The organism is Flammeovirga sp. SJP92, from assembly GCF_001583495.1.
In the GTDB taxonomy this organism is placed as follows: domain Bacteria; phylum Bacteroidota; class Bacteroidia; order Cytophagales; family Flammeovirgaceae; genus Flammeovirga.
Genome location: NZ_LQAQ01000035.1, coordinates 57,672 through 115,342 on the forward strand (window position 1 = coordinate 57,672; position 57,671 = coordinate 115,342).

General features: G+C 35.7%; 43 protein-coding genes (2 of these 43 cut by a window edge). 13 read left to right on the forward strand and 30 right to left on the reverse strand.

What is annotated here, in order from left to right; genetic code table 11:
- From mutT to nrfH, 13 genes are all read right to left on the reverse strand, one after another.
- Positions 1-213, reverse strand: partial view of an 8-oxo-dGTP diphosphatase MutT gene (mutT, locus tag AVL50_RS08780; RefSeq protein ID WP_062616119.1) — the 5' portion only. 204 nt of this gene lie to the left of the window's left edge; 213 of the gene's 417 nt are visible here — the first part of the coding sequence; its start codon is at positions 211-213; its stop codon lies beyond the left edge, outside the window.
- Positions 214-837 carry a class I SAM-dependent methyltransferase gene (locus AVL50_RS08785; protein ID WP_062616120.1) on the reverse strand — a complete coding sequence of 208 codons (624 nt, stop codon included), beginning with the start codon at positions 835-837 and terminating at the stop codon, positions 214-216.
- 97 nt (positions 838-934) lie between these two features.
- On the reverse strand, positions 935-1,666 hold the full coding sequence (locus AVL50_RS08790) for an outer membrane lipoprotein-sorting protein (RefSeq protein ID WP_062616121.1): 732 nt from the start codon (positions 1,664-1,666) through the stop codon (positions 935-937).
- A gap of 177 nt (positions 1,667-1,843) precedes the next feature.
- Positions 1,844-3,115 carry an ABC transporter permease gene (locus AVL50_RS08795; RefSeq protein ID WP_062616122.1) on the reverse strand — a complete coding sequence of 424 codons (1,272 nt, stop codon included), beginning with the start codon at positions 3,113-3,115 and terminating at the stop codon, positions 1,844-1,846.
- Entirely contained in the window at positions 3,115-4,290 is a 1,176-nt protein-coding gene (locus AVL50_RS08800; protein WP_063850627.1) for an ABC transporter permease, read from the reverse strand. The genes AVL50_RS08795 and AVL50_RS08800 overlap by 1 nt, the downstream gene beginning before the upstream one ends.
- A gap of 3 nt (positions 4,291-4,293) precedes the next feature.
- On the reverse strand, positions 4,294-4,986 hold the full coding sequence (locus AVL50_RS08805) for an ABC transporter ATP-binding protein (protein WP_062616218.1): 693 nt from the start codon (positions 4,984-4,986) through the stop codon (positions 4,294-4,296).
- Positions 4,987-5,020: 34 nt separating this feature from the next.
- Positions 5,021-6,160 (reverse strand): hypothetical protein, encoded by a 1,140-nt coding sequence (locus AVL50_RS08810; protein WP_063850630.1) that lies wholly within the window; start codon positions 6,158-6,160, stop codon positions 5,021-5,023.
- A gap of 6 nt (positions 6,161-6,166) precedes the next feature.
- Entirely contained in the window at positions 6,167-6,772 is a 606-nt protein-coding gene (locus AVL50_RS08815) for a TetR/AcrR family transcriptional regulator (RefSeq protein ID WP_172826803.1), read from the reverse strand.
- Between the two features lie 118 nt (positions 6,773-6,890).
- Positions 6,891-14,957 carry a PKD domain-containing protein gene (locus AVL50_RS08820; protein WP_062616124.1) on the reverse strand — a complete coding sequence of 2,689 codons (8,067 nt, stop codon included), beginning with the start codon at positions 14,955-14,957 and terminating at the stop codon, positions 6,891-6,893.
- Positions 14,958-14,978: 21 nt separating this feature from the next.
- Positions 14,979-16,049 (reverse strand): type IX secretion system membrane protein PorP/SprF, encoded by a 1,071-nt coding sequence (locus AVL50_RS08825; RefSeq protein WP_062616125.1) that lies wholly within the window; start codon positions 16,047-16,049, stop codon positions 14,979-14,981.
- A gap of 440 nt (positions 16,050-16,489) precedes the next feature.
- Positions 16,490-19,639: a cytochrome c biogenesis protein gene (gene ccsA, locus AVL50_RS08830; protein ID WP_063850631.1), complete on the reverse strand. Its 3,150-nt coding sequence runs from the start codon at positions 19,637-19,639 to the stop codon at positions 16,490-16,492.
- A 118-nt stretch (positions 19,640-19,757) separates the two neighbouring features.
- Positions 19,758-21,260, reverse strand: coding sequence for an ammonia-forming cytochrome c nitrite reductase (gene nrfA / locus AVL50_RS08835; RefSeq protein ID WP_223241370.1), 1,503 nt, complete (start codon positions 21,258-21,260; stop codon positions 19,758-19,760).
- Between the two features lie 5 nt (positions 21,261-21,265).
- Entirely contained in the window at positions 21,266-21,859 is a 594-nt protein-coding gene (nrfH, locus tag AVL50_RS08840; protein ID WP_044205878.1) for a cytochrome c nitrite reductase small subunit, read from the reverse strand.
- A gap of 381 nt (positions 21,860-22,240) precedes the next feature.
- Between nrfH and AVL50_RS08845 the strand changes: the two genes are divergently transcribed.
- The 5 genes from AVL50_RS08845 to AVL50_RS08865 all read left to right on the forward strand — a co-directional run bounded on the left by AVL50_RS08845 (position 22,241) and on the right by AVL50_RS08865 (position 27,555).
- Complete coding sequence (locus AVL50_RS08845) at positions 22,241-22,717, forward strand: thioredoxin family protein (RefSeq protein ID WP_062616127.1); 477 nt, start codon at positions 22,241-22,243, stop codon at positions 22,715-22,717.
- Positions 22,718-22,927: 210 nt separating this feature from the next.
- On the forward strand, positions 22,928-24,649 hold the full coding sequence (locus AVL50_RS08850; RefSeq protein ID WP_062616128.1) for a hypothetical protein: 1,722 nt from the start codon (positions 22,928-22,930) through the stop codon (positions 24,647-24,649).
- The gene (locus AVL50_RS08855) at positions 24,646-25,644 is read left to right on the forward strand and encodes a sensor histidine kinase (protein ID WP_062616129.1); all 999 of its coding nucleotides are present in this window, start codon (positions 24,646-24,648) and stop codon (positions 25,642-25,644) included. The genes AVL50_RS08850 and AVL50_RS08855 overlap by 4 nt, the downstream gene beginning before the upstream one ends.
- A gap of 2 nt (positions 25,645-25,646) precedes the next feature.
- Complete coding sequence (locus AVL50_RS08860; protein WP_062616130.1) at positions 25,647-26,765, forward strand: histidine kinase; 1,119 nt, start codon at positions 25,647-25,649, stop codon at positions 26,763-26,765.
- Positions 26,766-26,799: 34 nt separating this feature from the next.
- Positions 26,800-27,555: a LytTR family DNA-binding domain-containing protein gene (locus tag AVL50_RS08865; protein ID WP_062616131.1), complete on the forward strand. Its 756-nt coding sequence runs from the start codon at positions 26,800-26,802 to the stop codon at positions 27,553-27,555.
- 77 nt (positions 27,556-27,632) lie between these two features.
- On the opposite strand, the gene AVL50_RS08870 is transcribed toward AVL50_RS08865, so the two are convergent.
- The 9 genes from AVL50_RS08870 to AVL50_RS08910 all read right to left on the reverse strand — a co-directional run bounded on the left by AVL50_RS08870 (position 27,633) and on the right by AVL50_RS08910 (position 41,802).
- The gene (locus AVL50_RS08870; protein ID WP_062616132.1) at positions 27,633-29,081 is read right to left on the reverse strand and encodes a hypothetical protein; all 1,449 of its coding nucleotides are present in this window, start codon (positions 29,079-29,081) and stop codon (positions 27,633-27,635) included.
- Positions 29,082-29,247: 166 nt separating this feature from the next.
- Positions 29,248-30,909, reverse strand: coding sequence for a sulfatase (locus AVL50_RS08875; protein WP_062616133.1), 1,662 nt, complete (start codon positions 30,907-30,909; stop codon positions 29,248-29,250).
- Positions 30,910-30,926: 17 nt separating this feature from the next.
- Positions 30,927-31,577, reverse strand: a complete 651-nt coding sequence (locus tag AVL50_RS08880; RefSeq protein ID WP_062616134.1) for a bifunctional 4-hydroxy-2-oxoglutarate aldolase/2-dehydro-3-deoxy-phosphogluconate aldolase — start codon at positions 31,575-31,577, stop codon at positions 30,927-30,929.
- Positions 31,570-32,553, reverse strand: a complete 984-nt coding sequence (locus AVL50_RS08885; protein ID WP_062616135.1) for a 2-dehydro-3-deoxygalactonokinase — start codon at positions 32,551-32,553, stop codon at positions 31,570-31,572. Before AVL50_RS08885 ends, AVL50_RS08880 begins: the two co-directional genes overlap by 8 nt.
- A gap of 3 nt (positions 32,554-32,556) precedes the next feature.
- Positions 32,557-34,020 carry an aldehyde dehydrogenase family protein gene (locus AVL50_RS08890; RefSeq protein ID WP_062616136.1) on the reverse strand — a complete coding sequence of 488 codons (1,464 nt, stop codon included), beginning with the start codon at positions 34,018-34,020 and terminating at the stop codon, positions 32,557-32,559.
- On the reverse strand, positions 33,977-35,137 hold the full coding sequence (locus AVL50_RS08895) for a mandelate racemase/muconate lactonizing enzyme family protein (protein ID WP_062616137.1): 1,161 nt from the start codon (positions 35,135-35,137) through the stop codon (positions 33,977-33,979). The genes AVL50_RS08890 and AVL50_RS08895 overlap by 44 nt, the downstream gene beginning before the upstream one ends.
- Before the next feature lie 11 nt (positions 35,138-35,148).
- A complete protein-coding gene (locus AVL50_RS08900; protein ID WP_062616138.1) occupies positions 35,149-36,207 on the reverse strand; it encodes an L-rhamnose/proton symporter RhaT in 1,059 nt (352 codons plus the stop codon).
- 55 nt (positions 36,208-36,262) lie between these two features.
- Positions 36,263-39,520 (reverse strand): glycoside hydrolase family 2 TIM barrel-domain containing protein, encoded by a 3,258-nt coding sequence (locus AVL50_RS08905; protein ID WP_062616139.1) that lies wholly within the window; start codon positions 39,518-39,520, stop codon positions 36,263-36,265.
- Between the two features lie 251 nt (positions 39,521-39,771).
- On the reverse strand, positions 39,772-41,802 hold the full coding sequence (locus AVL50_RS08910) for a glycoside hydrolase family 127 protein (protein WP_082795730.1): 2,031 nt from the start codon (positions 41,800-41,802) through the stop codon (positions 39,772-39,774).
- Positions 41,803-42,942: 1,140 nt separating this feature from the next.
- Between AVL50_RS08910 and AVL50_RS08915 the strand changes: the two genes are divergently transcribed.
- The 6 genes from AVL50_RS08915 (at position 42,943) to AVL50_RS08940 (ending at position 46,694) form a co-directional block, all read left to right on the forward strand.
- Positions 42,943-43,254 carry a hypothetical protein gene (locus tag AVL50_RS08915; RefSeq protein ID WP_062616140.1) on the forward strand — a complete coding sequence of 104 codons (312 nt, stop codon included), beginning with the start codon at positions 42,943-42,945 and terminating at the stop codon, positions 43,252-43,254.
- A 65-nt stretch (positions 43,255-43,319) separates the two neighbouring features.
- Entirely contained in the window at positions 43,320-43,631 is a 312-nt protein-coding gene (locus AVL50_RS08920; protein ID WP_062616141.1) for a hypothetical protein, read from the forward strand.
- Between the two features lie 65 nt (positions 43,632-43,696).
- The gene (locus tag AVL50_RS08925) at positions 43,697-44,008 is read left to right on the forward strand and encodes a hypothetical protein (protein WP_062616142.1); all 312 of its coding nucleotides are present in this window, start codon (positions 43,697-43,699) and stop codon (positions 44,006-44,008) included.
- 193 nt (positions 44,009-44,201) lie between these two features.
- Entirely contained in the window at positions 44,202-44,849 is a 648-nt protein-coding gene (locus AVL50_RS08930) for a YiiX/YebB-like N1pC/P60 family cysteine hydrolase (RefSeq protein ID WP_062616143.1), read from the forward strand.
- Between the two features lie 5 nt (positions 44,850-44,854).
- The gene (locus AVL50_RS08935; RefSeq protein WP_062616144.1) at positions 44,855-45,850 is read left to right on the forward strand and encodes an oxidoreductase family protein; all 996 of its coding nucleotides are present in this window, start codon (positions 44,855-44,857) and stop codon (positions 45,848-45,850) included.
- A complete protein-coding gene (locus AVL50_RS08940; RefSeq protein ID WP_062616145.1) occupies positions 45,825-46,694 on the forward strand; it encodes a 3'(2'),5'-bisphosphate nucleotidase CysQ in 870 nt (289 codons plus the stop codon). Before AVL50_RS08935 ends, AVL50_RS08940 begins: the two co-directional genes overlap by 26 nt.
- A gap of 83 nt (positions 46,695-46,777) precedes the next feature.
- On the opposite strand, the gene AVL50_RS08945 is transcribed toward AVL50_RS08940, so the two are convergent.
- Complete coding sequence (locus AVL50_RS08945; protein WP_082795731.1) at positions 46,778-47,374, reverse strand: SRPBCC family protein; 597 nt, start codon at positions 47,372-47,374, stop codon at positions 46,778-46,780.
- Between the two features lie 233 nt (positions 47,375-47,607).
- Here AVL50_RS08945 and AVL50_RS08950 point away from each other — a divergent pair, with 233 nt between their 5' ends.
- Complete coding sequence (locus tag AVL50_RS08950) at positions 47,608-47,892, forward strand: hypothetical protein (protein WP_062616147.1); 285 nt, start codon at positions 47,608-47,610, stop codon at positions 47,890-47,892.
- 58 nt (positions 47,893-47,950) lie between these two features.
- On the opposite strand, the gene AVL50_RS08955 is transcribed toward AVL50_RS08950, so the two are convergent.
- The 6 genes from AVL50_RS08955 to AVL50_RS08980 form a co-directional block, all read right to left on the reverse strand.
- Positions 47,951-48,364, reverse strand: coding sequence for a hypothetical protein (locus AVL50_RS08955; RefSeq protein WP_062616148.1), 414 nt, complete (start codon positions 48,362-48,364; stop codon positions 47,951-47,953).
- A gap of 68 nt (positions 48,365-48,432) precedes the next feature.
- The gene (locus AVL50_RS08960) at positions 48,433-49,428 is read right to left on the reverse strand and encodes a DNA-directed RNA polymerase subunit alpha (protein WP_062616149.1); all 996 of its coding nucleotides are present in this window, start codon (positions 49,426-49,428) and stop codon (positions 48,433-48,435) included.
- 261 nt (positions 49,429-49,689) lie between these two features.
- Entirely contained in the window at positions 49,690-52,905 is a 3,216-nt protein-coding gene (locus tag AVL50_RS08965; RefSeq protein ID WP_062616150.1) for a response regulator, read from the reverse strand.
- A gap of 3 nt (positions 52,906-52,908) precedes the next feature.
- The gene (locus AVL50_RS08970) at positions 52,909-53,451 is read right to left on the reverse strand and encodes a heme NO-binding domain-containing protein (protein WP_062616151.1); all 543 of its coding nucleotides are present in this window, start codon (positions 53,449-53,451) and stop codon (positions 52,909-52,911) included.
- Positions 53,452-53,670: 219 nt separating this feature from the next.
- Entirely contained in the window at positions 53,671-54,732 is a 1,062-nt protein-coding gene (locus AVL50_RS08975) for a hypothetical protein (RefSeq protein WP_062616152.1), read from the reverse strand.
- Positions 54,722-55,378 carry a hypothetical protein gene (locus tag AVL50_RS08980; RefSeq protein WP_157491220.1) on the reverse strand — a complete coding sequence of 219 codons (657 nt, stop codon included), beginning with the start codon at positions 55,376-55,378 and terminating at the stop codon, positions 54,722-54,724. The genes AVL50_RS08975 and AVL50_RS08980 overlap by 11 nt, the downstream gene beginning before the upstream one ends.
- 379 nt (positions 55,379-55,757) lie before the next feature.
- Between AVL50_RS08980 and AVL50_RS08985 the strand changes: the two genes are divergently transcribed.
- Complete coding sequence (locus tag AVL50_RS08985) at positions 55,758-56,132, forward strand: hypothetical protein (RefSeq protein ID WP_062616154.1); 375 nt, start codon at positions 55,758-55,760, stop codon at positions 56,130-56,132.
- A gap of 201 nt (positions 56,133-56,333) precedes the next feature.
- Here AVL50_RS08985 and AVL50_RS08990 read toward each other — a convergent pair whose 3' ends face one another.
- On the reverse strand, positions 56,334-57,671 hold the 3' portion of the coding sequence (locus AVL50_RS08990) for a TonB-dependent receptor (RefSeq protein WP_062616155.1). The gene runs 654 nt beyond the window's last position; 1,338 of the gene's 1,992 nt are visible here — the last part of the coding sequence; its start codon lies beyond the right edge, outside the window; the stop codon is at positions 56,334-56,336.

The window sequence follows — 57,671 nt, forward strand, 5'->3', positions numbered from 1 at the left end:
GGAATGAATAAACTCTCCAACCGCTATCTTAACACCTAATTCTTCCTTGATTTCTCGAACTAAAGCTTCCTCATTGGACTCACTATTTTCAACCTTTCCTCCAGGAAATTCCCACAATCCTCCTTGTGATTTATGCAAAGGTCTTTGAGTAATCAATATACGTTGCTGATCATCTATTATGACTGCGGCTACAACTTGAGTTGGCTTCCTCATTTATTTTTGAAAGACTAATGAAAGGATTCGTGGCACTTCGTTTTCTGCTTCACCATCAAACCACTCTTCTACTTCTTTTAATGTAAAACCATTATTCTTTGCAGCATTCATAAATTCTGATAGGTGATGAATATAAACTTCCAACTCTTTGACTCCTTCTTCCGTTTCATATCTCGCTTTAGTTCCTAAATATTGTTTGAAAGGGTGAAGTTCACTGATAAAAAAGAAGCCGTTTTCTTTGAGTTTTTGATGGGCTTTCGCAAAGATTTGATCAAGATTTTCAATATGCTCCAGACATAAACTTACTGTCACTAAATCAGCAAAATTATCTTCTACATCCCATTCTTCATTCAAATCAGTTCTCCTGAAGGAAACACGCTCATCTTTAATTTTGGCCTTGGCTTTGTTGAGCATTTCTTCTGAAAAGTCAAGACTCACCACTTGCTCTGCTTTCGACAATAAGAAAGGTGTATTTTTACCTGTTCCTGCTCCTAACTCAAGTACGTTTTTAAAATCGTATTTTGATAGTGTTTCTACAGTAGCATGTGCATCTAAATCTCGTGTTTTGTTTTGGTTGGTATCGTAAATATCCGCCCAACTGTTATAGGCTTGTTCTATACTCATTTCAGCAATAATTATAATTGAAAATAGGTTTCGTATTGTAAAGGTAATACTCTACAATATGAAACCTATCAAAATGCTTCCTTAAGAGCATGAATTCTTATTTCTTTAGATTCGCTTTATTGAAAACATTATCTGAAATCGGCACATTATCCTGCATCTCAATCACAATAAAATCTGTTCCTTTCCCATCTTTTAATACATCTTTATAATTCATCTTAAAAGGGTAAAACCTTCCATTCACTGGGCGAACATCTTCCATATTAATCGTCTTTAAAAGCTGACCACTTTTAGCGAATAGGTCTTGACGCATGGGTACATAATTTTTCTTTTCTACCCACATCTTCACTTTAGGGTAGGAAATATCGTCCACTTTGGCATCCAACTGTAATATATAACAGTCTTCTCCATTCATCTGTTCTTCTCCTTTGATGGTTGGTGTGTACATGTCCACCATTTTCTTCTCCTGCATCATATCTTCGTAGGACATGTCTGAGCCATTCACAGACTGTCTCAGCATATGACCTGAAATTTGTATGGTACGGTCTGAAGAAGGAGAGTAAATCCAAAGTTTATCGTCTAGCTTCAACATCTTTGTTCCTTTTTCTCTTGCCGGTGAAAGATATTCTGAAAAAGTGTCTTTTGTTCCTCTTGAATAGGCTTCCATCACAATTTCCTTGTTTTTTCTCTTTCCATATACAATCATCTTTGATTTAGTGATTTTTGTACTGGAATACATATTTTCATCAATTTTTTGAAGCATTTCTACGGGGTCTTGTGCCATTACGGTACAACCTATAAGTAGGAATGCTATGGTGAGTATTTTTTTCATATTTCTTTATTGTTTTAATTTTCTCTATTTAATTTTTTTTCAGGTAATGCCCCTGTAGCAACGTAGCCTGCTACGTTTTCATTAAAAAAGCTCTTTCGGTGTCATCTTATTATAAATATATAAAATGAGATAAGCACTGTTAATACTAATATTTGCGTAGCAGGCTACGCTTCTACATTACACCCCTAATTCATTAAATAATTCTGATGTTTGGCGTTTGAAAATTCCTCTTCCCGATAATAATGCACCTAAGAAAGTAGCCATTACGCCAGGAAAGAAACCTATCCAAAATTGAGTGGGAACGACCTTTGCTCTAATCACATTGGAGAATAAAACATTGCTATTACCTAATGTATCTGACATATCGATCCCTACTTCTTGAAGGTAAAAGGTCAAAATCAAACCTAATATGGTCCCGAAAACTGAACCGATAACTCCAACGATTACTGATTCTAATAATAATGATTTATAGATATCTCTTTTGGATTCTCCAATAGCTATTCTGATACCGAATTCTGTATATCTTCTCAACCCTCCAAGCAATCCTGTATTCCATAATACGATGGACATGGCAATGATAAAAAAGAAGGTGAAGGCACTGCTCATTGTATTGACCATATCGAGCATAGTACTCAAACCATTTTGATCTCTCAACGCTAACATTTGAGGTGCATATTCATCGTCACTCTCTGCAAAAGATGCGTTATAGGTATTTTTGATTTCTTCAATTGCTTGATCATCATAAATATCATTGGGTAGATAACCGTAAATTTCTTGAACGGCATCTTCCATATCAAGAATTTGCTCTGCGTCTTTTATATCGATCAAAAAGGTTTTGTCGTCCATCACTGACAACCCAAATTGTACTGCTCCAACATAAGTAAAGTTTTGGAACGACATACTTCCATCCATTGTAGAACCGAAATAGGTAATGGTATCACCAATTTTCACATTCATTCTTTTGGCTAAACCCTGCCCTAAAAGCATTTCAAAGGGCCCGTTAGGCATTCTTCCTTCTACAATATTATTGGCGATATTCAACCTTCTCAGATCTGAATTTCCTTCTGTCATATCAAAGGCCATTCCACCAGCAATCCCTTGTGTTTTGGTTTGACCATTTTCATCAGGCACATCTAAAATCCCTCCAAAATTAAATCGCTTTACCCAGTCTACTTCAGGATAACTTTTATCTAATTCTTGTATTACTTTACCTGCTTCCAGTATAGAAAGGTCCAATGGTTTCTGAGCAATATTTTTGACATATTCTCTTGTCATCACCTTCATATGCCCCGTTCCAAAACGTGCATTCTGATCGACCATATCCCCCATCATTCCTTCAATGTAACCCACAAAGAAAACGGAAAGGGATACGCCCAAACTCACTACGATTACAGGAAGTAAACTTCTGCTTTTGTCTCTGATGAGACCTTTAAATAAAAATTCAAACATTATTTCTTTCCTTTTAAAGCGTCTACAGTATTCATTTTAGCAATCTTGCGAACGGGAAGGTAGCTGATGACTGCCGAAAGTATCACTACCCAAAACACTGTTTTAGTGTACAGTTCCGGTGTCAGTAGCGGATAGATATATTCCCCTACAGTAATTCCCATTTTTCTGGATTGATCCACGTTGGAAGTCATCGGAATTCCTACTTCATGTAACCAACTCAAAAGTGGTATCGCTATAATGGACCCTACCACTGCGGCGATAAAAGCATACATAGTTCCTTCCAATGTAAATAAGAATGTCACTCTCTTTTTGGTAAAACCCAATGCGATATAAGTGCCGATTTCTTTTTGTCTTTTGAAAACGGAAAACACTTGTGAATCAAAAATGGCGATCAGAGCAATCAGCATCAAAATACCGTAAAGGAAAGATGAACCTCCTCTTTTTAATTCGATAAGTTCATAAAATTCTTTGAGTAAAGCCTCTTTGTCTTGGTAATTCCAAGAAGCGTTAGTGGTTTGATTGTATTCGGCATCCGCCAATAAATACGTGGCTTCTTGTTGCAATCCTGTTAGTTGATTCAATTTCTCTAAATCTACCCAAACTTGACCTGCATCAATGGTGGGAACATTGGTTTCAAAAATGCCTGCAATGGTGATGTTTTGAGCATCAAAAGTTCCGTTTTTATCTTTCCATCGCATCAGTATTGCATCACCTACTTTTAGGTTGTTGTCTTGTGCCATTCCTAGTCCAATCAAAGCAGGAATATTGGCCTTGCTCTCTTTTAAAAGTTGAGTTGGGAGTTCTACAATTTGCTGATCTGCAGGAATGCCTTTTAGTAAAATTGGTACCATTCTTCCATCTGGGTAGATATTCGCTTGGCGAATTAAAACGGGAGTCAAATGAGCTTCTTTTTCATATTTTCCATGTCCACTCTCGATGGTAAAAGGATCCAGTTTGTCGTAAGCAGGGTGAATTACTTGCCCTTGGGCAAATTCCCAATTGACCTGATCTCTAATCCCTTGATATTCCCAGCCGGTGTACATACTATTGAAAAACAAAATCATGACAAACGCTAAGGAAAGAGTGGTAATAGTGAGCCAAGTTCTCAAGCCAGAACTGATGATGTTTCTGAACGCCAATCGAAAACTCAACCCTATGTTGTATAAAGTATCCATCTTCTATTTTGTTTCGTCGTTCTTTACTTTTCCATCTTCCAAAGTGATGACTCTTCTGAGATATTCTATTACTTTACTATCGTGAGAAGAGAACATAAATGTGATGCCCAATTCTTCATTCAGTTTTTTTAGAATATCCATGATCTTGTAAGCATTGGTGGAATCTAAGTTTGCCGTCGGCTCATCTGCTAATACAATATCGGGCTTCTTTACGATGGATCTTGCTATGGCCACTCTTTGTGCTTGTCCGCCTGAAATTTGAGAAGGTTTCTTATTTGCTATATCTGATAACCCTACCCAATCCAAGGCTTGCATTACAGCTTCTTTTCTTTCTGCTTTTGATTTCTTTTGTAATAGTAAAGGGAACTCTACATTTTCAAAAATGCTGTAAACTGGAAGTAAATTATAGCTTTGAAAAATAAAACCTATATGTTCGTTTCTCAATAAAGCCGACTCTGCATCTGATTTTACAGCAACGTTTTTTCCACTGATTAAGATTTCTCCTTCTGAAGGAATATCTAATGCTCCAATGAGGTTTAATAAGGTTGTTTTTCCTGATCCACTAGGCCCAATTAGGCCTGTAAATTCACCTTTCTGTATTTTCAAATTAATGTTACTCAAAGCTGTAAACTCTGTTTCTCCTACCGGAAAACGCTTGGTTACGTTTTGAATTTCGATGATGTTGTTTGTATTCATATTAATATGGTTTTGCATTTATTCATTTTTGAGGTTAATGGTTTAATACAGCCATTAATCGTACCCCGAAACCTGGAGTAAATTGGTTTAAATCATTTGTGGCGATGGGTGAGGATATATCTGTTGTGGGATTATAATAGATCATAAAATATCCTGTCCACAAATCGAAATCATGATTATAAGTCGTGAAAAAACCTGTTCCGCTATTGGTCCAATCTCGATACACCATCACGGATATGTTATCAAAATATGATAGCGGATAATTCATCGAAATTGCCGTGGTATTACCTTTGTATTCAGCGTTATTAAACTCTTCTCCGTACCAGGTAAAAAGATGTTCTCCTACTACATTTAGCCCACTTCCAATTGGTAACGTATAATCCATACCAATGTCCAATAGTGTTTGATTTGTGAGGATTCCTACATTTTTATTGGTTTTGGTATAAGTACCTTCAAACCAAACTCCGAGTAACAAATCCCATTTCCCATCAACCCCAATTCTATTTTCAGGTGTTTCGATGTACATGGGATTATCTGCATTCCATCTTGTATCTAAAACCGCTTTTCTATGATGGTATGAAAAAGCAATTTCCCCTTTTGGTGTAGGCAACTGCACTCTACCACCTAGTTCTGGAATGTCTTTTACGGATTGTAATGCGTCATATCCTCTTTGCTCCTCATTTCCATACAAAGCCCAAAACCAAATATTGGCGTTGTTCTTAAAATAATATCTCGCTAAGGCAGAATAGACACCATTGGTCAAACCCAGCGGATCTCTAGGGTCAATTTGGTTGAACCATTGCATTGGTCGCAATAAAGTAGAAGATCCAAAATCGATTTTCTGAAGTCCCACTCTTATTTCACTATTGCCATGTGCATAACGTACCCAACCCCTGTAAGGTAAAACTGTTCCATCCCAAACCGGTGTTCCATTTGCATACTGGACCGATCCGTAAATATTGGCTGAAGCAAATGCTGAAAAGGAATTCAAAGAATCAAATTGATGCTCAAATTTTACTTCAGGAATATAACGTCCACCACTCCATAAATTGAGTTGTTCCGCTTCTGGGGAGTAAGTTGTAAAACCCACCAACATACCATTAAAATCAAATTCAGATTGCCCGTAAATGGTATTAGACAATAAAAGCAAAAATAGGATTTGAAGCTTTTTCATTAGTTTTTATTCTTGGGGACCATATATACCAAAAAAATAAAAGTTGATGATACCTCTCGTAACATCTTCCGAAGACTCAAACAGCGCTATATTTTTAGGGTCTTCAATAAATGCCTGCATATGATCGAGCATTGCCAACATAAGTTCAATACTTAAATCTTGCCTGATTTCTCCGGAAGCTCTTGCTTTCATTATTTCCTGCACAAACAAAGACCTTCCCTCATGTTGCATATCTTGCAACTCTTTCATCACCTCCACCTTTCCATTGAACATTTGAAGAAACTCTTCTAAAAATATCTTACTCATACTTTTAGAATACTCTATTTTCATCTCAGTCAATCTCAAAAGGGTTTCTCTAAATGAGGTACTTTGCTCCACAATTGTGTTATACTCCAACATAGAGGTATTAAAAAGATTACGGATTATGGTTAATACTAAATCTTCTTTATTACTAAACTGACGGTAAAATGTCATCTTAGAAACTCCTGCTGTCTCAAAGATTTCATTCACACTGACCTTCTTAATTCCTTGTGCGTAAAAAAGCTCTTGTGCCGTTTTTAATATTTTATCTCTCGCCTTCAATGATGTTACTTTTTTTAAATATGATACCAATATAGTAACATTTATATTAATAAGTAACATTATTGAAGAATTTATTTTTGAGAAAAAATCATAAAAAAAGCCCATGAATTTTCATCATGAGCTTTCTCTGAAATTTTACTGCAAATTACTATCGAATAACGGTGAGTGAATTCGCATCTCTATGAATACTACCATCGAGTTCACTGACATAATCCATCGTATAAGTATATACACCACCTGGAACAAGTTTGCCTCTATACATACCATCCCAACCGTTTCCTTCTTGTCTCGCCTCACTGGAATCTTTGTATTCTCTACTGAAAATGATTTCCCCCCATCTGTTGTAAATATTCAATTTGATATTAATTGCATATCGAGATCGTATGAGGAACTCATCATTTAAACCATCACCATTTGGTGTCATTGCTGTTGGTGTAAATAATTGAGGCGGGCATAAATCCACAACATTAATAGAGGTATACAATTCACATTCTGTTTCATAAGTTGTATCAATAATCCTTACTTCAAAAGTGCCTTGATCGTCTCTTTTTACAGTTTGAGTTGTTTCACCCGAATCTTCCCAATAGTAAACAAAATTGTCGCCCCCTGGAGCCGTAATTTCAATTTCCCCTCCTGTTCTGAAACAGAAAATTGTATCTGAAGTAGCAAACTCAGGTGGATTATCTCTTACATAAAGTGTATAGGCTCTAGAGAAAGTACATTCCTTTCCGCTGATATGTCTTACGGTATTTGTCACAATATATTCTCCTGGGGTTGAAACATCAATAGTTGGTGTGTTTTCTCCCGTTGACCAAACAAAACTTTCTACCGTTCCTTCATACTCACCAATACTTCCATCTAATGTGTATTCCTCTCCCAAGCAAATTTGAATTTCTGTTTTCTCATCTTCAATTTCAGGAATCACGAATACGGTCACCGAATCATAAGCAATACAACCATGTTCATTGGTCACTTTCACTCTATACATGGTGTCTTCTGTAGGGCTTACGTTTATCTTTTCTGTAGTTTGAGAAGTAGTCAACCATTCATAAGCAACTCCTCCACTAACGGTCAATTCTGTACTGCTTCCCTCACAAATATAGATGTCCTCGGAAATTGTAATTTCAGGCAATTCGTGTACTGTAATAGAAGCTTGATAGTGCGTTGCACAACCATTTTCTGTTGTTACTTCTAAATAAATATCATAAGTACCAGCCTCTGTATATTGATGGGAAGGTGAAATTTCAGTACTTGTATAATTTGGTGTTGTTCCATCGTAATTAAAGTCCCATTGTACAGATTGAATTCCTGCATTATCACTGCTGATTAACGTTCCATAGTAAGTACTTTCATTAATAAACTCAGCAAAATCATAACGGCAAATATTGTCAACCGTGAACTTTGTATCTACTAAATTATGAATTTCGACATCTGAAGAGAATACTTCTGAAGGACAACCGCCAATTGGCTGAACGATCAGTTGTACAGGATGCGTACCATGATCAGGGAAATCATATGATAAAGAAGGTTCTGTTGTGATGAACTCTCCATACTTTCCAAGATCCCAAATGTATTCAGTTGGTAAGTCTTCATGATCACTTGTAGATCCCGAAGCATCAAAAAGAGTTGTCTCTCCCAAACATACAGGACTTGCTGTAAAATTAGCTATAGTTACAGGAGTGATTACCTCAATTGTAGAAGTAGTTTCACATAAAGTTGGATGTGTATTATCCACTATCGTAACGGTATACATTCCAGGGTCATTTACCTGAATAGATCTTGATGTTTGATTGTTATCCCATAAGTAAGTGAAATTACTTCCTGCGGGGGCTGTTAGCGTTAAGGCACCTTTATCAAAACAAAAAACGGTATCAGCACTTAGCATTCCTGGGTTTTCTCTAAAAATCACCTCGATGTCTTTCGTGAACGTACATACCTTTCCAGAGCTATGAGTCACTGTGTTAGAAACTGTATAGGTAGCACTTTCAGTTACTACGATAGACTGCGTAGTTTCTCCTGTGGACCAAATAATATCTTCATTCGTGTCAGGGTAATCAATTAATTCAGCATTTAAAGTAATTGATTCTCCCTCACAAGCTTCAAAGAAAGTAGTTCTTTCATCAAAAGAAGGGATTACATAAACCATAGTAGAATCATAAGAGACACAACCATGTTCATTGGTCACCTTTACTTTATACATTGTATCTTCAGTAGGGTTGACTTGAATTTTATCTGTCGTTTCCGATGTTGTAATCCATTCATATGCCACTCCGCCACTTACAATCAACTCCGTCATATCACCTTCGCATATATAAATATCATCTGAAATAGCGACAGTTGGCAACTCATGTACTGTGATAGAAGATTGGAAATTAGTAGTACATCCATCCTCAGTAGTGATTTCAAGATAGATATCAAAAGTTCCCACTTCATTATATTGGTGAGAAGGTACTATATCACTGTTTGTGAAATTAGGTGTGATACCATCATAATTAAAATCCCATTGTACGGATTGGATGCCTGTATCATCATTACTAATCAAGTTGCCATAAAATGTACTCTCGTTAACGAAATTAGCAACATCAAATTGACAGATATTTCCTACAGAAAATTTAGTATTCACAATATTATGTACAACAACTTCTGCAGAAAAAACTTCTGAAGGGCACCCTCCAACAGGTTGCACTGTAAGCTGAATAGTGTGACTTCCATGATCAGGGAAGTCATAGCTTAAATTTGGTTCAGTAGTAGTTATAGTTCCATATGCTCCCAAATCCCAGATGTATTCTGTTGGAACTTCAGGTCTATCGGTTGTTGAGGCTGATCCATCCATCACGGTAGTTTCCCCTAAACATACTGCGTCAGCTGTAAAATTAGCTACCGCTTCAGGAGTAATCACTTCAATTGTGGAAGTAGTTTCACATAAAGTTGGATGTGTATTATCCACTATCGTGACCGTATAAAATCCTGGAGCTGTTACTTGGATAGATTGAGTTGTTTCCGCGTTATCCCACAAGTAAGAAAAATTACTCCCTGATGGTGCTGTTAATGTAAGCGGACCACTGTCAAAACAGAATACAGTATCTGCTTCAAGTTCCCCAGGGTTATCTCTAAAAGCCACTTCTATTTCTTTTGTAAAGGTGCATGACTTTCCTGAAGTATGCGTCACTGTATTAGAAACTTGGTAAGTCCCTCCTGTTGTCACCACAATAGAAGAAGTAGTCTCTCCTGTAGACCAAAGTATATCTTCACTTGTTTCTGGATAATCAACCAATTCAGCATTTAAAGTAATGGACTCCCCTTCACAAGCTTCAAAGAAAGTCGTTGTCTCGTCAAATGCTGGAATGACATTCACTTTTACAGAATCGAACTCTACACAATTGTTTGCATTTGTTACTTGTACTTTAAATACAGAATCTGCGGTTGGTGATACTGTAATTTTATCTGTTGTTTCCCCAGTGCTCCACAAATACTTAACACCACCACTTGCTTCCAATTCTATTGACTCACCAAAACAAATCAATTGTTCATCAGTAATCACAATTTCAGGCAAACTATAAATTTCCACATCATGAATCACCGAATCTACACATCCGCTAAGAGAATAAACCTCTAGTTTTACTTTATGTAAACCCACAGCATCAAATGTATAATCTGGTGAAACATCTTCTACCACAACTTCTTTAGTGGGATCTCCATAATCAAAATACCATTTTACCTTTTGAATAATAGTCGGATCATCATTGACACTCGCACCATTATAGGTAGATTGATTTGTAAATGTATTTGTTTCTCCCAAACAGATATCTAATGTCGTAAATTGCACGATAGGCAATGGATTCACTACCACTGTTTTCTCTATCGTTGTGGAAGAGCAACTATTGTCAGAAGTAACAGTCAATTTAACTGTATAATCATCTGCTGTTGGTAATTGAATATTAATGACAGGCTCTGTTGTTAAAGAGTCACCCCATGTGCTTACTTCCCAGAAATATGAAGTGATATTTCCTCTAGTGTAATCTCCAAAATCACTCAGAGAACCGTCCAACACCAATTCTTCACTAATACAAATTGGATTAAAGTCATCTAGCTTCGCAATGGCTTGTGGTTCATAAACTACTTTGAAAGTATCAGAACGTACCGCTACAGTTTCAGACAAGGAATTCGTAGCATCAATCTTATCTACATAGTCTGCCTCAATCCATGATTTGATAATGTATGTTCTTCCTTCCTCTAAATCTGGATCAATAGTAAATGGATTCCCATCTTTTCCATATGTAAAAGTAACTTCATCAGAGGTTCCTCCATTTGAAGCATTTATGGCAACATCGTCTACATACCACTGGTAAAATACTTCAGCATTATAACTGTATGTAACAGTATCTTTATTTGCTGGTGTAAATGTTGGATCTGATACATTTAAAATTGTATCTCCCTGTGTTATACACCTTAATATATCTGTAATTGTCCTTTCAGGGTCCCTCAATATTACAATATCTCCTTGGGTATTGGCAGGGTAACTACAACCTTGCTCATCTTCGAAAATTACACCTGGTGTTGCTCTTCTATCTTCATTAATTACACTATCGTATAAAAATGTAATTGTATTCCCTACTAGCTCACTTCTACCATCACCAGAAAACCAACGATAACTAATGTCTCCTGAATTGACACTGACATAGGATGGTGTACCTTCAAAAGTAGAATTAAACGGTGCATAACCAATCTTCTTACTGATTGTAAAATCACCCCTCACACCACCTACTGTTATTTTTTTAGGATTTGAAGTCGTTCTACAACCTTGTGCATCTTCCGTCATTAAAGTGATTTCAAAATTTCCAGCTTCGAAATAGTAATCCAGCTTACCATTATCTGTTTCTATTGTAGCATCTGCATCTACATCACTTGTAATTACCCAAAACCACTTACTTATTGCTATTTCATTTCCATCTACGTCTGTTCTTGGTGTTGAATTTCCTGCTGAGTTGTCAGCATTGTCAGTGAAAGTGATTGAACCTCTACATGGCATAGCATAATCATCTCCAACAGGTACAAGCTGGGTGGCTGAAGGTGTATAATCTGCCTCTGAAAAAGGTAATGTAGGCACATCAATATCTAAGGTATCAGAAATACTACAGCTATTTGCATCTTCTACTGATAAAACCACTTTACCTATTCCTGATGGCAAGTTATTAATGATAAACTTCACATTATAACTTTCACTTTTATCTTCCGTATAATCCGTAATTGCAGTCTCTGTACCTGAAGCATCTAAATGCACTAAGGTATAATCCCTACTTTGTGGATTTTGTAATTTGGACCTATCAAGTTTTGGATCTAACGTGGACACAACCTTATCACAGTCAAAGAAATAAGTCATATTATCGCTTTCCGTCCCAAAATCAATTGTGGGTGCTGTTACTCGAACTCTTATTTCTTTGGTATACCCACACACATTTGTATCTGTACTATCCAGCACTGCTGAAAAATAAACTCTATACCTATTATTTTGGTTGTTTCTTGGTGAGACAAAATTATAAATGATACTTTCCGTAATAGCTGTAGGATCATTTCCACTTTCTAATAATAATGGTGTACTTCCATCACCATACACTTCCCATCGCCATCTGAAATTTGGCACTTTTGTAAGATCGCCTAAAACTTCAGCATCTACTGAAAAAGTTTGTGAAGATGGAATACCTGTATCATTCAAACAAATTGATGTCACGCCAGTCATATCAGACACGGTTAAGTCAATGACATGAATACCACCTTTACTTTCTGTAAATTCACAGCCACCTTCATTGAAAGTCACTTTAACTGTCGCCTCGTATTCTCCTGTTTCTGTAAATGTAATTGAAGGATTTGCCTCAGTGATTGGATCATCTGGAAAAACATAATCAATACCATCTTTTTTAAATGTCCATTCAAATGTTGCATTTCCATCATTGATGCCTGCTCCTGGAGAAAAAGTGATAGTTTCATCTTTACAAACCAAATCCTTACTAGAAATATCTACAGTTGGTTTTGCTTCAGGTGTAATCGCATCTGTGAAAACGTCCTCACAAGTTGCCAGCATGGCTGTAAGAGTCACTGAATAATTTGAGCCACTTGTTAAGTTCACACCAATTTTATCCGATAGATAAAATTTATTCATATCTGTAGTGGAGAAATTATAAGTATTTCCTCCAACATTGACTTCCCAATCAAAAGTCATAAAGGCAGGGTCACCTTCTGAAATATTATTTATTGCCAGTGTATTGATATCGCATTCGTCTTCTAAATAGAATTCAAATTCTGCTCTTGGTGGTTCCACTGTAATTTGATGAGTTGTGATGAGACTTTCACAACCATTGTAGATTGCTCTTAACGAAACATCATAATCACCAGGTGCATAATTGGTATAAATGTTACTACCATGGTAACTATTAACCCATCCTCCACCATAATTCCATTGGAATTCAATTTGTGTAGGGTCAATTCCTAAAGCCACAAGGTCTGTTGTGTTTGTAAAAGTCGCAGGGTTTTCATCGTCATTACAAATTGGGTTTTGGTCAATATCAAAAGTAGGAGTTATAATCGTACCAATAAGTACCGTAACTTCCGTCACTTCAGGATTAGGATTACAACCGTCTAAATTTTCCACTTCATATTGAATTGAATAAGTTCCATGATCATTGAATGTATAATTCAAATCATTGGTAAAATATTCTTCAGGAGTTCCCCCGTCTTTTATCACAGACCATTTTACATTTTGCAATTCTGCATCTGTAAGTGTTCTTCCAAAATGCGTAACTGTGGCGGTGAAAGTAGAATTAAAACCTTCACAACCCTCATATCCATTACTACTTGTGATTGATGCCAATAAATCTTGTGATTGAACAGTAATTTGGTCTAATGTACATTCAATTCCATTTCCTGAGGCTACTAATTCAATTGTTTTTTGATTTTGATCTGAGTAGGTAAAAATTGGATTAGTAGCACTTGGTGTTTGTCCATCACTACTTCTCCAACTAAGTGTATACCCAGCAGGTAAATCTGATTCATTGACAATGGATAGATCAACACCATAGGTATCTTCACAGTATTCCGTTTTAGCATCAATTGCTATAGTTGTGGGCAATAGATCTGGGATTGAAATTGTCTCTGTATCATTACATCCTTCAAAGTCGGCTTCAATAGTAATATTTTTACCACCATCAGTAAAGGTCCTATTTATGGTTGACGGTAATTGACTTGTAATTGAAGTTGGAACACCATCTTCTGTTATAATCCAAGTGATATCTTGACCATTAAGTTCAGAGGGTAAGTTGGAATTCAGTTGAATAGTATAGGTATCACAAAAAGTGGTTGGTAATACTACTTCAAAAAGATCTTGAGAAAGGTTCAAATTTACATAAGCATTCTTGGTCACTGTACAACCATTTTTTTCACCAGAAACAGTAATCGTATAGCTATCAGAAGCTGCATCTGTAAAAGTATGACTCACTGCATTTCCATTGACTTGAGCAGAACCATCACCAAAGTCCCATGTATAAGTAATTCCTGTTGTTGACTCTGATATAATTGAATAATTCTGTGAAAGTGAATTGCTACAACTTTGAGCAAAATCTGGATCGATTTCAAAGTCGAAGTCTTCGATGATTTCAATAGTTTCAATTTTCTTTACATCAACAATACACCCTTCCACAGTGATTCCCTCCATCACTACTTCATAAGTTCCGGCGGTATTAAAAGTATAAGTTCCACCATCTGCTATTTCTGCTCCAAGAGCATTAATTAAAAACCTCAATGATTTATATTGGTAACTGTCTTTTGAATTAAAAGTGACTGTAGTACCTATACAACCTTCGTAGGTTGACAATTCAAAATCTGCCGATGTTGGTGTACCTATAACCTCCACTGTAGCTGTCACAGTCGTTTCAACTCCACCTTCCAAATAGATAGCCGAAATAGTATGTACACCTTCTGTTGGAAAAAGGTATTTTGGGCGTTCTAAAGTGATTTTATTTCCTTCTATCAACCAATAATCAACTGTTTTCCCTTCCAGTCTAAATTCTCCACTGACCCTATTACAAGCTTTCAGTACATCTCCACCACTTAGATTGTAATCATTTTTATCTTCATCATTAGTTACCCATATCTGCTGTGCAAAGGACTGCCCAGAGCAATAGAGTAAAATCAATAATGTTAGTATAGTGTAAATCTTGTTCATCGTCATTTAATCCATTAAGTGCTATAAACTAGGTACTGGACATTTATCAGTTGGTCCGTTGATGTTGTTTAATTTCTTTTTCTTCTTTCTGTAATTCGGATAGAAATTGAATTGGTAACGAAGAGATATTTCATGTGAACTCCCTTCGGATACTCTCAATCCACCAATCGGTAGATCAAAACTGTAACCTAATAGCAGTTTTTTCAGTTTTACTCCACTCATAAATACAATGGCGTCATGATTAAATGTATTAGGGTCTTCGTTGTCTTTCAAAATCAACCCTCTATACCATACACCCACTACTATGGGATTATAATCCAAATTGACACCTGTACTCAATTGATCTTGTTTACCTTGAGATTGATAATGCATCATAAAACTGACAAACTTATCATCATAGTTGGCTACACTACCATGCCATCTGTAAGTCAATGGAATTCTATACCCCGCCTGCATTGAAAAACGCAAAGGCAATTGATCCGTTCCTTGATTAAACTTAGTAATAGAAGGTTGGTTAATATGATAAAATGAAAGACCAAACCACATATCCTTGCCGTAAAAAATAGTTCCTGCTGAAAAATCCGGATAGATATTCGATTCACGGTCTACTCTATCTTGAGTGGGATCACCTGTTATACCATCATCATCAATTTGATCACCAAAAAGTAATTTGTAGAATCCTAAGGAGGACTGTTCAAATCCTAATTGCAACCCAAAACTCAATGTATAATCTTTGGTTACTTTTACTTTATAGCCTCCTGTTGCATTAAAGACCAAACGATCTACTATTGCACCGCTTTTTTGTGCCATAAGATCCTGCTGAATTTGTCCGCCTATAGAAATATGTCGATTGGCTAAAGGTGCATCAAAACCTCCAATAAAAGTCATATAATTGGAAGGTACACCAGTCCATTGATTTCTGTAATTTATGTTGGCTCTTCCATCTCCTGAAGAACCTACTAAAGCAGGATTCAAGTACAATGGTGCGGCATAGTACTGTGAAAGCTGTGCGTCTTGTCCAAATACCTCTGTAAACAGACAAAATTGTAAAATCAAACAGATTAGATAATATCGGTAGTAAGAATTATTCAATTTGAGGAGTGGAAGAATTTCATCAATTAAAAAAAGTACAATAATTTATTAGCATTATTCAATATTTTTAAATGCAATTCCCATACCTAAATGACTATATCACTAATAACCAATAAAATAAACATCACTTAAACACATTTACACTTTGTTAAGCGTTTTAATAATTTTACTGTACAAGGATATTCTTTAAAAAGTGGTGAAAAGTTTACCTACAAATAGATTAGAAAAATAAATAAAGAGGGAAATGACTAGAGGAAAATATTGGACAAAATAAAACCCCTACAACAAAAGTTATTGCAGGGGAGTATTACTTTTTTTAGATATTTTTCAATATCTATGATTCTTTACCCAATTTGAAGTTATAAAAATTATATGAATAATAAAAAAAAAATTACTACTCACGCTTTATACAACTCCTATCAAGCTGAAAATCAATATTATTATTTTGACTTAATTTTTGTATTACTTTCTCTAAAATAAGCCGAAATTCCTAGAATGATCACCATTGCTACCACATAGTAAACAAAGGTTGGAACCGGAACTGGATCACCTGTAGCGTAACTATGCAAGCCAGTCAAGTAGTAATTTACACCAAAAGATGTCATTACAATTGATGAAAAGGCCACCAAACTACTTAGGTTGAAAATATATGTTCCTTTTAATGCTGGCACAAGTCTTAAGTGCAACACTACAGAGTATACGATTACTGAAATCAGTGCCCAAGTTTCTTTTGGATCCCAGCCCCAATAACGTCCCCAAGATTCATTCGCCCAAACACCTCCAAGGAAGGTACCAATCGCCAACATATATAAACCTATTGTCATTGATAACTCACTTATGTAAGTCAATTCTAAAATAGGGTTCTTGAATTTATTATTTTGGATCACCATAAAGATCAAATTAATAAATCCGAGCAATGCAGAAAGTGCTAATGGTGCATAGCTACTTACAATAATTGCAACGTGGATTTTTAACCAATAGGACTTTAATACTGGTACTAAGTTGGTGATCTCTGGGTTTAACCAATCCAAGAAACTCACAAATAATAATGTACCTCCAAACAATGATACCAATGGCATGATAAAATCACTCTTTCTATAGAAGATAAATCCAAACAAGAATAATGACCAAGCCACAAGGATCAACATCTCATAACCGTTTGTCCAAGGTGGATACTGAGCAATATACCATCTCAAACCTAAGTTGAATGTAAAGGCTAAGAAGGCACTAAATCCAATGCCAATACCCGCTGTATAAGCCAAACGAACGCCTTTGTTCGTGTAGAATACCTTTAACAAAGCGAATACAAGCAGATAAACACCTAATAACCAATAGATAGGAAACAGGTTGTTAAAGATATTCAATTTATTGTAAGACAACTCCCACTTTATCGCATCATCAGAGAGGTAAATGTTTTCACCCATCACTTTTTGGAAAGTTCTTACATATTCCAAATTTGTATTCGGTTCAGTCCAATCTCCAGATTCTCTTGATTTCAAGATTTCCATATAATAAACTCTCATGATATTTCTCACAAAAGCCGAATCTTCTTCAGCAAACGGGGTACCTACGAAGTTTGGATTAAACCAGTTGTTATCAGGATCATTAGGTGCTGGAAATACCTTTAAGTAATTCCCTGATAAACCTTGGAATAAAATATTAAAACGCTCATCTACTTTAATAACCTCCTTATCCAATTCACCTCTTTCAGAAGGCTTTTTCTTTTGTGCCTCATCCACCATGCCTCTCAAAAGATAATCACCTTCATTGTTAATCAAATCATCAAATGAAACTAGATCTGAAGATTTCTTTTGGATACGTGTGAAAATGGCTCCACCTGCATCTTTGTCAATTTTAATCAAAGGTGCAGTTTGCCAGAATGCAGGATCAATATGAATTGATAAAAACACTTGATCATTGTTCATCTTCTCCTTTGTACCATCAGCTTTTACCAATGTATAAGAAGACTTACGTGTTAACTTTCTTAAGAACTCTGAACTTAATGTATTGATAGGTTTTAATCTGCCGTCCATATCCTGAACTAACAACCTACCAAAGTTTTCTGCATGATCTTTATCTATATATTGAGATCTTGATTGAACCTCTATTCTGTGTTGTTCTAACTCCTCTTCAGTTTGAGCGAATGATTTATTAGCTCCAAATCCTAAAAGCATGGCCAATAGAATTACGAAATTCTTTTGCTGTGCTTTCAATTTCGAAAGTTTTCCACTTACAATTCTAAAGCGAGATTTCTTTTCAAAGAATGAGAATAGCATTCCTAACGTCATTAATGTGTAACCAATGTAAGTTATAAAAGTACCTGGTCTATCTTGGTTTACTGATAAAATCGTTCCCATTTCATCTTGATCAAATGAAGACTGGAAAAAACGGTAACCTTTGTAATCCAATACATTATTCATGAAAATGGTATAAGGGAATGTCAAGTCACCATCTTGAACAATCACTTCACTTGAATACGCTGAAGGATTGTCAGAACCAGGGTATTTTTCCATCTCAAAATTATTTAAGAATAATGAGAAAGGAAGTTCTGTAACCACAGCACCATAAGACAATTCTATGTGGTAACCACCAATGTGTACATCTTTAAAAGGAGTCACTACACCTTCTAAGCTGGCTAAAATGACTTCTTTTGTTTCACCGTTTACACTTACATCTACAAAAAGTAAATCAGCTGCTTGAGCTTTCATCTTTTTTGTGGTTGCAGAAGAATATCCTAATTTCATTCCATCGTGAATGTCCTTAATTACAAACTTTAATGTGCCCATTGTATACAAGGCTTGCTGTTGTAATTTTTCTTCTGTTTTGGCAGGTGTAGCACCACTTTGTTGACTTGCCATAATGAAGTACGACATTCTTTCAGGGCCAATAACAGAATAATCGTTAGAAGTTTCTTTGATATTAATGGCTCCTTCTTTGTAATTATCAAATGTTACTTCCTGACCAGATAGAAACATACTTTTTCCTTTTTCAAGGAAAACAGAAGTTCTTCCACCATCAGTACTTGTCACAATTTCAATTACGGCATCGCTTACCTCACCTTCTATAATAGATTGCACTGCATCTGGTACAAAAGAAGTGGGTTTGACGATAATTTCATCTTGTTTGTTGGTGTTTTCCCATTCAAAGTTGGGTTGATGAAGTTGAGTGAAAATACTTTTTCTTTTTAGCTCTTCATTCATTCCATTTCCGTGGATGTGAGCCTGAAAGTATCTTTCGAGAGAGATAATTTGATTACTGCTAGCACCTTCGCGTATTCTGATATTTCCTTCATATCCGAAATATCTCGTTACAAAAGCGCCTAAAAGGATAATGATAAAAGCAACATGGAAAGTTAGCACACCTAATTTTTCCACACGTAGCAATTTGTATTTAAAGATGTTACCAATGAAATTCAATCCTAATAATGCTTGTACAATTTCGAACCAAGTAGCATTGTATACCATCTCTCTAGCAGCAGGGGTGCCAAAATCATTTTCTACAAATGTGGCGTAGGCCATAGCAAACCCGTAGATCAATAAGCAAACCAGAGTAAGCTTATTAGAGAATAAGAATTTAAATATTTTTTGCATGCTTAAAATTAATACATAGACTATTTTAAGTCTAATATATTGGATAAAAAAATGCTGTTGTTGAGGAATGTTATATCCCCCTACAACAGCACTTTAAGTAAGTTTATAGTAGTATATACTACTTGCTAGATACAGTTTCTACACCATAAGCATCTTCACGAGCTTGAGCTTCTTTTAACCATTTAGGAAGAACGTTCTTCTTGAATGTTTCTTTTTCAGCCTCTAATTTCTCCATATCTAAACCGATATATTTTTGAGCTTTCGCTTTCGTATCGATATCTGGGTAAGGTACTTCACCTTTGAAACCAAGATCGCTTAATAAACGAGCTAATTTGATACGAGCTTCTTGCGCTTTGTCAGTACCAGTGTTTACAATTCTACCCACCTCAACTGGCGCGTGGAATGAACCACCGTGTGACGCTACTGCATAATCCCATCTCCATTGTGCGTGACGGATATCCATTTGGATAGGCTTCATTTGCTCTGGAGTTGCTCCTAAGTCTAACGCTTTTTTCGCTTCAACGTGAGCTCTAACTAATAATTTCTCTAAACGCTTCGCACCTTCTTTGATTTTTCTTTGGTTTGAATAAACGTTCTCCACCAATTCTTTCTCTTCCTCACGGTGACAAACCTGACATGAGTTAGCTGGGTTTGCTAAAGGAGATTGGATATGGTGATCAGTGAATTTTTGTCCACCTTCAGTTTTGTAAGGCATGTGACAGTCAGCACAAGAAACACCTCTCTTCGCGTGAATACCTTGCTCGTGGATTTCGTAACCAGGGTGTTGTGCTTTCAACATTGGAGTTTTTGACATACTGTGAGTCCAGTCAGAGAATTCGATATCATCGTAGTATTTCTCAGCATCGTCTACAGTTAAACCATTTTTCCAAGGGAAAGTCAAGTAAGGAACTCCTTTTTGAGGAACGTCTTTGTTGAAGTAGTATTCAACGTGACACTGTGCACAAACTAAAGATCTCATTTCTTGGTGAGATGCTTTAGAAATATCTTTACCCATAGACTCAAATGCTTCGATCAAAGCAGGTCTTGAGATTTGTAAAGCCATTGTTTCGTTGTTGTGACAATCTGCACAACCAATAGCGTTGTTGATTTCAGCACCTTTATCTGCCCATTTACCAGCATAGAACTCAGCAATACCGATCTCGTTCATTAATCTTGGAACGTCCGGAGATTTACAAGTCCAGCAAGTAGATGGCATAGGACCAGTACCAGGACCTGTAGGGCCACCTGTTCTTAATGTATTTCTGATATCCTCAACTGCATGTTGGTGACCTCTTGGTTGGTTGTAATCTTTAGAGAAACCGTAACCGGCCCAAAGTACAACTAACTCTGGAGTATCTTCTAACGCATCAGTAAGGATATTACCGTTGCTCATTGTTTTGAAAGTCTCCTCTTCTGTTTTAGTAAATGACTGGTATTGACGAGGATAATTTTCTCCCCAAAGCTCGTTACGAGGTTCAAACTTTGTAACTTTTACTTTAGGTTGGTAAGCGAATTGTGACTCGCTTTTACGGTCAGCGATGTTACTCCCTAACATTGCTAAAAGGACCACGACTAAAAGAGTGGCAAAAAATAATAGCCAATTCTTCACTTTAGAACTCATAGAATTTATTTTTTATTATTTAAGGCGTCTTTCAGCCAGTTTGGTACAACATTTTTCTTAACATTTTGAACTGGTAGTTGCTCAATTCCCAGTCCAACAGAAGATAAACTTCTCACGCGTCCATGAGGAACTTCACGGTGGCATTCCCAACATGCTCTGTCCGTTCTATCATGGAAATTGGAAGGCACCCAGGCAACAGTCTTAGCATCAGTCACTTGATCACCGTGGCATCGAATACAATTTTGTTGAACTACCTCTCTGCCCGCCTCATGCATAATGATCGCTTGTGGCTCACCACGGGTAGTATAAACATAAGAGTGATACATGCCATCCTTAGCTTTGAAGTAGTATTTGGAAGCAAAACTGTCTTGAGGAACATGACAGTCGTTGCACGTAGCTCGTTCTCGGTGTGAGCTATGCTTCCAACTCTCGAATTGAGGAGTCATAACATGGCAATTGACGCATGTTGTAGGGTCATCTGAGAGGTAAGAATCTACACGAGCAATATGTGCTGTATAGAGTGCCAAACCCACAATAGCCCCTACTAAAACAAAGACGACAGGTTGCCATTGCTTAGGAGGTATTAACTTGTTAAACATAAAAGATAATTCTCTTCATTTATTTGTATTGAATACTTACAGTAGCTTTTTTAACATATCTACGTAACAAATATGTATAATCCTTTTCATTATTTTTAGATTTAATATCATCTTTTTTTAATATAGAATGATTCTAAAATAGAGCTCTAAAAAGGGTGCTTAAAGTCCTGATTTTACATGACTTACATCACTACTTACAGGTTACTAAAGTCACTATTAACGATATTTGTAAATGATGTTATTGGCGTATGAACCAAATAGTGGTTTTGTAACATTTATTTACATTTATGTAACAATTATATAGTATGTGAGCTTAGTCACATTTCAATGAGTAATTTTTGTGGTATATTTGTTGTAACGTGAATCAAAAAAGAACAAACCATGAAGAAAATTTTATTAACCATTTTCGTTTTTTTATCCTTAATAGGACTAGTTTCTGCACAAGAAAATAAAGAAGTCCCTAAAATAACGGATAAAGTGAGTAACGAAGGATGGACAAACGATGCCAACGAAGCTTTTCAATTAATGGAAAAGGAAAATTATCCTATTTTATTAAACTTTACAGGAAGCGATTGGTGCGGTTGGTGTAAAAAAATTAAATCAGAAATTTTCGATACAAATGAGTTTAAAGAATGGGTAAAAGAAAACAATGTCATTTTGCTTGAGCTTGATTTCCCTAAAGGAATCAAACAAAGTGACCTATTAAGATCCCAAAATCAATATTTAGCTCAAGAATTTCAAGTCAGAGGGTACCCGACTATTTTCATGATTAAAGACAAGAAAATGATTCAAACGGGTTATGTAAAGGGCGGTCCTGCAAATTGGATTGAAAGTATTGAGAAAGACTTCGCGAATTAATTTTTATTACGAAAAAGTTATTCTCTGAATAGACATATTATAAAGCTACCTCATTGGGTAGCTTTTTTTTTACCAAAAGCCCAAATTCATCACGAATTACATTTCACTACATAAAAACTACAATTCACTACATCTTATTTTTTTGCTCTTATTACTTCTATTACTATTGTGACATCAACATTCTACTAGTGTCAAATTAATATAGTAAACATGAAGAATTTTTTTAACAACATATTATTTTCAGTATTCATCTATCTGCTGACTTCATTTTCACCAATTAGTGCTCAAATTAAAGTCATTGAAATTCCTGGTACAGATAGTACTATTGTCATTAATATTGAAGAAATAAAAGAAGAGGCCAAAAGAATAGCAAAAGAGGCCAAGAAAATTGCAGCTGAAGTACAGATTGAAGAAATGGAGGAGTTTATCAAAATCATGGTTGAAGCTCCTGAATTAGAAGACATTGACATTCAAATTGATCAGGAAGCTATTGAAGCTCAAATCCGCAAAGCAGAAGCTCAAATAAGAATGCATCAGGCTGAAATTGAAAGAGCCGCCAGAGAAGCTCAACGTCCTTACCATCGCATGGAATACACCAATTTTGTTTCTTCTTTCAAGTTAGATTACAATGGAAAAATTGAACTATCTGAAGATGAGGATGATATAAAAAGTATTTCTAAAGACGGTAAATTTATCATTTCTAAAAGTACTTTCGGCAACAAAAGAAAAGTGAGCATCAGACCTAATGCCAATGGTCAACTTGAATATAAATTCTATGTAGGCAATAGTGAAGTTCCCTATGATCCAGATGGAAAAAAATGGCTTTCTGATATTCTACCAGAAGTGATCAAAAGTTCTACAATTGCCGCTGAAAGTCGCCTTAATAAAAGAATGAAAGAAGGTGGTGTAGATAAAGCTTTGCGTTATATCAGTGAAATCTCAGGACAGAGTAATCAAGTCACTTTTTATAGATTATTAATCAGTAGAAAAGACATCAGTGCTGATGAGCTCGTCAAAATCACAAAAGATGTAACGAGAAATGTATCTTCTTCAAGTGAACTTTCAGATTATTTCAAAGAGAGCTTTGCTATTTATAATAACAAAAAAGGATTGTCCGCCTATTTTAATGGTATCAAAAGTATCTCTTCTTCTTATGAAAAAAGTGATTGTTTAACAGAGATTATTGAATCGAGTGATATAAGAGAGGGCTTTAATGAAAATCATTGGGAACAATGGCTAAAAGCTACTCAAACAATTACAAGTTCTTATGAAGCTTCAAAAACATTACAAGAAGCGTTTAACTATGATGCTTCTGGAATGCCCGCCAGAACGCTAGAGCAAACCATTAAATTAATCAGTTCTTCCTATGAAAAAGCCAACACTATTGAAGCGGCATTTTCTGAACAGAACCGTAAAAAATGGAGCGAAGATCAAAACAACGCCTTATTGTTTGCAGCCAAAAGCATCAGCTCTTCTTATGAATTAAAAAATACACTAGAAGAAGCACTAGAAAGCTGGAAGTATTGGTCTGAAGAAACGAAAAATATTTTCTTCCAAGTAGCCTCTTCTATTTCATCTTCTTCAGAAAAAGCATCACTTTTAAGCGAGTTAGAAGATTATAAAATTGAGCACAGAAGCAACATTCACAATTTTTATATGTCTATTAGATCAATAAGCAGTAGTTATGATATGGCAAGTGTTTTGGAAGACATTGCTTCATCTAGTCATTTCCATGAAGGACATTATGAAGAATACCTTAATGCTACCACACATATTTCATCTAGTTATGACATGAGAGATGCATTAGAAGAGATTGCTCCTTTTATAGCAAAGTCAAAAGATGATAGTCTAATACAGCTTTATAAAGAAAAAGTTAAACTGATTTCTTCTTCTCACGACAGAGAAAAAGCGATGGAGGCGTTAGAAAAATGAAAAATTTAATCCCAAATCTCATCTTCATTCTGTTAGGTACAAGCTTGTACAATTACTTCCTTTATGACCCGGAACCACAAGTTGCTCCTTATGTCAATGATATAAAAACGTTTCTTTGGTTTACATTGGGCACATCACTTTTCGTAATTGGCGGAGCAATTCCTAATTATTTATACAGAAACAAAAGTATTTTCTTTCAAGTAATTTCAAGAGGTATAGGATCCGTTGTAGTGTTTATTCCATTGTACTATACGCTAAGATATTATATGGGCAATAACCTAGAACCTATATTTATCTTTGACATCAGCACAAAAATAATCATTCTGTTCTCTGTACTTCTGATTGCCATTCTTGTGATAGAATTTCTTATGATTGCCTATCAGCAATATTCATCTCAACACATCTATGTCATACAAAACAAAAGGAAGGCTTCTGAATTAAGACTGGAAGCATTGAAAGATCAGCTGAGTCCTCATTATTTGTTTAATAGTTTAAATACTGTGGCGTATTTAGTAACAAGCAATGCTAATCAAGCTGAAAAATATATCAGAAGTATTGCCAAAACTTATCAATACGTGATGCGTTATGCGAATCAGCCTCTGATTTCAGTTCATGAAGAAATTCAATTGGTCAAAGCTTTTGCATTTCAACTAAAAACCCGTCACGGTGAAAGTGTTGCTGTTGACATTGATAATAACGTAAGTTTGATTGAAGGCAATATTCCTCCACTATCCATTCAAATGTTGGTGGAAAATGCAGTGAAACATAATGTTCTGTCCGACAAAGCTCCTGTTTTTATCAAAATAAAATATGATGAGCAATTAAAGTCGATAGTCGTATCGAACAACATTACCAAAACTCCTAGAAAAAGAAGTTCTACAAAAGTGGGACTAGAAAATATAAAAGAGAGGTATGCTTTGATGCATCAAAATCAAATTACCATTCAAAGTTTACCTGAAAAGTATACTGTCCAACTCCCACTTTTAAGCTCTTAATTATGTTACATCATATTTGGAATAAATCAGCAGTCTATTATAGAATCTTCTATCCATTTTTTTCAGGAAGTGTAACCTATTTTTTGTTATTACTTGTCTTCAATAGAATTGGTGAACTTTCAGATTCTTATTTCAGGGCAGAGTGGCTAGTATGTATTGTATTTGCCTATTTCTGGAATACCACTGTGCTTGTTTCTTCCAGATTTATTGGAAAAAAGATAAAGTTTATCTCCTCTATCACTGAGCAAGTCACCTATCATGTGATTGGAGTTGCAATCTGCAGTAGTATTGTGATTGGAATAGTCATCTATTTGTATTTTTACTACCTTATTGGCTACACAAGTATAGAGAACTTCTTGTCTGAGATGTACGTACTACAAGGACTATTTTTATTTCAAACTTTTATATATGAATGTGCTTGGTGGGGTGCAACTTTGATTGAATTGAAGAACGAAACAATCAATAAAGAGGAAGACAGAAGAGCTGCTTACATATCAAAAGAAATGCGTCTTTTTGCTGAAGACGCCAATCTTCCTTTGCTTTATGAAACGTTGGAGACCTTGATTGGGCTAGCTTACAAAAACCCTGATCATGCTGAAGACTATGCTGAGAAATTAGCCAAGGTTTACCGTAATACGATCAACAACCGCAAAGAAGAATTTGTATCAATCAAAGAAGCCGTCAAAACCACCAAAGATGTTGTTCAACTTTTAACTGATGCGAGATCAGGGGGATTGACAGCAGACTTTGATATTGATGAAAAATTGTCAGAAGAATTGGTTATACCACCAGTAATACTTTCCCGCTTAGTAGTCGCCATTGCAAGCGATCACATTGCTACTCCAATTCAACCTTTACATTTGAAATTCTATATAGAAGACGAGGCTTTACTTGTGGTAGCTCACAGCTGTAATGAAAAAATCGATAAGCCAGGATCAATGAACGAGATCATGCAGTCTTTGGAAGAAACTTTCCGAATTTATACCAAAACTCCTATCTTGAGAATCAAAAAAGGAAAGGAATGTTTAATTAAACTTCCAGCATTTCAGGTTGAAAATGAAAATTGGAAAAAAGACGGAGATGCCCAAGTCTCTACTGGTGATCAATCACTTTTCCAGTAAAAAACCACCAATTCAAATTAAATAACAACGAAATATGAAAGCCTTAATAATAGAAGACGAAAAACCCGCTCAAGCTAAACTGAAAAGACAACTCTCTAAAACTCCTTTTGATATTGAAGTTGTTGATACAATTGACAACGTAGAAGAAGCTTGTAGTTGGCTGGAAGATCATCAGGAAAATATTGATTTGGTATTTATGGATATACATCTAACGGACGGTATCGCTTTTGATATTCTTTCCAATGTTACAGTAACTACTCCTATCATTTTCACCACAGCATATGACGAATATGCACTAGACGCTTTCAAGGTCAATAGTATTGATTATCTTTTGAAACCTGTAGACTATGAAGCTCTCACTAAGGCTATTCAGAAACTTCAAGTTTTACAAAACAACCAAGATCATACTGCTTCAGGACAAATTGATGCACTTTTGGATACTTACAATCAAAAGTTCAAAAAACGTTTTATGGTTAGAGTTGGTGATAATATAAAAAGTATTCAAACAGACGAAATTGCCGCTTTCGGGGCTGAAAGTAGAGACACATTTTTATATACCACTGAAGGCAGACGCTATATTGTTGACTTCAAAATGGAGCAATTGGAAGAAATGCTTGACCAAGAGGAATTCTATAGAACAGGCCGTAGTTTTATCGTAAACAGAAATGCTATTGATAAAATCCAGAAGCATTCAAATAGCAGACTATTAGTCAATTTAAATATTGAAACACATAAGGAAATTATTGTAGGGAGAGATAAAGTGAAGGATTTTAAGGAATGGATTTCTTAATAACAATAAGTTAGATGGTTTGTGAAACGCAATGTATTTCGTCTCACAAACCACCATAAGAACCGTCAAGGAATATTCTACAAATCCCCTACAGTAAAGGAATCCAAAACATACTCTTTTCCTTCTTCATCCTTGACCACAACTTGCAATTGAGAAAAAGACTTTTCTAAAGCAATGTCAACATCAATACCTTTTAAAGGAGAGACAGCTTTCACCTTCATTTCCTCTATGATTTCTCCTTGGTCATTCAAAGCCATCAAGTACAAATCTCCTTTTATAAAAGTACCATACTGAGCAGTAATATGATTCGTTTGTTTATCAAAGTGAAGTTGTTTTGTGATTACTCCAGTTTCATTGACTGACAGTAGAGGTAAACTGAGCACTTTAGCGGCTGCATGAGTTTCCCTAAATATAACAGCTTCTTTTCCTTTTAATTTATAGATTGGAGTTTTCACTTCAGTTTCTAAGTAACCTGTGGCCATACCACTATTGAAAACTGCTATGTTCACCCCATGATCATATTCTAATTCAGGGTTATATTTCTCAAACGTTTTGACGAAGACTGTGTTTTCTAATTTATTAGCATAAGCAATCCATGATTCCGACGAGATCATATGGAAACCACCCATCAGATTATAATCAAAATGAATTTCAAAAATACCCGGGGCTACTTCACCTGTCCAATTTGTACCGATATTAAAGTACTTTTCCACATGTTCTGGGTTGTTTTTATCTAATGGGAAACGGTTTCTATTGACATATCTCCAATGAGATTCTGGAGTCACACCGATGTGATATTGCTCTCCGTCTTCCATTTTATATTTGGAGCTGAATGGAATATAGGCTACAAAATTTTCACCATCTTGTAGTTTTACATCCGACCAAGATTGATGCTGACTTGTCGTCATAATACCTCTGTTGATTGTCTCTTTTCCTACGTTCGTCAATGTGTGAATGTAATATACTTTGCTTGAGTTTTTCTCAATCATTAATGAGCGTTCGTAGGTAAAAGCTTCTTCTACTTTTGTGGGTTGTGTAAATGCTTTGTCCTTTGGGATCCACTTTGGGACTGGTAAATGCTGTTCTCCTGACTTTACCGTTATTCCCACTTTTCCATCTAACTTCTTTACACCAGTAATGGAATAGGGAGCATCGCCAATTGTTACAGGAGGTGGCCATCTTTTTGAGCGGTCCCCGTTTTTACCTAAAGCACAGTTCTCGACAGGAGTAGGCACCAATCGATACCCTCCAAAATTTCTCCATTCATTCATTTTCACCTTTTCAGAGTTGGAGTATTTCTGACCAAACTCCTTTGGGTTTATCCACAAAGATTGAATGTCTCCTAGATTGTACTCCAAGACTCTACCTGCAGCATCTGGAACGACCGCAAGACTAATAAACTCGTTGGTTAAAACGTAGGTTTCTTCCCACTTCCAACCTTTGTAATTGTCTACTTTCTCTATGGTCTGTGCGTGACTAAAGTGACAGCAAAATAACAGTAATAAAACATTTAAAATTGTTTTCATTGAGCAATTGAGATTTAGGTACCAAAACACATTTAAGTGAATTAGCACGATTGAAAAAAAAGTTCGAAAAGGGCCCAATTCATAAGAAAAGAGGCCCTTCTAAGCTATAATTAAGTCACACACATTCGTTCAAGTACAGAGTAGTAAGTATGATACTTACACTATTTTATATTTCTTTGAAATTGGCTTTGTTACCTTCCCAACCTTTATTGAACTGAACGATTAATTCTTCTACTAAGTCAGGTTGTTGTTTGGCAATATTCACCGTTTCTTTAGGATCCTTTTGATGATCGTATAATTCAATAAACAACGGTTCCTTGTCTTTATTTTTTCGATCTTTCCATAATACTAACTTGTAGCGTTGCGTTTTCATCGCATACCCCATCAAGTCATTTTCAAAAAACTTTCTATTCCATTTGTCTTTCATCACCGCCTTGATGTTGGCTTCCACGTCTTCAATCAACGGTCCAAAGTAAGTTTCTCTCATTCCTTTAGAAAGTGGATTAGCAGCCCATTCTCTTAACGCTGGATTAGGGAAAGCAGAGAATACTGCTGATTTCCATTCCATATTGGGATTCTCTAATAATGGAGCGAAAGATTGTCCTTCTAAATGTTCTGGCTTTTCTAACCCTGCCAAATCACACAATGTTGGGTACATATCTACCAACTCTACCAAGGCATCAGTCTTCACTCCTCTACTTTTTTCAGATTGATCAGGTGTCCAAACGATCAATGGAACTCTTGTCGCTATATCATAATTGGTCGCTTTACACCACACCCCCATTTCTCCTAAGTGAAAACCATGATCAGACCATAACATTACAATCGTATTATCCAACATTTCCAATTCATCCAATGCCTCCAATAGCTTACCTACCTGAGCATCGATATAACTAGCTGTTGCCAAATACCCATGTTTAAGGTCGCGAGCTAAAGTATCAGGAATTTCACCATATTTTGGAATGTTGGAACGCACTCTTAATTCAAAAGAAGCATGTAATCCCATTGGAGCCCCATCAATTGGACCTTTAATCTGGTTTGTTAATTTGATATCTTCTTGATCATACATGTCCCAATATTTTTTTGGAGCTAGAAAATCAAGGTGTGCTGCAATATATCCTACCCCTAAAAACAACGGTTTTTTGGATTTTGAAGCTTTATGCTCTTTCATGATGTGAATGGCCATATCCGTATTCACACCATCGATATAAGCGTTATCTTGAACATCTACACATTCAAATGCAGGACCCATTCCCAAACCATGTTGATCACCGTATTTTGCCTTCATTTTTGCTTTGTTTTCCCTGAAGGTTCTGATGTTATCAGGGTCCACAAATTTCTCTACTAAGGCATTCACTTTGTAACCAAGTGCATTGTAATCGGGTTTCATTGACCAAGATTTCTCTTGATCTGAGAACTTACCATGATACACTTTTCCGCAGTTGACAGTCTCATAACCGTTTTCTTTGAAGTGCTGAGGAAGCGTAATGATATCAGGATTTTCATCTCTGAAGTAAGTATAATTTTCAATCACATTGATGGTCTCTGGCCTAGCACCTGTCATCAAACTAGCTCTTGATGGACTACAAATAGATTGTTGGCAATAGGCCTTATTAAATTGAAGTCCTCTTTTAGCCAATTGATCAATATTAGGTGTTTTAGCCACTTCAGAACCATACGTCCCCATTTCTGGTCTGAGGTCATCAAATGAAATAAAAAGAATATTCGGTTGCTGTACTTCCGTTTTTTGATCGATTTTTTTGAAGCTACAAGCCCCTAAAGAACCTAATAAAAGAAAGAGTAAAGCTTTATATAAAAATTGATGCATTGTTGTAGTATTTTATATCATGCAGTTTGAAAAGCAGACTCATAAGCACTTTTCACTGCCTTCAAATGATCGTATAGTTGTTGTTCATACCCCTTTGCCATGAATTGTTTTGGAAAGAGAGAGCTCCCCATCCCAACGCCCACGACTCCCAATTGGAAGAAATCGGCAATATTATTTAAATCTACTCCCCCTGTAGGCAACAACGGAATTGTATTCAGTGGTGCCATCACGTCTTTAATGTACCCTATCCCAAATTGAGAACTTGGAAATACTTTTACGGCAGTAGCCCCGGCTGTCCATGCTTTATGAATTTCTGTTGGTGTTAGCGCCCCAGGAAAAACAGGTATATCAAGCGATTTACACTTTTTGATGACTTCTTCATTCGTAACTGGAGTCACAATAAATTGAGCTCCACTTTCTAAAGCTTTATTTAAGCCTTCCATATCACAAACGGTACCTGCTCCAACATTTAGCTGAGGATATTCGGCACAAAGTTTTTGGATCATCTCTGTAGCCCCTTCCGTATTCATTGTGATTTCAATTGTTGAAAAACCAGCATTGATATAGATCGGAATGATTCTGTCTAAGGTTTCATGATCCACACCTCTTAAGATGCCCACTACAGGTGCCTGTTGAAATCGTTCTTGAGAAAATTGAGTATTAGACATAATTATTTAAAACTTTTCGTTGACCAATTAGTAATGCTTTTTCGAGTACTTCATCCTCAATGAATTGAATCTCTTTTTGCATTACTTCTTCTAAAGCAATGCGATATAGTTTACCTAAAACACCGTTTGCCGCCATGCTGATGTGCTCCTCTACTTCTTTCAAATAAGTCAGTTCCTCACCAATCATCAATCCGCTTAAGAAGTAGTAATTCTCAATTTTAACCTTCTGAGGATCTACACTTTCATTACGCTCAAAGTAGTCGTTTTGCATTAAGTCTTTTGCTCGAATTGAAAAGAGTGAGGAAGACAAATTACCTTCCATCCCTTTTTTCACCCCTGCTACAAATGCAAGCTTGAATTTTTGATCAAAAGAAGCTCTTTGAATGGAAACACTCAGAATACTTTGAGAAGAAATTAAGTCGAAAATTTCTCCCGTCATGAACGTTTTGAAATCATTAAAAATGCCTTTTTCATATGTAATATGCTTACTATGCGTACCCGGCAGTAATAAAATCCCTTTGGATTCGATCGGCAAGTAATCCGTTAGACCTACAGCTTGTATCTCTTCCCCTCTCATCACATCTGTTTTGGTTTTCACACCAGAAACTAATACCAATGAAAGGTCTTTTTCTAAAGTGATGGACTTACTGAATAGGTTCTGACCATACGCATCAATAGGCATTTGAGCATAACTCAATTCCTGCAACCCAATCGATGATGAAGCCATGCCTGAAGCAACGATGTAGTTACTCTGTCTTTCCTCATCAATTTCCTTTAATTGCTTCGTCAAATACTCTGAAAAAAATTGAGATTGGCTCGAGGTCGAATTTGCAGAAAACTCCTGATATAATGCTTTTACACCCTTATTCGTTTTGTGCTCTTTCACCACATCCAAAGAGTCTGTATCAATCAGACGTAATCTAAAATTAGAAGTACCCCAATCACAACTCACAAACTGTTTAGGTAAACTACTCATGGCCTATATCTTTTTAGAAATACGTTTCAAAATCAAATAATCATCCAATGCGTATTTTGAACAATCCATACTGATACCACTATTCTTCACACCTAAATGAGGAAGATTGATATCGTATTTCACACCATTTTGCTGTACTTCACCAAACTCAAGCTTTTGAGCAAATTCATCTAAAATAGCCTCATCTTCAGAGAAAATATAAGAAGCCAAACCAGCAGTAGAGTCATTGGCGTATTCCAGAACTTCTTCTTTGCCTTCAAACTTCATGATTACGCACACTGGACCGAAAACTTCATGTTGTAAGATAGAAGCATTTCTGTCTGTCATTTCTATCACTGTTGGCGCATAATAACACCCTGCTTTGTCAAGAGTTGTTCCTCCTGCTAAAATCTTTCCTCCTTCTTTTACACACTCACTCACAAAATGCTGAATCGACTCTAATTGGGCTTTATTCGCCAAAGGACCCATGTCTACTTCCTCTTCTTTATAATAACCCACTCTTGTGTCAATTGCACGTTGTACTAATTGCTCTTTGAAGCTATCATATACACTATTTTGGATGTAAAAACGGTTAGGAGCCACACATACTTGACCTGCATTACCACCAAATTTAATCGCCGTTGTAATATCTAAAGCATCTTGCATATTACCATCTTCAAAAAGGATAAACGGTGCATTACCACCACACTCCATAGAGTATCTTTTGATAGATGTTTTGATAGATTGCTCGATTAATTTCTGAGCTGTAAAAGTAGAACCAATCATAGTGATCAATTGTGGGATTGTACTTTCACACAATGGAATACCTACATTTTTTCTATTGCCATGCAATACGGTAATGACGCCTTTCGGGAAATCAATCTCATGAGCTAGCTCCGCAATAATGGAAGCTGAAATGGCTGAAGATTCAGAAGCTTTAATAATGATAGAACACCCTGCCGCTAAAGCTGGTCCCAATTTGAACCCTAAGTTCAACAAAGGGAAGTTCCATGCTAAAAATGCTGTGACTACACCCAATGGCTGATAGACCATTTGATGCGTGTGTGTACCTTGTCTGTCTTTGATCTCAAACCCTTCTTTTACTTTAATCTCCTCTGCATAAAACTCCAACGCATCAGTGATACTATTGATATCCTCTTCTGATGCCGCCCATGTTTTACCCATCTCATGACAAACAGCTTCTCTCAATAAATCCGCATTATCTATCAGTTGCTGTCTCAATTTCATCATCCATCCTACACGTTCTTCTACTGACAAACGAGACCAAGACTTGAAACCTTCTTGTGCTGTTTTTAATGCATATTGAGTATCTTCTAAAGTAGCTTGTGCCAAAGTAGCCACCGGTTGGTTATTGGCAGGACATACTAATGAAGATACTTCATTGGAATGTCCGTTTACCAATCTACCGTTTATATATAGTTTTTTATGACCAAACTGTAGCTGTTTCTCTTCTATTGTTGATTGCATATTTTTCTAAATAATTTTGGTTAACATCTATTCCTAATCCTGGAAGTTGAGGGACTTTAATTTCCCCATTTTCCACTTTGATGGTGTGCGTTACTACATCGTCACGTAATGGATTTTCAGTACGGTCCAGCTCTATCATTGGAGCATTTCTGTACATTCTTCCAGGGTTTTGATCTAAGTTCGAAACAAAGTGAATCGCCGCACTGATGGCTATCCAAGTACCCCACGAGTGAGGTACAATATCTTTGTGATAACTTGATGCTAGTGTAGCAATACGTTTCATTTCTGTCAGTCCACCAGTTGCACACAAGTCTGGCTGAGCAATGTCTACAGCGTTGGCATCAAATAATCTTTTGAAACCGTGCTTTAAGTACTCACATTCACCTCCTGCAATTGGAATGGAAGTGTTTTCCCTCAACTTAGCGTACCCTTTATAATCTTCGGGGTGAACTGGTTCTTCAAACCACCCAATATTTAAATGCTCTATTTTATTACACAATTCCAATGCTTCTCTGTAATTGTAAGCATGGTTGGAATCGATCATTAAGCGTACATCATCTCCTAATTCTTCTTTTAAGAGATGGATATAATGCAGGTCTTTTTCTAACCCTAAGCCAACCTTCATCTTCGCTGCTTTGAACCCTTCTCTTTTATAGAATTGAGCTTCTTCTCTCAGATCATCATCCAAAGTGGGTGAATTTGTGAAATAGAACCCTGTAGCATATGGATGGATAATTTCATTTTTTACGCCTCCCAATAACACTGAGACAGGCTGATTCAAAACCTTTCCTTTACAATCCCAAATTCCTACATCAATGGCACTGATAGCCGCATTGAAAATTCCACTTCGACCAAAATCCAACGTTCTCAAATACATGTTTTGCCAGATCTTCTCGTTCTCCAAAACATTTTCCCCAATCACAAATGGCTTTAAGAAATTGATCCCTGTTTCAATCATATCAGCAGGTCCGTAGCCTTCCCCCCAACCGAAAGTACCATCTTCTAAAATGATCTTTACTAAACAGATTTTTCTTGCTTTGTAATCCCACTGCGAGAAGTAAAAAGGCTTCTCTAAGTCCTGTGCTATTACATAAGGTATAATATCTACTATTTTCATATTGGCTTCGTTTAAATGTTGGAGTAGCCTAAAATGCATGTTGCGAAAATCAACACGGCTAATCCACCTAATAATTGTTTGAATGGCTTTTGAGCACCATCCCATTCTCCCATTCTATAACCCCAGACATTACTGATGATAAGAGAAATACCCAGCATCATTGGCCACCCGATTACAGCTCCAAGTTTACCCATCAATGCAGCACCTTGACCGTACACTCCTAATGCAGCAAACCAGAATAAGCCTGCTAGAATGGACCACATGTAAGCTTTTCCGCTTCCTTTTACACTGAACCCAGACCATGAATTGTTCTTTACCAATTGATAAATGGCATAACCTGCATTCATGATATAAGCTCCAACTAATACCACTACCCATGCTACTAAACTTGCATCTGTAGCGTTAGCATTATATTTATTGACTGCGATGTCTACAATTGGTGAGGCATTAGAGAATCCTACATTCAACAAGGCTGAAAGAACACCACATGCCACTGCAATTAAAACACCTACTTTAATGGACTTTTTTACGGTTGTCACTGCCACTTCAGGAGCAACTAACGTATCGCCATCTTCATAATCTTCTACCTCTTTTACTTCCTCCACTTTCGATAATCTATCTCTTTGTACTCCGGCATAAGCAGTAATTGCAACTCCCACCAACAACAATGCAACACCTGCTAAAACGATAGTATAGTTTTCTGGTAAAGTCTCCATCTGTGCTAACGGGATCAATGAACCCATTGAAGCTGCTAATCCCATCACAATACCGTAAGTGATACTGATTCCTGTGTACTCAACACTCATTCCGAATAGGATACCTCCAATTCCCCACAAGAAACCGAAGAACATAGCGATCATTAAAACGTCGTTACTGGTCTCCATAATGATGTTAAACGTGTCAGGTATAGCGATTACTGACCATGCCATAGGGAAAATGATCATTGCTACAGTAGCGTGGAGGATCCACCAATTTTCCCATTTCAATGGAGAAATATGTTTCATGCCCAAACCAAATGTGCCTTGAAAAAAGCTGGCACAAAGGATAAGAATAATTGCTAGTAAATTCATTTCAATGTTCTTTTTTGCTTAAAAAATGTTTGTCTTGATCCGATTTCAGTTCCAATTACTGACTTAATCGGTCTGTGTTTAAATTACTTCCAAGAGTAAATTCTAAAGTGTAGTTCCCTGACGGATGTTTCTGATAAGCAAGAGGTTTGGCCTGCATGCCTCCAACTCCCGCTTGAAACAAATCTATATTTAAAGTGTAGTAATCTTGTTTCTGTAAGTCAAAAGGATGTTTTGCCTCGTCAATATTCTCAATGGTGTAAGGCCATACTGAGAAGTTGAATAAACCTTTGACCATCAAGTTTCTCTTTCCTTTTTGAGCAGAAAGCTTTAGCCATCTTACATCCGTGTGATTTCCATTTTCTTGAGGCATTACATAGTTATAGAATAGCTCATCTGTAGGTTGAGAATATAAACCAACCTTCACCGCACGTTTTCTATCTTCATAACTTTCCCAAGGGCCATTTCCAAAATAAGCAGTGCTGTTATACTGTCCTGAAACACCCATTGTTACACCAAATTTTGGGAGTTCTGGAAGTTTTTCGTCTGCTTTCAAATCCAATTTCACCGCAATGTTTCCATCGTTGAAAACAGTGTAGGTTGTTGTCAAATGGATCTTTTCAGTATGTTTTTGATGTACAATTACTTGTTGTGTGTTATTGTCAACCTTCACTAATTCCACTTTTTCTGTTTCCATTTTATTAGAGGCCTCTTTCCATACTTTCATCTTGTATTGGAATTTTCTAAAACGGGAATCATTATCCGTTAATGGACGCCAGAAGTTAGGTTTAAGTGGTGTTACAAGCACATCAATACCCTCTTTGTTGTATGTTTTAAGATGACCTGTTTCAGCATCAAATTGAATCTTAAAATTCTTCCCTGAAAATGTAATTTCATGATCTGCTTTTTGTGCTTCTAACGCAGACTTGCTTTTTGAAACGTGTTGGTATACGTCTACAGTTTGTAATTGCAGGTGTTCATGCGCAATTTCATACCCTTTCTTGCACCATTTTCTATCCCTAATTTCATGCAACGTCAATCTTAACCAATACTCTTTGTTCGGTTTAATTTTGTTCGCATCAAAAGGCACTTCAATCGCTTTGCTTTGTTTTGGAGCAAGGTCAATATTCAATAAGTTGCCTGATTGAACGACTTTACCTTCTTCTTGTAACTCCCATCTGATTTCATATTGATTTAAGTTGGTGAAATCAAATCGGTTGATTACGTTAATGGATTGAGGAGAGAACTCGGATCTTTCAAATACAATAGGCTGGAAGACATATTTTACTTCCCAAGCATGGGGATTAGGCTTTTTATCTGGAGAGAAAACTCCATTGATACAGAAATTAGTATCGTTTGGTAAATCACCGAAGTCTCCACCATAAGCGTAAAATTCGTTACCATCTTTATCCTTTTTCACTAAACCTTGATCAATCATATCCCAGATAAATCCACCAATCAGATTTTTATGAGAACGTATAGCATCCCAGTAATCACCCAACGTTCCCAATGAGTTCCCCATACCGTGAACATATTCACAAAGAATCATTGGTCGATTGATATAAGGTGAAGTGGCCAAGTTTTCAATTTGATCAATTCGAGCATACATTCTACTGATTACATCAACATAAGAAGGATCTCTTGGGTTGGCCATAAACGGTGCTCTATTGATCGCTTTAATGGCTTTTTTATCGTCTTTGTAATTCGGATGTGTCGGGTCTCCCTGTGCTCCTTCATAATGAATAAATCTTGAAGGGTCATAATCTTTCACCCAAGCAGAAGCGGCTGCAAAAGCAGGTCCTGTTCCCGCTTCATTTCCCAGCGACCAAGAAATCACACAAGGATGGTTTTTATCTCTTTCTACCATTCTGATCACTCTGTTCAAAATAGCTGCAGGCCACCTTGGGTTTTGAGGAATATAAGAACCCAAAGCATGTGCTTCAACGTTGGCTTCATCCATCACATAAATGCCGTATTCGTTACAAAGCTGATAGAAATAAGGATCATTAGGGTAATGTGAAGTTCGGACTGCATTAAAGTTAAACTGTTTCACCAACTCCACATCTTTTTTGATATCTTCTCTCGTCAACGCTTTTCCTCTTACAGGGTCATGGTCATGACGATTGACACCCATAATTTTCACTTCCTCACCGTTGATTAATAATTCATTATTTTTTCCGAATTCTACTTGTCTGAAACCAATCTTTTGAGTTCTTGCTTCAACAACCTCACCTTCTGGATTTGTCATTTCAAAAACCAATTGATAGAGGTAGGGATCTTCTGCTGACCATTTATGAGGAAGGCGAACGTTGGCTTCCAACATTCCAAACTTATTGATATCTCGTTGAGGCCATCTTTCATTATAAATTTCATCTACAGAAATCTGTAATTTCTCTTTGAATACAGGGCGTTGTTGTGCATCATAAAGCTGTGCATTAACGGTCCATTCCTTTAATGATACGGTTGGAGATTTTACCCATACTCTTGGACGGATGGATAGCGTAGCATCTTGTAATTGAGCATCAAATTTTGTCTTGACAAAGAAGTCATCCACCGCAATTTTGGGTTGTGCTAAAAGCATTACTTCTCTATGAATACCACTCAAACGCCACATGTCTTGATCTTCGAGGTAACTGCCATCTGACCATCTGAAAACTTGCACCGCTAAACGGTTTTTGCCTTCCTTCAAATAAGATGTAATATCAAACTCTGCCGCCAATCTACTTCCTTGGCTATAGCCTACTTTCTCTCCATTGACCCACACATAAAAAGCCGATGATACACCTCCAAAATGAAGAATAACGGATTGATCTTCCCATTCTGATGGCACTTCAAATTCCTTTAGATAACTTCCTATAGGATTATCTCTGTAGATATAAGGAGGCTTTGGAGGTTGAGGTCCTAAATAAGTAGATTGTTTGATGGACTTTTTCGCCAACTCTACAATGTTAGGTGTAAAAGGGTAGATAATATTCGTGTAGATCGGCAGACCGTAGCCTTGAAGCTCCCAATTGGATGGAACTGGAATTTCCGCCCAATCTTTCGCTTTATAATTGTTTTGATAAAAGTCCAATGGGCGGTCTTCCTCTTTTTCGACAAAATTGAACTTCCATTGACCATTCAGAAATAGTACTCTACTTTTATTTCTATCATCTTCTAAAGCTAGTTCAGTGGAAGAATAAGAGTAAGTAGGCACTCTTGCTGATAATTTGTTTTCCTCAAACATCAATTCATTTTCCCAGTCATTGGTCTGACTGTAGAGTGTTTGAGCCAGAAGGAGTAATAGGGGAACAGTAATAAATTTTAGCTTATTCATAGTTTTCTATTCATTTCAAAAGTCATTGTCACCTTTCAATTATTATAATCTGCAATCCAAAAGCACCTTTCAATCCTCTTTTTCTATGTTCTAATAAAAGATATAGACGTGAGGGAGAAGCCAACAAAAGCTTTAAAGGTTGAAAGTTTCTGCAAAGAATTATTGTTATTTTGGGTTTAAAAAACTGCCACTAACGTGGCAGTTTTCACACACTATTCTATCCAACTACCTGGACAGATGAAATATCCATTTTATAAGTCGTTCCACACCACAGGCATAAAGACTGTCATTTCGGCATCCCCTCTGTTGCTCCATGCAAAGTAAGGAACCAATTTAGTCTTGTAGGGTTTAAAGTTTGGTTTGTCAACCGTATTGTACATTTTATTGTCTGACTGATTTGTTCTTAACAACAATGTCGTCTCAATTGTAGCCACACCTCCTAATAAGTCTTTATCATATGATGCTACCAATGGAGCATTTCCTTGAATATATATATCTAAAATTCCTGATTCCTTTGGAATATCTGGAGTTTCCATACAGTAGACTACTGGACCTCTTTTCACTGCTACTTGGTTTCTTGCCTCTTCAATTCTTGGATGCCCCTCTACTAAAGTTGCTTTCATTGGCATGTCAATAGAGATAATATCACCTTTCTTCCACTTTCTATTGATGGTCGTAAACTTACCAGGAGTTACGTTACCAGCCACTGCCTCATTGTTCACTTTCACAGTAGAACCGATCGCCCAATCTGGAATTCTCACCATAATATCAAAGGCATCTTTCTTACACTTTTCCACTGTAATATTAACTAAGCCTTCCCAAGGATAATTGGTTACTTGATTTAAAATCAATGATGAACCATCTACTAACTTAGTATCCAAACGATTTCCTCCATAAAGGTTAACAGCAATACCATTATTAGATAAACTATATGCCCAATTAGAAGACTTTGCAATCGTTCTCACTAAGTTTGGAGGGCAACAGAAGCATTCTAAGTAAGGTAAACGGTGAGGAGTCTCTGTATTATGCTGTGTATAGTCACGTGATCCATGCACCATTCTTAAAGGATTACTGTAGAAATAATCTTTTCCTTCAATTGAAATTCCTGAAAGTGCAGAATTATAAAGTACCAGTTCCATTACATCTGCATATTTAGACTCACCATGTAAGCCTAGCATTCTATAAGAGAACATTGAGTTACAAACATTAGCACATGTTTCATTGTAGGCAGTCATATTTGGCATCATGTATCCATCAATAAAACCTTCTTCAATTTTATCTCTATGCGATGAAGCTCCATAATGAGCTTGTCCTACTGCACCTGTAACGTACATCTTCTGTTCCGTTACATTTTCCCAAAGTCTGTCCAATGCATCAACTAAAGCTTGTTCTCCAGTTTCTGCTGCTACATCTGCTGCACCTGCATAATAATAAAGTGCCAAAACTGCATGACCTACCGCTTCTGAAGATTTTCTCAAAGGCGTTCTCTCCTGCACCATATCCCCAATCGGATAGCCCTCAGTAGTGGAATGATCTTCTACTCTATATTTGCCTCTATTATTAATAAATATCTCTGCGAGGTTTAAATAACGCTTATCTTGGGTAGTTCTATAAAGTTCCACTAGTCCCATGATTTGAGTTTGGTTGAAACCAAAACGACCGTATTGCTTTGTTTCAGGATTGAAAATAGAGTACAATAAATCTGCATGCTTAATAGCAATATCTAAGAAATTACGCTGACCTGTAATACGATGGTGAATACAAGCAGAAGTCAAAAGGTGACCTGAGTTGTACATTTCATGATATTTACGATTCTCATAACGATCAACATTATCTGTCAACTGCACAAAAGTCTGAAGGTAACCATCTTCTTCCTGTGCTTTTTCTATGATTTCAATGTAACCATCAATTTCCTCTAAAATACTTTGATCTCCATTTTGAGCATATACATACATTGCCGCTTCCATCCACTTATAGAAGTCACCGTCATGCCAACGCATTCCTTTGTGCTTCCCTTCTTTCATTCCCGCAGCAATCTTAAAGTTATTTAATGCATGCCCCACATCTCCTGTTAAAACTTCACCCATGTAAGGAACCATCGAATGCTCTGCTACATGAAACTTCTCTGCCCAGAAACCTTCTGTCCACTTACAGTCTCCAATATTGATACTTTTTAATGTTACATTAGGCGTATCTTGTTGTCCTAAAATTCCTTTTTCTTGTGCAAATGACCACTGCGACATCAGTGCTGCACATGCTACTGCTAATAATTTCTTCTTCATTTCTATTTCATTTTATTTACCGCCTCTTGAATATTTATCAACTAAATCAATACTCAGTCAGTTATTTTTAATCAGAAGTGTTCTTGTCTTATGCCATCAAGAGGTCGGCGATATAAAAAATCTCAATTCGTAATCAACAGTTACAAAGCTATGGCAGGTCTTACCCATTAGAGTTGTTTTCCATTAAAATAATGTTTCAATCCGTACACAAAGCAACATCTCAAAAGCACATAAACTTAGAGCAACAAAAGAAAGAGTAAGAAAAATACTCTAAACATTTGATTATAGGACACTTTGAAAGACATAAATCATGCAACCACCTCACCATGTCACTTTAAGTAAAAAGAACGGAAAGAACAATTGGAAATCTATCACTTCAGAAGGTGTTTAAAAATCTGTCAGACTAACTGAATTTTTCACCCCTATTCAACTCATTTTTTATTCGGAGTTTATTATTGAAGTTTTATTATGGTTTAAGCTTTTATAGTTTCAGGAATTGTAAAACTGTTGAAATTCCTATTTACTTTATATAAGAAACTTTAAAAGGTCTTTATTAAAGTCCCTTACTATATAATATATTAGTATAGATTCATTGAAGTTCACTTTTTATCCAACCAAATCTGTTGATTGATTTTTATAAAAATAGAAAAACACCTGTGAAGTGACGATGAATCATTTTTTTAGACAGGAAGATCATCAAAACACAAATCTTAAATAAATCCAAACTCAAAAACGATATCCTTTCTCAAACTTCCTACTTCAAGTGTGTTCTCTTTAATATATTTTTTTGACTTAAAATGAAAGAAATTTCGGTGTTTAGTATGAAAAAGTGTTATTTTTACGCATATTTGAATTAAAATCAATTAGAAATTTCGTATTCTTCTATTTATTGAAAAGTTAAAAATCACTAAATCGAATTTATGAAAATTAATAAAAAACAGCCTCAATAGTGTAAAAACAGTATTAACACGCTACACTCGTTGATCTACGTCACCTATTTTAGCAGTCAGAAATCACCTTATTTAAATAAATAAATTTATTAAATATCATTAAGAATTAGAGAGAAACCAAAGCCGAATTTAACAGTATATATAACCATAACAATAACATATCAATCACACAATAAACATTATAATACTTATGTCATTAACAAAAAAAATTATCGGTGCTGTATTATTAATTGCAAGCTTTTCTGTTACATCATTTGCAGGTAATAATCCAATTAAAGATAAAAATAATATCCGTAAAAATTATAAAACTTCTACTGTGACAACAGCAAATATTCAAACGAATGAAGATGTGAAAGTTACAGCGAAGAAACGTAAAGGAGCTTACCACATTCAAAATAAAGCAGGTGTTAACACTTTAGCGGAAGCCAATAAGGTAGAAGCAGGGAAACAACTGGAAAGAGGAACAAACGGTGTTTACCCTTACCAAAAGTGGACAAAATAATACTTGTTCAAAAAATTAATACCATACAATAAAATATCAATCACACAATAAACATTATAATACTTATGTCATTAACAAAAAAATTCATCGGTACTTTACTATTAGCTGCTAGTTTCTCTGTTGCTTCATTTGCAAGTGACAACCCAATTAAAGAGAAAAATAACATTCGTAAAAATTATAAAACTTCTACTGTTACAACAGGAAACATTCAAACGAATGATGATATTAAAGTTACGGCTAAAAAACGTAAAGGAGCATATCATGTACAAAATAAAGCAGGTGTCAACACTTTAGCAGAAGCCAACAAGGTGGAAGCAGGGAAACAACTGGAAAGAGGAACAAACGGTGTTTACCCTTACCAAAAGTGGGCAAAATAAGACCTGCACTACTTACATAATACCATAACAATAACATATCTATCACACATTAAACATTAATACTTATGTCATTAACAAAAAAAATCATCGGTGCTGTATTATTAGTTACAAGCTTTTCTGTTGCTTCATTTGCTGAAGACAACCCAATCAAAAAGAAAAATCAAATTCGTAAGAATTATAAAACTACCGTTGTAGCTCCTGCAAAAATTCAAACGAATGAGGATGTAAAGGTTGTGGCTAAAAAACGTAAAGGTGCTTACCACATCCAAAATAAAGCAGGTGTCAACACTTTAGCGGAAGCCAACAAGGTGGAAGCAGGGAAACAACTGAAAAGAGGAACAAACGGTGTTTACCCTTACCAAAAGTGGACAAAATAAACCTGAATAAGGTAACATAGATGAAGCATCTATCTGAAAAGATAGGTGCTTTTTTGATTTACTCACTTCCGCAAAAAGTAGTGTCAAAAAAAACATAAGTACAGAAATTAGAATAGAATAGATTATACTTTATTTTTGGTTTGGTTCTTTATCATGAATTTATTCTTTTTGCAGAAATATTAATTCAAATATCATGATCAGGTATACCTTAACCGTTATTCTATTGACGGTACTTTTTTCTTGTTCTTCCAAAAAGGAAAAGCTCACTGTAGCAACATTACAAGTTGGTGACATTATTTTTCAAGACGTAGACTGCGGACCGTTCTGTGAAGCGATCAATAAGGTTACTTCTGGCATAGATGGTAAGAATTTTTCGCATTGTGCAATCGTGGTTCAAGAGAATGATTCTCTTTTTATTATTGAAGCCGTTGGTAAAGGAGTTGTAAAAACTTCTTTTGATGATTTTTTTGGTAAAGAAACAGGCAATGGAGGTACACTTGTTGGAAGAATGAAAGTGCAATATAAAGAGCTTGCACCCAAAGCGTCAAAAAATGCATTCAAATACCTTGGTAAACCTTATGATGAAGTATTTGATATCGAAAATGACAAATACTATTGCTCAGAGTTAATCTATGGAACGTATAAAGAGGCCAATAACAATCAAGAGGTTTTCAAACTCTACCCAATGACTTATAAAGATCCAGATACAAATGAATTCTTCCCTATTTGGGTAGATTATTTCAAAGAGTTGGATTATGAGATTCCAGAAGGAGAAGCAGGGCTGAATCCTGGAGGAGTTTCAAAATCAGAATACTTGAACATTTACCAAATCAACCTTTAATCATCATGGATTTACTGACTAAAATATCAGCATTGATTCAAGCTTCAAAGATTGATGAGGTTGAAATGATCCAACAACTTTGGAGCGGGTATGGAAGCATAAAAAGATATAAGGTAGAAGGTTGTAATTTTTCAAGTATTATTGTAAAACATGTACAACTATCTACTCAGAAAAACCATCCTAGAGGATGGAATACAGACCGTTCTCATTTGAGAAAAGTGAAATCTTACGAAGTTGAAACGCAATGGTATAAGCATTACAGTCATTTGTGTGATGATAATATGACAATCCCAAAGTGTTTAGCTTTTGATGAATTCAATGGAGATGTTCTGATCATCATGGAAGACCTAGATCAGATTGGTTTTCCTAAAAGACTACATCAAGTGGGTTGGACAGAACTGAATGCTTGTTTAAAATGGCTAGCCTATTTCCACGCAAAGTTTTTAAACCATACCACTAACGGGTTATGGGATATTGGAACCTATTGGCATCTTGACACACGTCCTGATGAATTAGAAGCTTTAGATGATCTTGCCTTAAAAAAAGCAGCTTCAGCAATAGACACAAAGCTTAATCAAGCAAAATATAAAACCATAGTGCATGGTGACGCTAAACTAGCCAATTTCTGCTTTTCCGCAGATGGAAGCAAGGTTTCTGCGGTTGATTTCCAATATATTGGAGGCGGAGTTGGAATGAAGGATGTTATTTACTTTATTGGAAGTTGTATGTCAGAAGAAGAGTGTGAAAAGTATGAAAATAAACTTTTAAACACCTATTTTTCCTACCTTCAAAAAGCTATACTACACTACCACCCAACTATTGATCCTTCAGATGTGATTGAAGAGTGGAAAACGTTATTTCCAATTGCGTGGACTGATTTTCACCGCTTCCTCAAAGGATGGAGTCCGGGGCATTGGAAAATCAATTCATACAGCGAAAAATTATCCCAATTAGTAATTCAACAATTTCAGGAAAATGGGACTATCAGCGGAAACCTATAATATACTCCTCCAAAAAGGTATTGAAGCCGCATTGGAAGCAGGAGAAGTAATTCAAAACTTTGACAGGGATTCTCTTAAGATCGAAAAGAAAGAGGACTTCAGCAGTTATGCTACGCAAGTGGTCACGGAAGTTGATTTTCTAAGTCAGGAAAAAATTCTTGAAATCTTAACACCAACAATCTTAAAATATGACTTAGGGCTGTTGACCGAAGAAAGTCAAGATAATGAGAGCAGGTTCAGGAAAGATTACTTCTGGTGTATTGACCCATTGGACGGCACACTTCCATTTATTGAAGATAATGATGGGTATTGTGTTTCAATTGCTTTGGTCAATAAAGCGGGTGAAAGCATTATGGGAATTATCTATAATCCACAAACAGATAGTCTTTATTATAACTCCTTCGACAACAAGCTATATAAAAACCATAAGGTATTCAAACTTCCTCCCAAAGATAACGAACTGCTCCTGGTTTTTGACAGAGGCTTTCTGAAAAAAAAAAACATTAATATGATTTTAGAATACTTTGTAAAGCTCAATTATCCCAAGCCCATTGTTGCATCACATGGAGGTGCTTGTATGAATGCGATTTGGATTTTAGAGTCAAAAATAAGAGCTGCTTATTTTAAATTTCCAAAAGAAGAAAAAGGAGGAGGCAGTTTATGGGATTTCGCCGCTACTAGTGCTTTGTTCAATAGACAGAAATTATTTATCTCGGATATAAAAGGGTGCCGTTTGAATATGAATAAACCTTTCTCCTACTTTAATAAAGAAGGGATAATCTATTCTAATGACCCTACACTGATGAATGATATTATATTACTCAATGAAATTGTGAGCCACTAAATACAGAAAAACCAAGGATAGGATCCTTGGTTTTTCTTTTTGATAATGAATAAATACTACTGTTCAATCTTTATATGTTTAAATTATAAACTACTAACATCATATTTTTGTTTTAGATGATCGATGTTTTTGTGATTCACATCTTCACCTGTTAAAACAAAGTGCTGTATTCCTACTAAATAATCCTTCAAATCTTCTCTCATAAATGGCTTCATAACATCTCCCAAGAAGAAGGGAGTTGTTACATATTGAAATGAGAAAATCAGTTCGCAAGTATTCGCATCTTTTGGAATCAACTTATATTCTGCAAATGATTCCTCTTCCTTTAATGGAGTACCGTGCACATGGAAAACCTTCACTTTAAATGAATAATCTTCAGGGTTAAAATCTACTTGTTTCTCATGAATATAGGAAGTGCCTTCGTAATTGAAATTACAAACTCTCTCAGCACCCTCACCTGACCTTTCAAAGCCATTAATCAAAGATGAACTTACTATATTAGGGTTGGTCTTTGCAATTCCTCCAAAATCTTCTCCTACTACCGCCCAAACTTTGTCTACTCTAGCTGGAATATATTGCCTTATGGTAATTTTATTTGTACGCTCTCTTGTAAAGATAAATGAAGTCAAACTTGTGATTGAGATTATCAAGACGATGAATAATAGATATTTCTTTTTCATGATTTCGATGTTTTTAGATTAATTTTATTTCCTAGTACAAATATCAATTTATCATGAAAAATACTGTTGGCAATTTAGCCCAAACTATTGGTCAAATAGCCCAACACCTCAAACTTTACAGGTAAACAACATCAAAATACAATCTCAACTCACTGTTTACCAATCATTAAGACAAATAAATTGAGTTTTAGTTTAATATTAACCATATTAGTATAAACCTAATAATATTTGTCATGAAAAGTTTAAAAGATTACATTCTAAATTTCGTAATTGGTGTATTTCCCTTTTTGGCATTGGCTTATCACTTATTTTTTGTGCATCAAGCTTACAGATTGAAAGGGGTCTTAGTAGCAGTATTTTCTTTCTTCACTCCTCTTTTAAGTGACACGTTCTGGTTCTTCTATACGTTGAACCTTAATGGTTTCAGGCTAAGTCATACTTTGGGTATAATTGGTATTTTTGCCGGTATACTGTGGTACTACTGGGGTAGGGATGAAGCTCAAAAGCACCATGCTTAAGTACTAAGATAAACCAAAAAAACCATCAGAATTATAATACAATTTCTGATGGTTTTTTCTATAATTTATCAATGATATTTTCCATGAAGAGTAATTGCAATTTCTGCACTTCACTTCTATTGTATTCTTTAATGGAGATTGAAATTGTCTCTCCATTTTTTAATTTGATCAACAGTAGTTCTTTTTGCAGAATGCAGGAATTAAGAGTAGCAAACTTTAACTTTATTCCTTTACCAGCACCTAACTTGAGGTAAATTTGTTTCTTATTCCATTCCACATAGTTTTTAAACCACCAAACTCTACTCTGATACAACAGTAAAAGGACGAAACCTCCAACTATTAATATATCCTCAAGCAGTGCAGAAATTCCGAAGTTCTCTGAGAAGCTTCCAATAGCCACTAAAAGGAAACTCACTACTACAATTATTTTCTCAATAAATGCAGGAATATGATAGATTCTAATTTTTTTCATTGCTGTAAAAATAAAAAAGCTGACAAGTATACACTCATCAGCTTCATATATCATTATAAGATTATTTCTTATTTCTCGCCTAAGCGGTACTTTGAAACATCCATACCGAAAGTTAAATCTCTCTCTGATAATAATTCTTCTAACTCTGTAAGTGTTTTCTTACCGAAGTTTCTGAATTTCATCAAGTCACGGATTTCTAAAGATACCAAATCACCAAGAGTTTTTACTTCACCAGCTTTCAAACTGTTGTAAGCACGAACTGATAATTCAAGATCTGCAATAGAAGTCTCAAGAATAGCACGTCTTTTGATCTCTGCTGGATCCAATTCTACTTCGCTTTCTCTCTTATGGATTTCAAAAGTGATATCCTTGTCAGTGATTTGAGCAAAGTGTTGGATTAAGATATTAGCACCACCTTGTAAAGCTTCCTGAGGATCGATTGAACCGTCAGTTTCAATAGTGATTGTTAATTTCTCATAGTCAGTACGTTGCTCTACACGAGTATTCTCAACATGGTATTCCACGTTTTTGATTGGTGTGAATACAGCATCGATTGGAATAACACCTACACCTTCAGTAGATTCAGGAAGTTTCTGCTCTTTTGCTTCAACATAACCTCTACCATTTTGGATTGTTAATTCCATTTTAAGGCTTGCGTTCTCAAGGTTACAGATCACTAGATCTGGGTTTAAGATCGTAAAGTCCTCCGTATATTGTGCAATATCACCTGCAGTAAATTGGTTTTTACCACTAAAATCAATGCTGATTTTTTGAGATGGCTCCTCTGCGAAACGCTTGAAACGTACTTGCTTAAGGTTAAGTACAACTTCAGCAACTTCTTCGATAATACCACTAATCTTAGATGATTCTTGTACGACATTTGGGAACTTAACGCCCGTAATCGCATATCCTTCAAGAGATGAAAGTAGTACTCTTCTGAAAGAGTTTCCAATCGTTGCTCCGAAACCTCTCTCTAATGGTTTAAATTCAAAAAGACCTTTATTATCATTATCGGTCTTCTCCATTACTACTTTATCTGGCTTTTGGAAAGATAGTACTGACATATTTATTTTTCTACTTTGAAATTATATTCCTGTTCAAAACTAATTCTTAACGAACTATTTTTTTCACTTTTGGATGAAGTGAAAAAGCCTAATCAAGAAAATGATTATAGTCAATTCTCAATTAGCCCACAAATTACTAAAATAGCGAGTACAAAAAAAAGCTTTTCCTATACCTTTTTTCAGAATAATGTTGAATCTTTAAATTTATTTGATTTTTAACCGAAAAAGTATCGAAAAAAGTGTAAACTACTCACCATAAACCTAAAGGTATTTCATAATAGATTTTTGAAGCTCCTCTTGTCCATACGGCTTTGGAATACAGCCATTCATTCCTGCTTTAAAATATTTCTTCACTAAATCAGGTTGTGAGTTCGCTGTTATGGCAATAATTGGCTTTTTGATCTTCAGGTCATTTCGGATGATTTCAGTAGCTTCTACACCATCCATTTCGGGCATCTGAATATCCATTAGAATAAGATCATAATCATTTATTTTCACCATATCCACGGCAATTCTACCATTTTCGGCTTCATCAATTGTAAGATCCCATTGTTGCAGAATGCCTTTTAGAAGTAGAACATTAAAAGGGTTGTCTTCTACAATCAGTACTCTTTTCTGAGTTATTTCCGGTTCTGGTACAGCCTCTTCGCTGATCAATTTATCATTGGTCAAGAACTTCTTGATGGTCATTTCAAAATCCTCTAAATCAAATGGCTTGGCCACACAGGCGTTCATTCCGCTCATTCTGTAGAGTTTTTGGTCTTCCGCACCAGAATTCGCCGTCAATGCAATGATAGGAAGTGATTCATCAAATTTCTGTCTGATTAATTTTGTAGCCTCAATACCATCCATGATTGGCATCTGAATATCCATCAGTACAATATCAAATGTATGCTCTTCAAATTTTTCTACCGCTTCTTTTCCATTCTCTGCAGTGACTATCTCCATTCCCCATCCTTCTAATATATTCACAACCAAAAGCTGATTGAACATATTATCCTCTACCACCAGTACCTTTTTGCCCTGCCACTCTTCTTTTGGTTTCTGAATGACATTTTCGTCTTCATTATTCAATGAAAATACATCATGGATTATTTTCTTCAACTGTCCAACTTTGAATGGTTTTGGTATGCATCCATTCATTCCCACATCTAAAAATGTCTTTTCAATTTCCTCAGTCAAATGAGCTGAAAAAGCAATAATTGGAATTTGTTTTTCAAATTTATCCCTAATGATTTTAGTGGTTTCAATACCATCCATTTTAGGCATTTTAATATCCATCAACACCAGGTCAAAATCAATCTCTTCGATTTCTTCCAACGCTTGATAACCATCATCTGACTTGTATACTTCTAACCCCCATTCCGTTAAAATTGAGGTGACCAAAAGCTGATTGAATTCATTGTCTTCTACAACCAGAATTTTCTTCCCTTTCCAAGGTGATAAATCCACTTCATGCTCATCCACTACATCCTTATTGATCAACAACTTATACAACTCATTTTGCAAATCATCTTGCTGGAAAGGTTTTGTCACACAAGAGTTCATTCCAATCTGTTTGTAATAGGCCAAATCATCTTTCATTGCATTGGCAGTCAATGCAATAATTGGTGTAGCAATCTGAAGGGTGTTTCTTATATAATTTGTTGCTTCAATGCCGTCCATCACAGGCATTTGAATGTCCATCAATATGATATCAAAGGTGTGTGTCTTCAAAATTTCAATCGCCTCTTCTCCATTGTTGACCATCTCTATTTGAAGTTTCCATTGGTTCAGAATATTCTCTGCTAATAATTGATTGAATTGGTTGTCTTCAACAACAAGCACTTTGAATTCACTCCAATCTACTTCTTCCGGCACATCTAAAGCAGATTTTTCTACTTCCACATCTTCACACATTTCAAATGGTATACTGACTGTAAAAGTTGAGCCTACTCCTACTTCACTTTCTACTTTGATAGAGCCACCCATCAATTCCACCAAACTTTTACTGATAGTAAGTCCAAGTCCAGTACCTCCAAACTTACGTGTGACTGATGCATCTGCTTGTGAAAAACCATCAAAAATAGATTCATGTTTTTCTTTTGGAATACCTTCTCCAGTATCTATTACTTTAAAGCTTACCAGTTGTTTATTGTCTTCCACATTATCAAGAAGCACTTCTAATCTCACTTCACCTTTTGTAGTAAATTTGATTGCGTTGCTGACTAAATTAGTCAAAACTTGATTGAGACGATAAGGGTCTCCCAAAATTGTAGGATGCACATTGTCATCCCATTTGTGATCTAAAACAATATTTTTTTCTGTTGCTCTGATCGAAAGGGATTTTACAAATAGCGAGATCTTTTCTTTCAAATTGAATTCGATGAACTCTATTTCAAGCTTTTCTGATTCAATTTTTGAAATATCCAATACATCATTAATAACAACCAGTAGATTTTCAGCAGAAGTGCGTATAGCTTCAATAAACTCCATTTGTTTGGGAAGCAATGGAGTCTTAATCAACAAATTCGATAAACCAATAATGGCATTCATTGGAGTTCTTAACTCATGCGATGTATTGGCTATAAAACGCTCTTTGATTCTTGCTGATTCAAGGGCTTTCTGTCGGGCATTTTCAAGGGTTTCCTCCATTTCTTTACGCAAGGAAATATCAACGCCTACAGAAGTATACCCTTGAATTTCCCCATCAGCATCCAAAATTGCAATCACCGTTTGAAGTATCCATACTTTTTTACCGGTTTTGCTCACTAGGCTAAATTCATAAATATCTTTATAAATTTTTTCTTCAATCTGCCTTTTAAACTGCCTAGTGATATCCGCTCTCTGGTCAGACGATATTAAGTTAAAGAACACTTTCCCGTTCAGTTCCTCTTCGGTATATCCAGTGATTTTCATAGAAGCAGGGTTTACATAAAGTAATTTCCCTTCTAAATCACATCGGCAGATCATTTCCGAAGCGTTCTCAACAAGTCCTCTATAAAGTGCCTCCTTCTTTTGTATATCAGTTTTCTGAGCCTTAAGGCGGGTTGTCATTTCTTTCAACTCATTCAAGTTGATTTCATTCATCTTCAAGAGCTGAATGGCATCTGGAGTAGGGTCATTTAAGGCAAAATCTGTAAGGGCTAGTTTATGCTTTACTAATTCATCCGTAGTATTCATCCACGGTGAACCCAAGAAAATCAACTGACTCTCTTCCTCCAATAAAATCACTTGTCCTCTTAATACTAATTCCCGTTCTTTATTTTGAAAAACGAAGACCTTTTTTAATTGAGTACAGATGGGTTCAAACTCCATTTTTATACTCCATGGTCTTGCCATTGTCAATACACTCTCCAATTTCTTATTAAGAGAATTAGGGAATAGCTTGTCTAAACTTTTCCCTACAGATATGATTTTTAAATCCTTATCAACAATAAAATAAAAAGGAGATATTAGATTAATATCCAGATTTGCTTTCCCTACTTTGATCTCCATGAATTACCACTTAACTAAAAATTCATCATATTGTAAGCCGTCTTTTCTACCTTGTATCAGATGTGTATCCACTTCAATATCAAATGCTTCTCCTAAGCCTAGGATAAGACCGTGCACAAAATCTGTCAAACCTTCTCGCTGAGAGAAATACTTGAGCTTCATTTCACTATCACTTATGTATTCCACATCAAATTCTGGAGGTTGTATGTTCGGGTACAAAAGCATCACTCTACTGTGAAAATTAGGTAGGTTCACAAAAAATTCTTTGAGAGTTTCACCCCCAGTTTCCATCAGAGAACCATAATGTTTTTTCGCTGTTGTTAATACCCAATATTTTCCAAAAGCAATCAATACGTCACTTACAGAAATACCTAACACCTTGGATGCAGCTATGGCTAAATCAAAAGTAATTTTATCATCATAAATTTCATTGGTTGAAAATACATCATGATCTACACCGCTTTCTTCAAGAATTGTTTCCCATTTTTCTTCACCGAAGTTAGTTGTTACTAAACCTTCAATGGCTTTGTTTACGATACCGTACATTAGAGAGCTAAGTTTAAGGGTTTATATTACTAACAGAAGCTAAAAAAATATACGGTTGAAAAAAAATGTTAAGACATTTATTTCTAATAAATCTTATAAAAGTACTCTGATTATCTAATTATTATTCAATGAAAGACCTTAATAATAATTACTATTTTGATCAAAAAAAGGGATTGAATCGATATGGAAACAGTATTAATCAAGCTTTGAAAAGTACTACTATAGCAAATTGTTTTTTTCAATAAATTCAATCAATGTATTGGCCATTTCTTGATGCATATTAGCACTTGGGTGTGCTGTCTTGGCAAGGTAAGGCATCCTTAAAAAATTAAGATTAGGAGATTTGGTCTTTTTCATGGCTTCTTGTACATAACCTGGCCATGGAGAACCTTCTTTTACAATATCCATACAACCTAAAACACAAATAATATTTGACTGTGGGTATTTATTGATTAATTGCTGAAGAAAAGCTGCATAATGTTCAACGATAAATTCTTTGTCAGGTACAATATTCCCTATTCTTTTTCTATAGTTTTCATTATCTCTATATAAATAAAGCCAACTATCGTTCTGTAATAGATTAACTACAACCAAGTCTGGTATATTCTTCTGAAAATCCCATTTTGATGAAGGATCATTTGGATTGAAGCGGTCATAAAGTTCTGGCATGACCAAGTCAAACCAACTTACTGTAATACCAATTCCCGACTTTGCAATACAAGTCAAAGTTGCATCAAAATGCCTTGCGGTAATAGCTGAAAACGCTTTATAATTATTAGTATAAAGTGGATTGTCTGACCCCGTGTGATCTTCATTGGCATACCCTACTGTAATTGAATTCCCATAAAACTCAATTGATTTGTTTTTTGATGGAACTTTCTGAATTACACCGTCCGTTTCAATACCATGTAAAATGGTCGTTCCTTTTGAAAAATCATTTCTTCTATGCAATGTAAAAGAATGCGTCTCTAACTGCTCCGCCTCCCAAATCCTGATTGTTGACTTTTCGATAGAAGGAGTAATGATTCGTTCCTGCTCCTCTCCATCTATGATCAAAGCATATTCACTTTCACCCAAATCGTCACTTAATATTAAATCAAGATATTTCCCTTTCAATTGAAAAGAAACAGAGGTTCCAGGCCAATAAAGTTGAACTTGGTTTTCAGCTTTTTCTACTCTCCCTTCAAAAGTCAATTGATCCATTATATTGTCGTTGTTAGTTTGTGCACAGCTAACAGTAGCTATACCAATAAGTAATAAAAAAAATAGTTTATTCATCATCCTTACTAAAAATGGCATTTAATAATTGGTTGGTCTCTTCAAGATCTTGCTCTTCAAAAATCAGCTCCGCTTTAGATAGTGATTTATGAATCTGTTGCAAATCTTCAAAATTAGCATTCGGAATATGCTTAGGAATTTTATAAATCCTCTCATCTTTTTTCTCAAAAGGACACTTCACTTTAGAAGTGAATAAATAAGGAAGAAGAATTTTGGAACAACTAAAAGCAATTCTGTCGATTGTATTTTCTTTAAAATAACTTTCAAGGCGCTCATTAATATGCTCAAAAAAGTTTAAGGTATTGGCTAGACGAACCCTTGATCCTGCTTTAGATTTACCTCTTGTCTTTAAGTATTTGATTTGGCTCTTCCCTTGTTTTTTTCTAACAGCATAAGTTGAAAAAGTCTTATGATCTACAATCTTACCTTCTTTGACTAATGCTACAGAGGCACTTTCAGTTTGTATAATACAAATCACATACACAGATTGATTGAGTGTCAAGTCTGTATTCAAATGCCATGGCAACCTTAGTAAGTAGTTGGGGACAGTGGATAACTGGACACTATGATGGTGCACAATCTCCTCTTTGTTCTCAAACTTATTTAAAAGCACTGTGATCTTTTCTACTGGAATTATTCTTTGTGGCATGTCTTCCTCCTCAATTGTTTGCTGTAAAAATAAGAAGTTGTCCTTCAAAATTAGGATTATGAGAAAAAAATGATGCAACAGAAGACATAACTTCCTGATTTCAATGCTATAAATTCATAACAAAAGCATCAAAGCATGTCATATTTCATTCTAAATCGAAGAAAACAACCCAAAATACATCAAAATAACAACCTCCATTACATGATATGTAACCCTGATTTATTGTACTATTCAAATAAATACACATCATTATTCAATTAGGTTACATAAAATTCAACTTTTTTCATTCCAAAAATAGAAAAACATTACAGCGTAGAATTAAAATTTTACAACCGGTGTTATCTAGGTACAACACTCAATAAACCTAACCTTGATTCTTATGAAAGCCTTGATTAGTTCATTAGCGTTTTTCTCTCTTCTTTTCACCAGCTCCAATTTGATTGCAAGTGATGAGTGGTTTATGAAGTTGGAACCGATTCTGAATTATGAATTGGATGAGACTCAGGCAAGGGATATTCTGCAGGAGTGGGTAGGAATACATGAGGAAAATCAGTTGACGTACCTTTATGATTTATCCACAGAAGCTTTTTTCTGTAAGTTTGAAAAAGGCATTAGAAACGCAGAAATAACAGAATTGACCTACACATCAAGCTTGGTAAATATAAGCATGAATGTAAACGAAGACGCCCATATTTATGTGACATTCGATAGATCAACAGGAAAGGTGATCGATTGCAAAGCGTCATATAGATAAGTTATATATATACTTGACAATTTCATATGACTACTTGACTTTAATATTACTAATACTACTTATTGTTATAGACGTAAACGTAAAAACCCTGCTGTTTTCAATTAACTAGTAATATGAGCTAGCAAAGGAAACTTCTTCAATTAAATTACTAAAGGGATGCGATAGGCATCCCTTTTTTCATGTCTAATGATAATATCAAATCTAAATCACAAACCGAATACTAGTTTTTATGTTTCTTCCGCTATTAGGAATTCCATTCCAAGCAAACGGATCTACGTAATAAGAATTTAATACATTATGAACACCCAACTCTAAAAACAACCTTGTGTTTTTCAGTTCAACCGGGTAAGATAAATCAATATTGATAAGGTGATATGGATCTGTTTTTTGTTCACCCAATGCTTCGCTCGGAGATTGCATTCCCACACTATATTCATAGTAAAGAGAAGAGGTCAACTTATAAAGTTGATAATTGATGCGATTCTTAATTGTAAGCGGTTTTTGGTAAGGCATTGGTGAATGAATAGCATCAATATAGCCATTTTCATAAACCAAATTAAAGTTATATTCCAACTGATTTGAAAGTGTAACACCTGCAAAAAAATCCATGTGTGATGTAGTTGCAGTGGCTACATTTTGGAACCTTTTCACACCCAACGCACCAATGGTCATTGGATCATAATCCTCATCTACTACACCCACAATATAGTCATCAATAAAACTTGCTTTTCCTCTAAAACCTACTTGCCAATTTTCTCTATGATATCTCAATGAAAAATCGATTGAAGAAGCTTTCTCATTATTCAAGTCTGGTGTACCTACATAATCAAAGCGGTCATTGGCATTGAACAAATAAAACCCATAAAGTTCACTCGCTGAAGGCATTCTTGAGGTATAAGAAAAACCGAATTTTGATTCAATTGCTGAAGTTAACTCATATTTGAAAAGGGCTGAAAAAGAACCCGAAAGGTCACTCCTTGGCCCATCAATAAAATAATTCAATGTTTCAAACTGCTTTCTAGCCACTTCATTCTGAAGATCTGTTGATGCTGTTTCCAATCGAGCTGTTGTCAGTAATGTCAACCTTGGATCCAACTTCCATTCATCTTGAAGGTTCAAAGCAAAAGAATTTCTATTGATATCACCCCAAGTCAGCATGTACATATTTATGCCTCCAGACGGAGAATACATTGTCATATCTGCAAAAAGATGATTATTATAAAAGTCTCCCTTCAAGCTGATACGGTGATTTTTAGTTTCTTTTCTTACCAAAGCCCAAGCCCCAAAAGTTGTGCTTTCACCAGGCATATCCATATGCATTGCCACGTTTTCCCTTTTGGTATCATCCATCACATGCTTGATAGAGTTATAATATACTTTTGCTTCTAAGTGATTGAAAAAACCATTATGATAATGTTTAGAATATGCAATGTTAGCCATACTTGCTTTAGCGGAACTTACATCCATATTCAAAGCTGGATAACCAATATCCATCCCTTGGTCATACATTATTAAAGCTGAAATTTTTTCATCAGCGGA

Bases quoted from the DNA above. Each gene is read 5' to 3' on its own strand.
- AVL50_RS08985 (WP_062616154.1), top strand. From the start codon at position 55,758: ATGAAAGCCTTGATTAGTTCATTAGCGTTTTTCTCTCTTCTTTTCACC.
- AVL50_RS08860 (WP_062616130.1), top strand. From the start codon at position 25,647: ATGTTACATCATATTTGGAATAAATCAGCAGTCTATTATAGAATCTTC.
- AVL50_RS08910 (WP_082795730.1), bottom strand. From the start codon at position 41,802: ATGAAGAAGAAATTATTAGCAGTAGCATGTGCAGCACTGATGTCGCAG.
- AVL50_RS08900 (WP_062616138.1), bottom strand. From the start codon at position 36,207: ATGAATTTACTAGCAATTATTCTTATCCTTTGTGCCAGCTTTTTTCAA.
- AVL50_RS08895 (WP_062616137.1), bottom strand. From the start codon at position 35,137: ATGAAAATAGTAGATATTATACCTTATGTAATAGCACAGGACTTAGAG.
- AVL50_RS08875 (WP_062616133.1), bottom strand. From the start codon at position 30,909: ATGCATCAATTTTTATATAAAGCTTTACTCTTTCTTTTATTAGGTTCT.
- AVL50_RS08935 (WP_062616144.1), top strand. From the start codon at position 44,855: ATGGATTTACTGACTAAAATATCAGCATTGATTCAAGCTTCAAAGATT.
- AVL50_RS08800 (WP_063850627.1), bottom strand. From the start codon at position 4,290: ATGGATACTTTATACAACATAGGGTTGAGTTTTCGATTGGCGTTCAGA.
- AVL50_RS08850 (WP_062616128.1), top strand. From the start codon at position 22,928: ATGAAGAATTTTTTTAACAACATATTATTTTCAGTATTCATCTATCTG.
- AVL50_RS08790 (WP_062616121.1), bottom strand. From the start codon at position 1,666: ATGAAAAAAATACTCACCATAGCATTCCTACTTATAGGTTGTACCGTA.
- AVL50_RS08820 (WP_062616124.1), bottom strand. From the start codon at position 14,957: ATGAACAAGATTTACACTATACTAACATTATTGATTTTACTCTATTGC.
- AVL50_RS08955 (WP_062616148.1), bottom strand. From the start codon at position 48,364: ATGAAAAAAATTAGAATCTATCATATTCCTGCATTTATTGAGAAAATA.
- AVL50_RS08870 (WP_062616132.1), bottom strand. From the start codon at position 29,081: ATGAAAACAATTTTAAATGTTTTATTACTGTTATTTTGCTGTCACTTT.
- AVL50_RS08845 (WP_062616127.1), top strand. From the start codon at position 22,241: ATGAAGAAAATTTTATTAACCATTTTCGTTTTTTTATCCTTAATAGGA.
- AVL50_RS08960 (WP_062616149.1), bottom strand. From the start codon at position 49,428: ATGTCAGTACTATCTTTCCAAAAGCCAGATAAAGTAGTAATGGAGAAG.
- AVL50_RS08805 (WP_062616218.1), bottom strand. From the start codon at position 4,986: ATGAATACAAACAACATCATCGAAATTCAAAACGTAACCAAGCGTTTT.
- AVL50_RS08940 (WP_062616145.1), top strand. From the start codon at position 45,825: ATGGGACTATCAGCGGAAACCTATAATATACTCCTCCAAAAAGGTATT.
- AVL50_RS08885 (WP_062616135.1), bottom strand. From the start codon at position 32,553: ATGAGTAGTTTACCTAAACAGTTTGTGAGTTGTGATTGGGGTACTTCT.
- AVL50_RS08930 (WP_062616143.1), top strand. From the start codon at position 44,202: ATGATCAGGTATACCTTAACCGTTATTCTATTGACGGTACTTTTTTCT.
- AVL50_RS08785 (WP_062616120.1), bottom strand. From the start codon at position 837: ATGAGTATAGAACAAGCCTATAACAGTTGGGCGGATATTTACGATACC.
- AVL50_RS08810 (WP_063850630.1), bottom strand. From the start codon at position 6,160: ATGAAAAAGCTTCAAATCCTATTTTTGCTTTTATTGTCTAATACCATT.
- AVL50_RS08970 (WP_062616151.1), bottom strand. From the start codon at position 53,451: ATGTACGGTATCGTAAACAAAGCCATTGAAGGTTTAGTAACAACTAAC.
- AVL50_RS08975 (WP_062616152.1), bottom strand. From the start codon at position 54,732: ATGATGAATAAACTATTTTTTTTATTACTTATTGGTATAGCTACTGTT.
- AVL50_RS08950 (WP_062616147.1), top strand. From the start codon at position 47,608: ATGAAAAGTTTAAAAGATTACATTCTAAATTTCGTAATTGGTGTATTT.
- AVL50_RS08965 (WP_062616150.1), bottom strand. From the start codon at position 52,905: ATGGAGATCAAAGTAGGGAAAGCAAATCTGGATATTAATCTAATATCT.
- AVL50_RS08855 (WP_062616129.1), top strand. From the start codon at position 24,646: ATGAAAAATTTAATCCCAAATCTCATCTTCATTCTGTTAGGTACAAGC.
- AVL50_RS08905 (WP_062616139.1), bottom strand. From the start codon at position 39,520: ATGAATAAGCTAAAATTTATTACTGTTCCCCTATTACTCCTTCTGGCT.
- nrfH (WP_044205878.1), bottom strand. From the start codon at position 21,859: ATGTTTAACAAGTTAATACCTCCTAAGCAATGGCAACCTGTCGTCTTT.
- AVL50_RS08880 (WP_062616134.1), bottom strand. From the start codon at position 31,577: ATGTCTAATACTCAATTTTCTCAAGAACGATTTCAACAGGCACCTGTA.
- AVL50_RS08795 (WP_062616122.1), bottom strand. From the start codon at position 3,115: ATGTTTGAATTTTTATTTAAAGGTCTCATCAGAGACAAAAGCAGAAGT.
- ccsA (WP_063850631.1), bottom strand. From the start codon at position 19,639: ATGCAAAAAATATTTAAATTCTTATTCTCTAATAAGCTTACTCTGGTT.
- AVL50_RS08865 (WP_062616131.1), top strand. From the start codon at position 26,800: ATGAAAGCCTTAATAATAGAAGACGAAAAACCCGCTCAAGCTAAACTG.
- AVL50_RS08980 (WP_157491220.1), bottom strand. From the start codon at position 55,378: ATGCCACAAAGAATAATTCCAGTAGAAAAGATCACAGTGCTTTTAAAT.
- AVL50_RS08890 (WP_062616136.1), bottom strand. From the start codon at position 34,020: ATGCAATCAACAATAGAAGAGAAACAGCTACAGTTTGGTCATAAAAAA.
- AVL50_RS08915 (WP_062616140.1), top strand. From the start codon at position 42,943: ATGTCATTAACAAAAAAAATTATCGGTGCTGTATTATTAATTGCAAGC.
- nrfA (WP_223241370.1), bottom strand. From the start codon at position 21,260: ATGAGTTCTAAAGTGAAGAATTGGCTATTATTTTTTGCCACTCTTTTA.
- AVL50_RS08925 (WP_062616142.1), top strand. From the start codon at position 43,697: ATGTCATTAACAAAAAAAATCATCGGTGCTGTATTATTAGTTACAAGC.
- AVL50_RS08945 (WP_082795731.1), bottom strand. From the start codon at position 47,374: ATGAAAAAGAAATATCTATTATTCATCGTCTTGATAATCTCAATCACA.
- AVL50_RS08920 (WP_062616141.1), top strand. From the start codon at position 43,320: ATGTCATTAACAAAAAAATTCATCGGTACTTTACTATTAGCTGCTAGT.